Here is a 57,671-nt window from a genome sequence, read left to right as displayed (position 1 = left end):
CGCTTCTTCTACAACGGCGACCTGCTGGTCAGCAATCGCTGGCAGACCGGCATCGGCGAAGTCGGTGTCCTGCTCAACGCCTCGTACGTCCGCCGCGACTATCTCGAGTCGTATCGTGAGAACTTCGGCCCGCAGACCAGCACCGCGACCCAGTCGATCACTCCCGCGGGCCTCGGCGCGGTGCGCTACCCGACGCGCAGTCTGATCAAGCACCCCAACGGCAACTTCAAGCGCCCGGTGCTCACCGGCGAGCTGCAGTGGAAGCCGATCGATGACCTACGGCTCGATCTGCGCGTGACTCACATCCATGACAAGAACACCTACTTCGACAATGACCTCGAGCTGGTCATCCCTGCGGGAACGGCGCTGCGCGACGTGACGCTCGTGCCGGGCACCGATATCGTCAAGAGCGCGCGTTATACGCTGGCGACCCCGACCGGGCCACGTTCCTCCTACAACCTCAACGACATTCGCACGATACAGGGGGAGTTCGGCGTCCGCTACGACGCCGGACGTGCGACGCTGTCGACCAATCTGACCTACACGCGCTCCGACCAGGAGCAGATCGTTCGGGCGGTCCAGCTCGCCTTCCGCTCGCCGCAGACGATCGACGCCGTGTTCCACGGTGACTCGCGCTGGGGTAGCCTCTCCTACCAGCTGGATGGCGCGACCGATCTGGAGGACCCTGCCACCTTCAAGGCCAACCTCTACAGCGACGCGCTGGTTCGGCAGAAAAGCCGCGGACTGCAGTGGCGCGGCGACCTCGTGCTCGACACCGACGGCGGCCTGGTCAGCGCGTTGAAGAGCGGGTTCCGCTACACCGACCGCACCACCGACTATCAGTCGGGCTCGCGCTCGGTCAGCCTTTCCGCGCTGAACCTGCCGCTCTCCGCTCTGCCGGGCGGGGCGTCGGCCGAGACGATTGACCGCGGCTTCCGCGGCGACGACGTGACCGTTCCCTCGCGCTGGGTCCAATATCCGGCGGCACTGCTCGGCACAGACGCGGGCTATGCCGCGCTCAACGCCTACGTCGCGACCCTGCCGGGCCAGGCCACCGCCTTTGCCACCGAGCGTCCGGCGTTCAGCCCCACCGCCTCCTTCGCCGGCAGCGAGCGCACCTACGCGGTCTATGGTCAGGCGCAGTACGGTTTCACGCTGGCGGGGATCGCCTTCGACGGCGTGGCGGGCGCGCGCGCGGTCAACACCGTGCTGTCGATCCGCGGCACACAGCTGCGCACCACCGGCACCGGAGCCGGTCGGGTGACCACCGCGGTCCCGTTCGACCAGCGCCAGAACTACCTCGATGTCGACCCGAGCGTCAGCCTCGTGGCGCACTTCTCCCCCGCCATCCAGCTCCGCGGCGCCTGGACGAAGACCTTCAGCCGTCCGGATTTCACCCAGCTGAACCCGAGCGTCTCGGTGGTGGAGAGTGCCGGCGGCGCCAGCGCGACCGCAGTCGCCAGCGGCAACCCGGCGCTGCGACCGATCCGCTCCGAGAACCTCGACGTCTCGCTCGAGGGTTATTTCGGGCGCGCCGGCGCGGCCAGCGTGGCGCTGTTCCACCGCGATGTCGACGGCTTCATCATCAACACCATTGACCGCGTGACGCTGCCCGGCAGCACGACACCGACCAATGTCACTCGGCCGTTCAACGGCGGCGCGGGCACCATCAAAGGCTTCGAGCTCTCGGTCAGCTCGTTCCTCGACATCGCGCCCGGTCTGCTCCGCAACTTCGGCGCCTCGGCGAACTTCACGTACATCGACACCGAGCAGGTGCTGCCGCAGACCGGCGCGAATGTCGCGAGCAAGGGGCTCATTCCCGGCATCTCGAAGCGCAGCTTCAACTCGTCACTGTTCTACGACGACGGCCGCTTCCGTGCGCGCGTGGCGTATAGCGTGCGCAGCCGCTTCATCCTCTCCTACGTGCTCGCCGACCCGACCGCCAACCTCAACTGGTTCCCGATCAGCCGGCTCGACGCCTCCACGGCGTACAAGCTCACCGACGCGATCACACTGACGCTCGACGCACAGAACCTGCTCGGTCGACCGCAGCGCGCCTTCTGGGGGCCCGGCTCGCTCGCGTTCACCGGCTATACCGACCGCGTCTATTACGAGGGGCGGGTTTACTCGCTCGCGGCGCGCTTCCGGTTCTCATGAGAGGGAGAGCGATGATCTACCGTCGACATGTCGCGCTCGCCATGGCGCTCATCCTGTTGTGCGCCGACGCCCGGGGAGCGCCGAGCCCGTCGCGAGCCCGCTGGGCCGGCGCATGGGGCTATGCCCCCTCGCCGGCGACCGCGGCGACGCCGCCGACGCGTCCTGCCGGGCGCTTTCGCTATAAGCTGCGGCTCACGCGCGGCGGCAGCGCGCTCTCGCTGCGGCTCGGCAACCCGGAGCGCTCGCTGCCGCTGAGCGTCATCGCGATGACCGTCGCCGTCGAAGGCCGCGCCGCCGCACCGACGCGACTACGCTTTGGCGGCAGCCCCGCGGTTCGGCTGGGCGCCGGCACCGCGCGCGACAGCGACCAGGTTCCGCTAGCAGTGCGCGCGGGCGACACCGTGTTGGTGACGCTCAGCACCGATGCGCCGAGCACGCAGGTGAGCGGCAACGCCGGCTTCGTCGGCAGCTTCGCCGGCGCGGACGGCGTCGAAAGCGAGTCGCGCGATCGCCCCTTCGTCACGCTCGCGTCGGTGCGCGCCACGGCGCGATGCACGATCGTTGCGCTGGGCGACTCGATCACAGAGGGCGCGCGGAACCAGGACACGGTCCGGCGCGGCTGGCCCGACCGCCTGGCCGAGCGACTGGCTCACGCGCGGCGTCACAGCTGCGGTGTGGTCAACGCGGGGATCAGCGGCAACCGGTTGTTGCGCGAGGGCCGCGGGATGGCGGCGGTCGACCGCTTCGAGCGCGACGTCGCCGCCGTGCCCGGCGTGACGCATCTGATCGTGCTCGAAGGCATCAACGACATCGTGCGCGGTGGCCAGCCGGGCGAGACGCCGGTGACGTCCGCTGACCTGATCGGCGGGTACCGAAGGATCATCGCCGCGGCGCACGCGCGCGGGATCAAGGTGATCGGCGGTACGCTGACACCGGCCTGGGGCTATCGCCTGATGACTCCAGCGCTGGAAAGCGTACGCGTAGACACCAATCGGTGGATCCGCGCCAGCGGCGCCTTCGACGCGGTGATCGACTTCGAGGCGGCGATCTCGACAGGCGAGGCCGTACCCGTCCTGCGCAGCGACGCCGACTCCGGCGACAAGCTCCACCCCGGTGACGACGGCTATGCCGCGATGGCGGCGGCGATACCCCTTGGATTGTTCGACTGACGCGACCGCCGCCCGGTCACAACCGGGCGGCGGCCCCCTCGCCTCACCCTGTCGGGACGTTGCAGGGGTCCTTCGTGGTCAGCGCCTTGTACAGGACACACGAGAGCCGCAGACCAGCCTGTTGAAGTCGCGTCGCGACGATCGGGTATTTGCGTGTCGTATAGTCATAATCGAGCGTGGTACGATGCTCGATGTCGCACGACGGATTACCCTGGCCTCCACAGATCGGCAGGGTGACGTAGCCCTGATCCTGGTAGATCGAGACGCGCGCCCACTCGCGGCTCTCCACCGCCCAGTCGCGTGGGGCGCCGTCGACCCTCACCCCCGTGCCGATCTGCGCACTGACATCGTCGGCGAACAGCGCGAAATTATGCACCCAACCTTTCGCGATCGCGCGGTCATTGATGATGTTCCGGTCCCAGACCGAATGGATCTGCCAATAATGGTGCGGATTGACCTTGTCGTATTCTGCTGGGTTCAAAATCCACGCGTCCGGGATGGTAAAATCCCCAGGCTGGTTTGGGAGATACACGTAGTTGTAGCCGATCGGATCAGAACCGTGCAGCGGCTGGTGCAGGTCGCCGACGAGATGGACCACATATTTGAGCGCCGCACGCCGCTCGTCAGCCGAAAGGCTGTTCAGTCGCGCGATCTTCGCGGCGTAGAAGGTGACCGCATCGTCAGCGCAGCGCTTCGTCGAAGGATCCGTACAAGGGTGCGCAGGGACCGTCGCTGACGTCAGCGGGAGCCGCACCGAGTGATCGACATTGTCGTCTGTGTCGGCGATCCCATCCGCGTCATTGTCGCCGCGTAGCCAGTCCGCCCAGGTGGCGACGTCAGCGAGGTGCCATTTGCCCGGCTGCACCTGCGTCTGATACTGCGTGACCCACGGGTCGCTGCTGATCAGATCCTGCAGCACGAGCCAGTATTTCACGCCGAGCGTGGGGCCATAATCGGCGATCAGACGGGCGCGCAGGTCCTTCTCGGCGATCCAGGCGATCACCTCATGGCCGTAGGCATTCCATGCGAATGCGGGTTGAGGCGCGAGTGCGCCTATCAGCGGTAGCGCAGCCAGCGCCATGCGGATCGATCGGGTCCAGCTCAACGTCGTTCTCCTCAGCCGACGGACGCTTGATCCGCCGGATGGTAGAGTTCCGGCGAGCGCCGACCCGCCATCACAATGAGCAGGGCTCGCCCGTGTGGGTCGCCTCAGCCTGAGGCTGTACGTACGCGGCGGTGGACCCAGAAAGCGACATCCACAGAGTAATGCTGGCTTCCCGACTTCGGCCATCCATTCATGTCGACCTGCAAGGCGGTGATCCCGCCCAAATATACCACCGGCTAATACCGCAAGGAGGGCCTCCGAGAAGTAAAGGGTCTTTATGATCTGATCAGGACGAAAACGCGGCGGCTATGTCTCGCGGACGTAATCCACGAAGGCGCGCAGCTTGGGCGCCATGTGCCGCTGTGCCGGCAAGTAGACGTATGAAAGCGTGCGCATCTGCCGAAATCGCGGCATCGCCCGCTCTCGTCGCCTGAACGGCAGGTGCGAGTTCTCCACCCGGTTGTTGGCCCAGCGTCCCACCTCCTGCTTCTCGCGGCTGCCTAGCTCCGTCAGTGCAGCACCGTAGGAGCGCAGACCGTCGGTGGTGATCGCCTCAGGCGAGCCGTGGCGCTTGAGCGCTCTCTTCATGAAGGCGAGCGCAGCCTTCTTGTCGCGGGCCTTGGTGACGTAGCTCTCGAGCACCTCACCCTCGTGATCGACGGCGCGCCACAGGTAGACCATCTCGCCGTTCAGCTTCACGTACATCTCGTCGAGGTGCCAGCGCCAGTGGCGAAAGCCCCGCATCCGGCTCACCCGCTGGCGCCGCACCTCGCCCGCGAACAGCGGACCCAACCTGTTCCACCACAGCCTCACCGCATCGTGGCAGATGTCGATCCCGCGCTCGAACAGCAGGTCCTCCACGTTCCGCAGCGACGGAGGGAAGCGCACGTACATCAGCACCACCAGCCGGATCACCTCGGGCGACGAGTTGAAGTAGCGGAACGGACTGGTTGGCTTGCGCGGAAGGGGCATGCGCCTCCCCTACCCCGGCGAGGGCCGCAGGTGCATCAGCTTTGACAGAGCCGCCTGCGTCCAAAGCGTATCTCGCTCGTCCGGCGAGTAGATGGTGTGTCGTCCGCGTCCGTCTAACCGACCGGATCTTGACACATTTGAATCAAAGATATGGCAGAGCGAGTAGGTTCGGGTGAGGTGATGCGTTTCGTTCAGGCGAGTGGGGCAAAGCTGCTATGACCGATGCGAATAATCCCGATTACTATCGCGTGAGGGAAGCGTCATCCCGGCGTCTCGCTGATCAAGCGCTCGATCCGGCCATACGGGCGATACATCTCGAGATGGCACAGAGATACGCCGCGATCGTGACCCTCGGCGACGAGACCGCTTCGCGAACGCTGCAGCGCCCTTGATCCAGATGCGCTGTCGCCGACACCAGATAGCACGGCAGCGACGAGGAGTTTGTAGAACGAGAGTTTGCGCTAAATACCGAGCTGCACACTCGTTTTAATGTGTATGAGCGATCCGCGAAGGAGCTGTCTTGTTCAAGGAGCTCGCGCGCAGGATCGAGCTCGGCTCGCCGCAATGATGAGGGCGCGTCCCGGCTTCTGCTTACCTTTTTGGAGGAGCCCGACCTTATGACGGACGATCATCGTAGCGAAGACAAGCGGGCGAGGACCGATCGACCCGCCAAACGTGCGGACAGCACCAGCGGCAACGAGAATTACGGCAGCACGAAGGATCAGAAGATCGATCCATCGTCACCTGACACTGAGGGATCGTTATGAGCAGCGCCTTCATGAGGTTGGTCGGCCGTCTGAACGAGGCGATCGGAACGATGAAGTCGCGGGCGGGCCACCACTCGGTGCGAAGGGATGGCGAGACTCAGAGAGAGATCGGGAGGAAGCAGCAGGCGGACAGCGCCGGTACGGACGAGATCAACGATCGCTGAGCCATGCCGGCTTCGCGCGCGCTGTTGCGGCAGCGGACGTGAAGGGCATCGGCGGAGGCGAACAGGTCGATCATGCGCGTGAAGCCGCACCGACATCATGCCGCAGGGCTGAACCGCGAGCCGGATCGGTGGCGAGCGCGTTGGAAGACGCAGTCAAGGACAATGACGGGGGCTAAATCTGGATAGTTAAGGCAAACGGGCGCGCCGATGAAGGTAGTTCTCATCGAACCCCGCCACGGAAGCCAAGGCTGACGGGTTCAGGATCGAGATCGAGCCGCGCCGCATGCTGATGATGTCGCGCGTTCGCAGGTCTCTCAGCATGCGGTTGATGTGAACCGGTGTCATGCCGAGTGCGTCGGCCAGGATGATCTGAGAGAACGGCACCTCGAACGCCGACTCGGTGACGTCGCTCCAGCGCGCACGGACGAACAGCTCGCAGATGAGGTGCGCGACGCGCTCCAGGCTGGAACGCCTGCCCATGCTGACGATCCATGCCCGCAGCGTTCCCTCGTCGGCCAGTTGCGCGACATACATGGCGCGGGCGATGCCGCGGTGCTGGTCGAGCATCTCGTCCATCTCGGAGCGCGAGATGGTGGCGACGCGCGCAGCGGTGATCGTCTGGATACTGTGGTCCATCTCGGCGAGCAGGCCGATGTGGAGGTCGCAGGCGTCACCCGGCATGAGGAAGGCCATGATCTGGCGCGATCCGTTCGGCAGGATCTTGTAGCGCATCGCCCAGCCATCGAGCATGACGAAGACCGGACCGGGCCGATCGCCTTCGCGAATCAGGTCCGTTTTCGCTGCAACTTTGCGCCCTGCCGCCGTCGCCCGCGTGAGCGCGGCGACCTCATCGACTGAGAGATCGACGTAGTGGCTGAGCTTGTCGATGAAGCGGTTCTGCATGCGCGCGAGCCTACGGCCGCATCCGACAATAGATATAGCGCACCTTTGTTATACGCGATCAAGATCGCTCTGGCGGTCTCGCACCGGCGCTCCTATGATCAATCCATCGTCGACACGTAGCGCAGGCGCCGACGGCTGGGAGGACACTGCCTCTCGCCTGGCGCAATCGAAAGCGATGATCACCATGCCGGACAATTTGAGCCCGATCGCCCAGGCGGAGGATAAGACTCGATATGACGCGGCGGGAGAGGCCGCCTTGTTACTGGTCGAGAGCCTTATTCATGAGCTGATCGACCGGTCTGTCCTGTCGGTCGATGACGCCGTCAAGACGGTCAACGCTGCGGCCGAGATCCGGCTTGAGCTAGCGGATGATCGTGGTGAGAGCCGGCAGACAACCGAACAGTCTGTCTCACTATTGATGTCCATCTATCAGAGCTTGCTTACATATCCGGCCAAGGCAATCTAAGTGCGCATACTGATAGAGCAAGTTTCTATATTCCTAGTAGACCCGTCATAAGGGCGATAGAATATCGCGCGATGGCGCATACGCTCGCGAGCGATCATCTAAGTGGCGTGAGCACTCGACTGACAATGACACCGATCGAACGGCAGCGGCTTTGATCAAGCGGCACGGCGAGCGCGTGCGCCAGCCCATCGTGGATCAGATGATCGTCGCGATCCGGGCACATGACCTGGCGCTGGCAAAGCGCTGTGATGAGGTAGGCCAGGCCGTCGATCGCACGCTAGCAGCTTAGTCCCGCTTGATCCGAGCACATGTCGCGTCAGGCGAGATCCACCTGTACGAAGGCTGGCTCGTACCATCTCGCAGGTGCCGCACGAGTATATGCTATTCTCCAGCTGCTTCTAAGCTGGGCTCGCGTGGTGCGCCGCGTGCGGCAACCGTCGCGACGGTGACGCTCAACAACGGGCGGCGGCAGTCATCTTCTACGGTGACGCGCCAGTGCCCTTCCTCCGCGTAGGTAGGTCGATGTGCAAGTCGCTCGGCGAGGAGCTGGACGGCTCTCGTCCGTGCCTCCGCCAAGTCGGTGCATGTGATGCCCACGGTATCTCGGGGCCGCCCGGCGAACTGGAAGAAAAATCGGGTCATTCAAACAACCGGTTGGGGGAGTGGCGCGTGCGTGACGAAAACATAGATCAAGTATTAAGCCCAGTTTCTCTGAACCAAAAGGCCACCTTGTGCCTCCTCCTTGACAGAGCGGTTGCCATGGTCCCGCGCAAGGTTGATCTAAATTGATAACTTTGTACTATATACAAGAGCGTTTTAGTGGGCTCTTGATCTCCTTGACGAGGAGGATGAAGGCATGTGCCACGTTCTTGTGATCGAAGACGAGCCGTTCATCGCCATGCAGATCGAGAGCATACTGCGGGAAGGGGGCGCCGACACGGTCGACATCGTCGCTACCGAGCAGGATGCGATCACATCGGCCGTCACCCACCGCCCGGATTTCGTCGCCTCGGACGTACGGCTGCTCGAGGGCAGCGGTCCGGCTGCCGTGGAAGTGATCCGCCGAATGTACCCCGTTCCGGTCACTTTTATAACAGCATGGCCTGACGCATGCAGCCATTGCCGCGGCTACGCTGACATCCTGGTCAAGCCGATCAGCGCGGCCAGTCTACTCGCTTCTTTCAAGCGGGCCGCGCCTGCGTGCGCTTAGAAGGCTCGACGAAAGCTGGGGTCACGCGGGCATGAAGTCCGCCGATGCGCTCGCTGAACTCGAGCGACACCAATCCCTCATTCGCGCCGAGATCGCGCTGGCCACCGAGGTTGCCGAGCGCGAGCCGGTAAGCTGGCACGACACGCTCGCTCAGTCGCGATGGCGAATGTTCCGCCTGCTGCGTGCGTACCAGCTTTTCAAGCACAACGAGGTCTACGATCCCATGCTTCGGTCATCGCACCCTGGCCGGGCAGAGCAGGCGCGAGCATTGAAGGCTTCATGTATCGCGACGGGGGAACGGTACGAGCTCTATACGTCGCGCTGGCCGGCTGATGCCATGGCCCGCGACGTCGACGGCTATCGACATGCGTTGCGAGAGCAAGTGGCCGGCCTGCAGCAGCAGATGGTGGAAGAGAGGCGGATCGTCGCATTGCTGCTCGCGGAGGTGTCTCGTACGCGCATGAGCTGAAGTATCGCAGCACCTTGCAACCGGTCGTCTCTGGATCGTCGCGAGCCGTGCTTGAATATTATGTCGGCCCGGCCTGTCCGTCCGCCGTCGGTGCAACCCGGCAAACCATCCGAGCACCACTCCAGATCTGGATGTGCTCCGCATGATCGACACGTATCGCCTCTGCGATTGCCTGCTCGTCATCGCCTCCGTGGAATGTCAATGCGTCGACGATCTTGTTCAGGCTGTGCAGGCGATACAGTCGATACTCAGCCACAGGATTCCTCAACGCCTTCGAGCGGGAGTACCTTACCGTCTCGCAGTCGCGGGAGCCCGGGTGTAAACAGCGATGAGCGAGTATCGCGATCCCAGCTCGGCTCGGAAGATCAAATGTCGATAATCGCCGGGAAATTCGATTTCACCTCGATCAGCAACATTGGTAGAAATTTTAAGAGAAGGCGACCGACCTCGCCGGCGGAAGCTTGCTACTTACCCTTGCTTCGTCGAGGCGATCGACCTCGTGAGCGCAAACAGCTGAAGCACTAGCGTGCCGATCGCGATCCCTTGGAATGTTCCGTGGAGCGCGGCACCGGTGGCGCTCACCAGGCTCACACGAGCCTCCACCTGTTCGGCCGACGCGGTCATGCGCGCCTTTACGTCTTTGGCGGCGTCGGCTGAGCGCTGCGCAAGTGCACGAACCTCCGAGGCCACGACGGCGAAGCCCTTGCCGGCGTCACCCGCGCGGGCCGCCTCGACGCCGGCGTTCAGCGCGAGCAGGTTGGTCTGGAATGCGATGCCGTCGATGACGCTGATGAGCTCCGAGATCTCGCCCGACGTACGCTCGATGCCCTCCATGGCTACAACGGCTCGCTGCACCACCTCATCGGACTGTTGCGCCCCCGCGCGTGCCTGTGACACCAGCGTGTTGGCGCGCGCTGCCCCGTCGGCGGTCTGACGAACGGTGGAGGTGATCTCCTCCATCGCCGCTGCCGTCTCCTCGAGCGCGGCAGCCTGCTGCTCGGTACGGCGTGACAGGTCATCGGACGCCTGACGGATATCGCCAGCGCCATTGTTGATCCCAATCGCTACAGTCGTGACGGTCGCCAGCGTGCTCGCGAGTGCCTCGATGGCGGCATTGAAGTCGCGGCGCAGGCTCTCGTACTCGCTTGCGAACTCGGTCTCGAGTCGCAGCGATAGATCGCCCGCGGCGAGCCGGGTCAGCGCGGCGCCAAGACGCAGTCGCGTCTCGACAATTGCCAATTGCCCGTCGTCGGTCAGGTCGGCGGGCAGCACGTCAACGGCGACGCCATGCGCCGACGACAGCTTCGTCGCCAGCGCGTTCAGCCGCGCCTCGTCGCGGGCCACCAGTACGAGATCGTGGCCGCGCTTGGCGAAACGATCGGCATAGGTGGCGCCGATCCCGGTCGAGGCGCCGGTGATGAGAATGGTCGGCTTGGTCATCCTGTTGTTGCCGTTTGCGGCTGGAACAGCATATACGTGACAGTGGTCACGATAAACGCGTATGTGATGACCATCATAAATGTGTCAGCCCGTCGATCGGAGATTTCGCATGAGGGTCAGTCGCGAGCAGATGGCGACGAACAGGTTGCGCATCCTCACCGAGGCAAGCCGCTTGTTCAGGGAGCGAGGCTTCGATGCGGTGACCGTGTCGGAGGTGATGAAGGCCGCCGGGCAGACCCACGGCGGCTTCTACAGCCACTTCGCGTCCAAGGACGATTTGGTCGCGCGGACGGTCGCGTTCGCGCTCGCTGGCGAGGGTGAGACCATGCCTGATCTGCAAGGCTGGATCGACGTCTATCTGTCGCCGCTGCATCGTGATCACGCCGGCGAAGGATGCCCGACGGCGAGCCTGGCCGGGCTGATGCGCCAGCAGACGCCGGAAGCGCGCGCGGCGATGGCCAAGGGCTTGGACGCGCAGATCGACCGGTTCGCGCGCTCCTTGCCCGCGGGCGACCCGGCGGAACGTCGGCGCGATGCAATCGGGCGTTGGTCGGCGATGGTGGGCGCTCTCGTCATGGCGCGCGCGGTCGGCGATCCGGCGCTGGCCGACGAGCTGCTGACCAGCACGCGGGCGTGGATCGGGGCCGCAGGTGATGCTGCCGAGAGCGACATATCAGGAGAAACCACCCGATGAACGTGACGCTGGGCCGTGCCGATCTGGACGGCCACGACCAGCTTGCGGCACTTCTGGCACCGTAACGATCCGGCCTGTCGCTACCGGCGCATATCAATCTCGGTAAGAAGCAGGAGAGCGAACGATGAGCGAAATGATGCCCGAGGCAGACGGTCTGGCGCAGGTCAGGGCGCTGCTCGCCGCCGGCCGCCAACCAACGATGGGCGAGACGCTGGGCGTATTCCTCGTCGAGGTTGATCGCGGGCGCTCGGTGTTCGAGGGGCGGCCCGATGCGAGCGTCCTCAACCCGATGGGAGGCGTGCACGGCGGCTACGCCGCTGCAATGCTCGATAGCGCCTGTGGCATCGCCGCGCATTCGAGCCTGAAGGCCGGGCAAGCCTATACGACGCTGGAACTCAAGATATCCTACATCCGGGGGCTGACCAGCGAGAGCGGACTGTGTCGCGCGGAGGGACGCGTCGTCTCGGTCGGTCGGCGCGTCGCCTTCGCCGAGGCCACTCTTCACGACGAGCGCGGACGCTTGTGCGCGACGGCTACATCCACGCTGCTGGTGTTCGAGGCCCAGCCGTCACCCTGACGTATCGGCCAGCCGGTCCGCGATGAGGGCGGTGACCACGGTCTGGATGACATGTACCGTCCAGCGTTCGGCTGCCTTACGTGGTCCCGCCTCTATCTCGCCTTCGGTGATCCCGAGGGCGGGGGCAATCGCGCCGATATTGATCGCATAAAGAGCAGTGCCATAGCCGGCCGCCAGCAGCGGTGCCGGCAGAGTCGGAGCCGATTTCCGGACGGTCGGCCACGCAGCCGCGAAGGTGGCCGAGGCCGCCAGATGGTTGGCGAACTCGACAACACTTGTTCCGGCATCGCCAATCACGGCGCGACTTCCCGCTACACCGTCGATCCAGTCGACCGCGTCGCGGTCGAGCGTCTTACCGAATACGCCGGTCTTGCGGGCCACCGTCATCAGCGCGGTGGTGGCAACACCGGCAACGAGGCCGCCGATGATGGCGGCGGGGAGCGGACGCATCACTCAGCTCCTGTCCGCGAGGTGGCCGTCTCGGGCGCGAGGCGATTGATGACCGAGTAGTTGATTGCCGTCCACCATTCGGACCCCTCCCCAGTCAGGGCCGTCTCCGACGCCTCGATGGCGGCATGATCGTCATGGACAAGATAATCCTCGACATCGTTCATGCAGGCGAAGGACAGCACCGATACCGCGTCGATCTTCACGCCTTCGGGGTCCTCCTGCGTCGAGCCGATATTGTGAAGCTGCGCGTAGCGGCGGACGAGGTCGCGCGTTGCGCCCTGCGACAGCACCAGGTCCGCATGCTCGCCGAGGAGACGGTGCTGGAAATCGTCGCGCGTGATGTCGGGGTGGCGCACGTGGATCTTGACGAGACTCACGGGATCGCGGTGACGCTCGCTCGGAATCAGGATGTGCTCGCGCGCGAACTCGCGGGTCACCATGCGAAAGGCTGTCTGCTCATCCGCAATGATGCGTTCTGCGAACTTCTCCTGGTCGAGGACACGCTCGATGTCGTCCTCCTCGGCATAGGCGATGTAGGCGAAGCCGTCCCATTTGGGTCGACCGTAATCGGGCACCCGCTTTTCCGGATCGGATGGCAGCCGCCCGCTCTCATCCACCATCGCACGGTATGGCGGGCGAAAGAATGACGACGGTCCGGACGCCACGCGGTGCACCTGATCGTAGCGCAGCACCCGCGCGGAGGAACTGCCCGGCTCATCCCAGGCGAATTTGGGACCGTGGACCTTGCGCCAATATTCGTCCCAATGCTCGAAGGCGATGTTGCGATCGTCCTCGATCGCCAGCGCGCCGGGCCGCCAGTTGGGATGCCTGACCTCGTGCCCGTGCCGATCGCGAGCCGCCCCCTCGTCCTGAGGACGTTCGTTGCGCGGCGTCGCATCGACGCGGCTGACAAAGGTGGGCGTGACGATCAGCGGCCGCCCGGTAGGACGCCGGGTTTCCCCCAGCGGTGGGCGGTGCTGGTTGTCCGTACGGTCGAAGTCGGTCGGCATGGTGGCTCCGCGATCAGCTGGACGGCGCGCCGTCAGAACACGGGAGAATGCATCGCAGGTGGGTTGGTATCCCCCGAGGCCGAGCCGCCGCCTCTCGCTGATGTTCCCGACTATCCAGGCAAGCGACGCCGATCGGCGCCGGTTCCATGACAAGCAAGATATGTCAGATCGGACGAAGCCACCCTCGACCCACCGCAAGGCAATGTGTTTGTTAAAGCCCGACTTTCGGTGTATCTTCCTGCTTCATGCCAACAACGTTGCAACCCGCGTCAGCATGGTGGATCTCGCCGGTGACGCCGGCTGGCAGCTCAGATAGAAAGTAGAGGCCCGCTCCGCGAACATCATCAATGGTGAAATTGCGTCAAAGTGGCTTTTTTTCTCAGTCCACTTAAGTATTTCCTAGAGGTCTTCGATGCGGCTAGCCGCCAGTGCCCTGATTGGACCGGCCGAGATTGTGTTAATTCGTATGTTCTGTGTACCGAGGTTGTTTGCGAGGTACATGGCCGAAGCCTCGAGCGCTGCTTTGGCCACGCCCATGACGTTATAGTGGGAATGACCTTCTCGGCGCCATGAAAGGACAGCGTCAAGATCGATCCGCGTTCTGGCATGATCCCCGCGCCGCGCTTTGTGACGGCGACCAGGCTGTAGGCTGACATGTTCATCGTCGTCAGAAAATTGTCGAGACAAGTACCCATGTACTGCTGAGAATGGAATGCCTTAGACCACATCAGAGAAGCAGCTTTTCACGGCAGTGGTTAGGCACCTAATTCCGCACATGCCGCCACCGTCGGTAGCCCATAACCGCGAGGCCAATCATCACCGTATAGAGGCCTGCGGTCAGGAACAGTCCCTTGAAGGCGAACATTCCGACATACACGACGTCCACTGCGATCCAGAGCAGCCAGCTCTCGCTGTGGCGGCGGGCCGTCCAATATTGCGCGACGAGGCTGAAGCTGCTGAGCGTCGCGTCCGTCCAGGGCAGCGCCGCATCGGTATGGCGGCTGCTGAACCACCCGATTGCGAGCCCGCCAAGCAGGCCGGCGGCCAAGCCGGCCATCGCCGGCAGCCGCCGCAGCGGCATGACGACGACCGCGCCGGTGCCGTGCCGGCCGCGATGCCAGACGATCCAGCCATAGAGGATGCCGATCCCGAACACCGCCTGCAGCACCATGTCCGCATAAAGCCGCACGTCAAGGAACAGCTTGTAATACAAGGCGCACGCGAGCAGGTTGAGCGGCCAGCACAGCATGTTGCGCCGGGCAGTCAGCCAGATCGCAAGAAAGCTGGTCGCCACCGCCGCGATCTCGAGGGGCGACATCAGATAACGCGCTCGCCGCGAAGCCGCGCTAGGAAGGCCTTCCCGGCGGCGGAGCGGAACCAGTCCGCATGGCCGAGGAGATATCCCTCCCAGGCAAGCGCTGCCGCGTCGCGATCGCCGACGATCCCGGCGAAATAGGCGATCTCGGATAAGGCGAATTCGATATGCACTAGCGGCAGCAGCCGAACGATGGTGTCGATCGTGTCGCGATCCAGCGGACGGATCGTCGCATAGCCGGCGAGCAGCGAAAGCGCGGCGATGGGGTCGGCGAGGTTATCATCCCGGCGCTCCCCAAGCTCCAGCCACGCGAAAGCGGTCCGCTCGATCGCGATCGCCAGGTCGTGTACGGCGCAGGTCCGATCGGCCAGTCCGAAGTCGAACACAGTCTCGACTTTACCGTCCTCCGACCAGAGAAGATTAGAGGGGTGCCAGTCGTTGTGCGTCCACAACGGTGCTTGATCCGCCATCCGCTGCGCAAGCCCATCGCCCGACGCCGCGAAGAGCGACGACAGCTGACGCCGCCACGGCCGCCCCTGCAGAAACGCAGCCAGCGCCGGCCGCGCGGCGATATAGGCCGCGGCACGCGCCAGCGGCGCCTTGGCGGACAGGATGCTGACGCTGGCGACCAGCGGCTGCGCGACCCGCGCCGGCGCATCGAAACCGTGCGACGCGTGATGCAGTCGCGCCAGTGCGACGCCGGCCTCATGAGCATGGGCGGGAGATCGGAAGGGCGTCCATGACGGCCGGTCGCGATACGCATCGTCCCCCACCCCCCGACGATGCAGTTCATAGGTCCATTCGCCGGTCGCGACCGCGCCGGCCCCGTCAGCGGTGCGCAGCACGTCGGGGACAGGCATCCCCGCCCGCGCGAGATGCGCGATGAAACCATGCTCCTCCGCCAACCCGGCGAGCGTACGCACCCGGCGATCGTGGCGCTTGAGCAGCAGCGCGCCCGATGTCGTATCGATCAGCGTCGCCGCCGAGAAGGGACGCGGAGAATGCCAGCACAGTCGCGTGATCGGTGCGGCGGCCGGAAAGCGGCCCAGCACGCCCGCCGCCTCGTCGTCCGTGATCGCGGGCCAGGTCGGCGCCTCCATCGCGAGGCCCATGCCGTGCACGCGATGGCCGGTCCCCTGGTCTTCGGCGACGCTCACGCTCAGAAGCCACGCGACAGGGTCGCGACGACGGCCGCGCCGCCGCCGATGTAATAAGCGGGCGCATTGCCGCCGATGGCCGTGCCGCGCCGTCCGATCACGTCGCCGGCGTTGGTGCTGACCGCCTGGACGCCCGCCAGGGCATGCGGATCGGTCACGTTGACCGCGTTGACGCGCAGATCGGTCGGCTTGCCGCCGAACCAGTCCGCCATATGCACGCCGATGGTGACGTCCAGCGTCGCATAACCCTTGATGCTCTCGTCGTTCATGAACGTCGCATATTGGCGCCCGACATATTTGCCGGCCATGCTGCCGAACAGGCGGCCGTCGTCATACGTGCCGCCGCCACCAATCTGCAGCACCGGGCTCGACACCGCGCGCTTGCCGCGCGTCGGCAGATCGTCGGCGCCAACGGGCAGATCGTCGTCGATCCGCGCGCGCAGAACCTCGCCCGAGAGGTAGACGCTGATGCCCCGGGCGGGCCGGTAGTCGATCTCGGCGTCGACGCCGTAGGAGGTCTGCCCGCCGGCGTTCAGCGTCGAATTAACCTGCGCGCCGCCCGCGTCGACCACTGTCGCCAGCTGACGGTTGCGGAACTTGTAGTGGAAGCCGGTGATCGATCCCGACAGATTGGGGCCGATGTAGCGATAGCCCATTTCCTGCGACACCGAATATTCGTTCTTCAGCGCATCGGTGCCGCGGGTCGACACGACCCCACCGTCATAGCTGTCGTACAGCGTAAATTCGTTCGGAGTCCGGAAATTGGTCGTGATGTTGGCGAACAGCTGCTGACGGTCGTCCAAGGCGTAATGCACCGCTGCGCGCGGCAAAGGGATGAAGCTGTCGCGGCGCACGCGGGTCTGCGGCCCGGGCAGGTAATTGCGCCCGTTGCGCAACAAGCCGACGCCCTTGATGCCGGCATCGATCGTCAGGCGCGAACCGACAGCGATGCTGTCGGCGAGGAAGAAGGCCTTCGTCACGGTCACGGTGCGCTGGTTCTCATAGGCGAGCAGGCGGCCGTCGGCGGTGCGGATCGCCTTGCTGCGATATCCCCATCGGTCCGCCGGTCGTCCCTCGCCATCGACCGCGGTGTAGGTCTGCGTGACGCGGTCCGTGCCGTAATCGAACCACAGGCCGGCGGTGATCCGGTGGACACCCGCCCGCAGCGTCAGCTTGCTCACGCTGCCCGTGCGCCTCTGCTTCCCGGTGTAATTGCCCAGCACCGTCGCGACGCCATCGACCGCGCCGGGCACGACGATCGGTTGCGTCAGTTCCTCGCTGCCGAGGAAGTTGCCGGTGGTGGCGAGCTGGGTGCCGTAGGGCGAGTTGCCATAGCCGAACTGGAGATAAGTGGTGGTATCGAGCGTCAGCCGATCGGTCAGCGTGACATGCACCGGCGCCGAGGCGTAGAGATTGCGGAACGGCGCCCGGTAGAGCTGCCAGTAGTTGGTGTCCCCGGCGGTGAACCGCGCGTCGTAGTTGAAATCACGGCCCTGCGCCCGCCACTCGGTGAGCGTCGGGCTGGGATAGCTCGCCGAATTCGCGTCGTTGTACGACAGGGCCAGGCTGGCGCGATTGCCGTCGCCCCATTCGCGGAGCAATTTGGCATCGACATGCTGGCGCGTGTCATAGCCGGCGCCGCGCCAATTGTCGGCGCGGGTGTTGGAATAGGACACGAACGCCTTGAGCCCCGTCGTGCCGATCATCCCCGTATCGACGCGCGCGAACACGCGGCGCAACGCATAGGACCCCAGCGAGAGATCGACGAGCGCCTGCCGCGTCGTCTTGGGGTCGTCGAGCGTCAGCGACAGCAACCCGCCCGCCCCGCCCACCGTCGGCGAGTCGATGTCGATCGCCCCTTGCGCCAGCGCGATCTGCCGCACATTCCGGGGATCGGCGAACTGCGACGGATAGGCATAATAATAGCCGATGTCGTTCTGCGGCGCGCCTTCCAGCAGCACGCCGATCTGATCCTGCCCCAACCCGCGGAGCGTCAGGCTCGAACTCGTCGACAGGCCATAAGGGTCGCTGGAAGCGACGTTCGCACCGGGCAGGAGATTGACGAGCTGAAACGCGTTGAGCGTTGGGGCCTGCTTGACAATGAACTCAGAGGAGATCGCACTGACTGCCCTCGGCTCGGTCTGGTCAGGCAGCAAACCTTCGGGATCGCGGTGACCGACGACGCGGATATCGTTTGGGAGCCCAGTGGCCTGTTGCGCCGAGGCGGCAACGGACAATGCCATAAAGCCCGCAGCCAGCGCTGCGGTGCTGCACCGGATCATCATTGGAGCACGCGAACTCACAGCCGGCATCGTGTCGGGTCCACTCCACACGGAGGGACGACGGAGCCGCGACCCTCCCTACGCCGGTATCAGCCGGATCAGGTTCAGCGGGTCACGGGCTGCTGCCCACCTCTCAGCCGCGCGTCAGCGGCCCCCCGGGGATGACGACGTCTAGGCGGTTATATTGTTTGTGCAAACGGTTATCGTAGCTATTGGGAACGACCTAGAAGCGGTCGTTCCGGGCGCCTCGCCGCCCCCCAGATACGGTCGCACGTTAATCTCGGTGTTCAAGGTTCCTGGGCCTTTCGCGCAGTTGGCTGAATGGCCCGCAAGTGGGCCCGAACGGACGTGGCAGCGGGAATGCGTGGGGGTACAGCAGGCATGATCGGCAGCATTTGCGAAGGGGATGCGGCCACCGAGGCGGAGGATAGCTCCGCCGTGCTGTTCGCTTGTGAGGCACGGCCGATGGCCGCTCGGCTGTGTGGCTGCTTGCCCAGTCTGTCTGTTGTATCTGCTAGCGTTATCGCTCATATAGGGGACATCGCTGGCTACCTTTCGTAAGCGCCAGCGGCTGAGAGACCCCGCGCTCCCGCTTACGCGCGGAGTGAAATGGATGAACCTCGCAGAACTTCACCAGCGGCAACAGGTATCCGTGGGCAGAGCAGCCGCAGCCGCTTCGCCCGAAGCTCAATCGTCTCACCGGCGCTTAGCCACCGGATACGCCGATCGCATCAAGAATTTTGACGAACAAATGGAGGAGCGGTCCCCTCTTCGTCATTCTTCTGTCGTGAGCGCATCTGCCAGCGTCGATGCCATCCTCGCTGACCCGGCTTCGGAGCAAGAGCTTTGATCTGGCTCCTAGTCGTGCTGAGCATCATCTGGCTCGTCCCCACCGCCCTGATCATTATGCTCTATCTTAGCTCGTTGACGTCGACGCGAGCACGTGGGTGGCTTCTACGACACCTCGTGTCGTGACGGAGACGTTCGCCGGCAATCCTTCCCGACGCTGGACGCAAAGCGACATCACGGCCCTGCGAAGTGGCGTCTCGGTGGGACACACAGGCAGTAAGCTGGCTCAGATGCTTGGTCGTGAGATCGTCGATCTTCGGCGTATGCCGCTGAGGCTTAATCTGACGCTAAGTTCCTTCGAGGCGACTTAGAAGCCGATCCTCGCGCCTGAGATTGGCGATCGGGGAGCGAGGTTTAAAGGCATGACAGAGGTGGGTTGAGGTTTGGACCGGGTTTCCAGGCCACAATGCCGGTGACGACCTGCTCATTTTGAAGGCAGCAACGTTCTCGGCATCATCAGCGAACGACGTCCTGCCGGATCACAAAGCACGCGAAGGCAAACTGAGCGAGCTTAGCGCCAACATCAAAGAGTCAAATTCTATCTTCGGAGGACCACATGGCGAAGAGTCAGCGCAAAGGTAGCAAAGAAGCACGCAAACCTAAGAAACCGGGTCCGGAGAAGCAGAACGCGTCCGCTCCCTCGCTCAAGGGCGCTCCACCCGCTTCCACCACCAAGAAGACCTGAGACTGCGACTAGACCATTGGAGAACAACATATGTATCCCTCAGCCGCACTATGCCGGGCTCAAGAGTCTCTCCAGAGGAGGCGAGCGACGGGAGCGCCGCCCGCGAATGCTCGTCAGCTAGCCCAAATCGCCGCAAACGCGTGGGGCGCAGAAGGACAGCTGGCCGAAAAGCGAGAGCAACGGCCGGCACGGATTGATGGTGGTGCTGCCGGTAAGGAAGCCGAGAAGGGCGGCCAACGCGAGCAACTTGATCGAGCGCTTAGCGAGAACCCCGATCGCGGTCTGGCCCACGCTTGATCACGACGTTCCAGCCTCAAGGTGAGCTTTCATGGACACCTCCTCTCTGGAGGGGGCGCCTGGCCGCGTCGACCGAAACGACCGGCGCGGCTTCCAACGCCTGCGCCCGGGTAACCCACGAAGACCGAGGGCGGTCGATACGGTGACAGGGGTTCGCACCACCAAAGCCACGGTGACTTTTAGGTCGGCCTTTCGACTGACCGGGTTCGACGGACCCGAGCCCGCCGGTACGTACGACTTGGAAGTCGATGAGGAGATTATCGAGGGGAATGACCGGACGGTATACCGGCGCATCGCTACCCTCCTCATCCTACGCAGCGGCGGTACCACGCGCACAATGACCGTAAACCAGGCGGATCTCGAGGCCGCGCTCGCCAGAGATCGCGAGTGAAGGACGGGAGGCAGTGCTTTGGGATTATCGTGGACGCATTTACCAGTCATCGAAGGCCACCTGCCCGCCGTCCAACTTCGGATCTTCGTTCATCCCGGGATTTGAACCTGCTGGCCGTGCCGCGTAGCTGTTCCGTTGGCCAAATCTTGCAGGTTAACTGAACGTCCGTTCTCGACGCCGATGCGGCTTTACGGGCGTTCGTTCAGCAGCCTGCTTGTTTTCGTTGGTGTGTTGAGCAGCAATCAGGCTGCCACATGTTCATGCGCCGGCCGTCACGACGACGCTCGCCTCCATGGCGGCGAAATCGGCGGCATCGCCTAGAAAGCCGCCGACGACGGGTAGCACCGCTTCGCTGGTCACGCCGACCGCCGTGGCGACCAGCCCGGCGCTGCCAATTCGGCGCTGGGTAGGGTCGAAGGCAATCCAGCCGGCGCCCGGCAGAAAGACTTCGCACCAGGCATGGGTGGCGCCGACATCCCCCGCCACGCTCCCGGGATCAAACAGGTAGCCGGAGGCCGCCCGTGCCGCGAAGCCCAGCCGGCGCACCGCCCACAGGAACAGCGCCGCCAAGTCGCGGCACGAACCACTGCGCAGCGCGAGGGTACGCGACGGCGGCTGGGTGCCTTCCTCGTCGCGGGTGCGATACGCGATGGCGATGCCGACAGCCTCGTTGAGTGCGTTCAGCAGCATCAGCGTGTTGTCCGGAGCGGTCGCGCGAAAGCCGGCAAGCCACGCTGCCGCCGCAGCGTCGTCCTCAACCGCAGAGTCGAGCAGCCCGGCGCCGAACAGCGCGAGATCGCCGGGTGCGTAAGCAAACGGATGACGAAACGCCGCTGGGTCGAGCCGGAAGATCGGATAGGGGTCGGCGGTGTGGAACACCTCGTGCTCGGCGAGGATCGTCAACGCGAGTGCAGCGTCGGGGATCAGCGCCAGCGCGACGGTGTTGCCGGCAGCGTCCTCGCTCCAGACCAGCTCGGCGGCAGGGTCGACCGTCACGGCCGACGAGATCGTGGTGACGTCGCGGCCCGACCTCGGAGTGACCAGCAGGCGATGATCGAGGAAGCTGACCGGCCGGGCATAGCGGTAGATTGTGATGTGCCGGATGCGCAGCCTCACCGCCTGATCAAGCCGGCGGCGAGCAGGGCGTCGTTGATCGTCGCCGTCGGGTCAAAGCGCGTGGGCGACAGGGGCGCTATGGCGGGCGCCTCGACGGGCCGTGGCGGCGCAATCGCCGGAACGATGCCCCACGCGGCCGCGATGCGGTAGGTGGAGGAGATGCCGGCGTCGAGCATGTGCGGCCCGGGCGTGCCGCAGGCCTCGTCGCCGCGGGTCGCCAGAGGGGTGCCATGTCCCATGCCCGCGACCGCGTACTCCTCGATGACGCCGCGGCCGGCGGCGTCGCGCCAGATCCGGTGAACGTACCCGACGACCCGCTCCGTCGTGTCCGGTTCGCCGACCCCGTGGAGCCCGCGCCACTGGTCGACAATCATCGCGGCGTTGACAGCGTCCACCGTCGCGTCGCTGCTGCCGTGCCAGACCGACACGGCCGGCCACGGCCCGCGATGCGGCGATGCCGTCCGTACTCGGTCGACGAGGCCTGCGCGATCATGGCCGCGGCCCCGCATCCGCTCCAGCGCCTCGGGCACTCCGCGCGCGGTGCCAAACGGCAGCCCGGCAATAATCGCCCCACCGGCGAAGAGCTCGGGATGGCAGGCCAGCATCGCCGCGGTCATCGCACCGCCCGCCGACAGGCCGGTGACGAACACCCGCGCGGGGTCGAGCCGGTGGCGTTCGACCGTGGCGACGACCATCTCGCGGATCGACTCGACCTCGCCGCTACCGCGCCGCGCATCCTCTGCCGAAAACCAGTTGAAGCAGAGATTAGGGTTGTTCGCCCGCTGCTGCTCTGGGAATAACACAGCAAAGCCGAACCGATCGGCGAGTTCCGACCAGCCCGAGCCATGGTCGTAACCCGCGGCAGTCTGTGTGCACCCGTGAAGCACGACAACCAGCGGGGAGTGCGCGGGAAGGCTGCCTGGCACGTACAAGAGGGCGCGCAAGGCGCCCGGATTGCTTCCGCTACCTTCCAACGGCGCGAGATTGTTGTCCGATCCGCCCGTGCGAAGGATTGGCAGCGAACGATCCTTGAGGCGCGCGATCGTGTCGGAAATCGAGTGCATAAGATGCTCCTTGCCGGCAGTGAGGAGCAACGGACCTAAGATGCGACCGCCGCCCGCGCGATCATTGTGCGTTGCAGCATAATTGGGGCGTCCGCGGCGCTCCTGCAAGGTGACGACCGTGCGAAGGGCCTGCCCGGCCAATCAGATTCGGCGTCTGAGCGTTACGCGCCCTCTCCTCGTTCATCGAAGACCCAGAGGCGGTCACTCAGAGGCCTCTGCCCGCCTCCCTATTACGGCCGCCCGTTCATAGTGGTGAGCGAGTCATCTGTGTGCCCCACCGCAGTCGGGTTCACTTGGCTTCAGCGGCCCGCCCGGTCCCGCAAGCTCGGAGCCGCTGGCGATGGGATTAGGCCGCAGGGCAGAGGGGCGACAGCCTAGCCCCCGCCTACTCCCATTCCCGGTCGCCAGGCTTCCGAGACCCTGAGGGGCGTCGCGAGCGTCGACGCAAGCCGAACCAGCTGGGACCTTCGCTTCAGCCCTGTCTTCTCGTAGATTCGCAGCATGTGCGTCTTGATGGTGCTCGCACCGACGCCAAGTCCCGCAGCCGCCTCCGCGACAGTCTCTCCCAGAGCAAGACGTCGGAAGATGCGAGCTTCGGCGGCAGTTAGATCGTACAGGGCTGCTGCAAGTTCGATCGGCGGCACGAACGGGGTACGCACGTCCGCGACGAAGACGGCGGCGGCTGCTTCGGCATGATCGCGATCGGACCGTAGAAGCAATGGGAGCACCTGGATTGCACCGGCCGCACCATCGCGACCCCATATTGGGATGTCGACGGCGGACCGCTCACGACGCGCCTCGTTCGAGCCAACACTCGCCAGCGCCGCTTCCAGCGTCCGATTGGCGTCCGATCCAACCGCCTCAAGCCGGGATCCCCGCCGCCGGATCAGGTCGCCTGCCTCGCACAGGCGGGCTGCCGCCGAGTTGGCGTGGATCAGCTCGCACGTCTTGCTCACAAGCATGGCCGGCAGGGTGAGGAGGTCGATCACCAGCGCGAGGCTTCGACGGGCAGACTCAGCCTGATCGATAAGGCGGTTGATGGTGGCGGCGCGCTGAACGTGCGGCAGCAGCAGCGTCATTATGGCCATCTCGCGATCGCCGATCGGCGGTGCGCTCTCGTGCCGGCCGAATGCGAGAGAGCCGTAGCCGTGAGCGTCACGTGCGAGAGGCAACGCCAGCACGTCGACCAAGCCCTGGGGGCGCGCAAACGCGTGATAGTAATGGTTCGTCGTGGTCGCGGGATCGAAGGCGGGATTTACACGCGAGAGCACGTGCGGCCGATCCAGGGCGAGCGACATGATGCGCTCCTCGCCTCCCCACTGCTCGACGACGTCGGCGCCCGCCGCGTCGATCATGGGCAGATACTCGGTCGCCACGTTCGCCGTGACGTTGAGGATGACCTCAAATGACGGCAGCCGCTGCAGGTTGAGGGTCGAGACCTCGAAGTCCATCGATCGACGCATCGCGTCCATCGCCAAAGGCCAGCACGCAGGATCGAGCGCGCAGTCGTAGATCAGACCTATAAGGTGCGAAAGTTCCGATGCCGCGATCAGTTCGTCCATCGCCAGGCTCCGACGTCGACGTCCCGAGGACACTACGTCAGCTGAAGCGAAGAAGGAACGCTCATCGTCGCGGTCGTGTATCGACTCGTCGCATTCGGTCAGGTCACCTTCGATCATCTCCACCGAACGGTGGACGCGGCACCCGCGCAGGCATCGTAGGACCAAGGCAACTCAGGGAGAGACTTCGTCATGGTGGATGGTGATACTGCGGTGTTCGAGGTCCAGCTGCCAACGCAATGGAAATCTCGAATTCGACTGCGAGACGACAGGGCCGTAGCGCTCGCGGCCGCCAGGGTCGGTGCTGTGGCACATCGCGTGCTCGTCAGCGGCACCGTGACGATGCACGACTACGAGACCTTCGGTTCGGATGGGGAAGGTACCTTCGGCTTCTCCCAAGAGTCGCTGGTGTCCGCCGACGGACCTGGGACGGTGCTGCTGACGTGGCAACAAGGCTTCGGCGGAGAGGAGAGGACGGAAATCGACATAGTCGGGGTGCTCAACTCGGCCACCGGCGCCTGCCAGGCAACGATCAACGTGCGCTTCTACGAGGGAGCAAGCGAGGGAACGACGGAACTCGAGGACAGCCGATCCTTCGTCTCCATCGTTCCTGAAGGAAGGCTGGCCAACTTCGATCTGAGACTGGCGAACGACGAGGACGACTGGGCGCGGGTTCTTGGAAGCATCTCCAACTCCACGATCTGAGGCCCGCTCGCACCGGTCGAAGGTGCAATCCAGCCCTGTCGGGAGTCCGTCCATGGTCATGCTGCCCTTCAACTATCCCTTCATCGCCGACGAGATCGTACTCGGGCCCGAGCATCAGGCCTTCTACAATGACTACGTCGGCAGCGGATCGGTCTTCTTCCTGGCGAGGGTGATCCGCTACGCCGGCGGCCTTCCCGACAACAGCTTCCGCGCGCAGACGGGTCGACAAGTCCTCTTCTTCGCGGATCTGTTCGAGGGAGGTGGGCTGCTGATCGACGCCTCCGGTCCGTCACCGAAGCCGGAAACCCAGGGACTACCGGGCGACGGTGGGACTCCGGGCAGACATCACCTGACCGGCGCGTGGAGCCCGCTTCCGGGAGGTGCCGGCGGCACCGGCCAGCCGGGTCGCGAAGCGGGGCGATCGGGAACTCCTGTGACGATCATGTGCCGCGAGATCCGCAACCTGCGGGTGTCCGCGGCGGGGGGCACAGGCTCACAGGGCGGGCAGGGTGGTCGGGGCGGCAACGGAGTCGAAGGCAAGATCGTCCGGCCAGGAGGCGAGCCCGAGATCGCCGAGGGTAGCCGCGGCGGCCCCGGCGGCAGTGGGGGCCCCGGCGCTCCGGGGGGCGCCGCCGGAAAGATCGTGACGATCAGCGTCGCTGCTCCACAGGACTGCGCCATGGACGGGTCGGGGGGCCCAGGGGGCCCAGGAGGGCCGCCCGGGCCGCGGGGCAAGGACGGCAAGTACGCGCTCGACGAGCTGCCCGGGCCGAACGGCAGCGGCGGCCCCGCCGGGCCGGTCGGCACCGCCGTCGCGCCGGAGATCTACACTCTTTCCGAGGCCGACTATATCGCTGGACTGCGTCCTCACCTCGGGGCCTACGCAAATCACTGGGCTCCCTTTCGCCTTTCGATGGGCGAGTGGCACTATCGCCGCTTCCACTCCGACGACGGGTCGAGCGAAGGCGCACTGGCGGTCGTTGAGCTGGATCGTGCCCTTGAGCTTCAGTACGACAATCGACGCGCGAACCAGCTGCGCGAGCAGCTTCTTGGCCTGCCCGTCACCGATCCAGAAAGCGGGCGCGCAGTATGGACCGGCGGCGGCCTCAACGTCCTCGGTCTCCCGCGTAATCTGGACCTGCTTCCCAAGTTCCAGGACTATCAGGAGGCGTACGTCCAGTTCGCAGACCTGTCGCTCGGCCTCTTCTCGACCACCGTCGATGCGGAGCTCAGCGCCGAGCAGCAGGCGAGCCTCGTTCACGTCGCAGAGAACCAGATCGGTCAGGCACAGCAGGTCGCGAGCGAGGCGAAGCGCCAGCAGGAGATCTCCGCCAAGGAGCTGACCCAGGCTCGCGACGAGTTCGACTATCGACAGGCCGAACTTGCCCGTCTCAACGGCGAGGTGAACGCCGCGCTCGAGGAGATGGAGAAGGAGAAGATGAAGGTCGGCGGCGTGTTCACCACCGTCGCCGCGGTCGCCGGGGCGGTCATCAGCGTGATCGGCGCCATACCCAGCGGCGGAGCGAGCCTGGTGGCCATCGTGCCTTCTCTCATGGCGCTCAGCAAGTCGGTGGTCGATAGCGCGGGGCCGATCGCGCATGAGCTGTTCAAGGGCAAGCAGCCTCCGCCTACCGAAGCGGTGTCGAAGGCGGCACAGCAGTTCGGCAAGCAGGCGCAGGACCTCGTGAAGGCGGGCCACACGATCGCCGACTTCATCGACGTGGTGAACAAGATCGGTGACGGCATCACGCCCGACAACGCCAAGCACGCCGGTCTGGTCAAGGAAGCGGCGGTCGCCGCGCACGCGCTCCTGCTTTCGCAGAACGATGTCGCTATCGCCGAGCTGCGGGCGAAGTCCGCCGAGGCGACTGCGGGCGAGGCCAATCAGCTCGTCGCCAGTATCACGGACGCGAGAAACGAGATCAGCAACTCCGTCGTGAGCCTGCGCCAGCTGGCCCTCCAGAGTCTGGCGGTTGCGCTGAGCAGAATGGACGTGATCCTCGACGCAGCCTTCCGGGCGCAGCGCGCGGTCGAGATCGTGACCAGACGCGACGAGACGCGAAGCATCGCCTTCGACTCCGGCATGATCCATCCGGAGACGCAGCGACGTTACTGGGAAGGCCGAGTCGACGGAGCCACGATGCTGCGCGAGCTTCAGGATGCCTGGGGCAAGCTACTGCTGCCCGCGACGCTCAGCCAGCACTTCCTACAGGTCACCGGCGATGCGGCACGCGACCACGACGTCCTTCGGCTCTCGATCAACGATCCTGCGCTTCTCGCGGACTTCCGCGCGACGCGCACGCTCCGCTTCATGGTCGATCCGGCCCCTCGCGGGCGCCTGGAAGCCAAGGCACGCAACGTCGCAGTGGCGCTGGTCGGCGCACGGACTCGCACCGGCACGATCTCCAGCGAGATCACGCACGGTTCCCGCTACGAACAGCGGATTGGCGGCAGTGCCGACCTCGACGCCGACATGCTTCTGGAACGTACCAGCACGCGACTGACCGACGTCGAGCCGCTCGACGCCTCGCTCGTCAGCGACGCCGAATTCCTCCATACCGAGCCGGACGCGCTGGCGTTCTGGGGGCGCGGCGTCGGCGGCACATGGACCCTGGCAGTTCCGGACGATGAGGCCAGCAACCAGAAACTCGATCTCACAGATCTTGCCGAGGTACAAATCTGGATTGCGTACCAATTCCTCAGGTGAGCGGTCTCAGGGGCGGAGTGTCGCGGAGCAACTCGCGAATAGTCAGGTGGACAGAGGTGTTCGTGGCCAGGTGCAGATTAGGGACAGTGCGCTAATATGGGTACGGCTGCAGCCGAGCAGGCAGTGAGACGCGGAGCCGTTCGCCGCGGCGGAACGACGAACACCTATGACTAAGCGCGCTGATCTGGGCGTGGCGGTCGCTCGCTCGAGCAGGAATACGACTACGTGCGGTATCTGGCAAGTTACCGTCACCGCCCCACGCCGCGTAGTCACCTGGGTATTGTGGAGCGTTGCCCGCTGATACTTCACGCGGCGCTTGATTTGGTAAGGTAGCCGCTCGTCTACCATCGAGCGAAACAATGGCGAAAGCGGTTCTTTGCGACCGTATCGGGATCCAATAGCGGTCGTTCCCGATGCCCTGACCGCTCCCCAACCCCGGTCTTTCGTTCATACCCGCAATCGACGCCCTGCGTGTTTCCGCGAGGGCGTTGGGTTGGCCTTAATTGAGCGCTTAGGAGCATGCCGGTGGGTGACTGCTTGGGCGCTCGCGGACGCAAGCTCACCGCCACCCGATCTTTGCGTCAGCCCACCGCAGAAAGGACAGTTCGCCGCCAAGCAGGTCTGTGCTGGGGGCAGAGGAACGCCGGCTCTGTAGTCGCTCCTGCGATCGAGATGTATGGTGCTGCCGGGGCTCATCGGCACCGGCCTTCTTTTCCTCGTGATGCAGCGCCTTCACTTCTGGCTCATCGAGAAGACTCTGCGTCGGGGTGACAGCTAACCCGTCTCGCGGCGAGTCGCCAACGCTCCCGGTCGGACCTACCTTGAGCGTCTGACATTGGGCGAAGCGGGACGTCAGCTCTCGGTGGTGCTTCGCTGAGGTATCTGTCAGTCTCGTCGTCAACGCCTATCGGAGACTCGACATGCGCCTCGTGCCTGCGTCCACCGTCGGCCTCGTCCTGGTACTGTCGTCACCGTCTCTCGCCCAAACTCAGCCCTTGAAGGCGGCGGAAGCCGCGCTGGCCGCTCTCGACATGCAGCAGAAGGGGATGGTTGCCCGCGCCGACGTCGGCGCGCTGGACGCCTTGTCCGCGCCTGGACTGACGATCAACGCCCCCACCGGTCGCGTCCTCACCCGCGCGCAGTTCCTTGCGATGATGCGCGACGGCCGCATCGGCGCGGAGGACTTTGACCGCACGATCGAGAGCGTTACCGTCGACGGCGACCTCGGCGTTGTGATGGGGCGCGAGGTCTTCACGCCCACCCCGCAGAGCGAGCTCGGCCGCACCTACGGCGCGGTCCCGCTCGATCGCCGCTACACCAACGTGTACCGCCGGGAGGGCGGCAGATGGCGCTGGTTCGCGCGGCACGCGAACGTCGTGGCGAAGAGGGCAGCGGAAGCCCGCTAGTGGGCGTTGCGCCCACCTGCCCTCTCGCGCCGAGGACCCAGAAGCGGCCACTCCCGGCGCCCTGCCCGGCTCCCAAGTCCGGACGCCCATTCATCTCTGCAGCCGATACGCATTATGCGCCGCAAAGCCGTTGGCCTGGTCGGGTTTGGCAGGAATGTGGACACGCTGCTACTCCTTGCTTCAGACCTGTGCGGCCATCGTGCGCGCCACAGCGGCTGCGCTTATACCTTCGAGCGCAAGCCCATAGCCGGCGCCCTCATCGATCAGGCGGCGGAGCGGCTGCGTGATCGCGATGCGCGTGTAGCGGCCGGTGAGCGGCGGCAGCGCGGCGATGCCGTCGGCGATCTCGTGTGCGCGGGTGAGCAGTCGATCGGCGGGCACGATCTCGTTGACCGCACCATATTGCTGGGCGGTTTCGGCATCGAGCTGCTGGCGCGTGAGCAGGAAATAACGACCGCGAACCGAGCCGATCACATGCGGCCAGAGCAGGTGTACGCCGTCGCCTGGCACGATGCCGAACTCGAAGTGCGGCTTGTCCTGGAACACCGTCTCCGGCGTGGCGAGGATGATGTCGGTTAGCAGCGCATATTCGCTGTGGAGCAGCACCGGGCCGTTGATCGCGCTGATCATCGGCACCTCGATGTCGAGGATGTTGGAGAGCACCTTGCGGCCCTCACGCAGGATCTTGTCGTAACCCTGGGGGCTGAAGAAGTCGAAGCCTTCGGGATCGATCGTATCCATGAAGGCGTCGCCGGTGCCGGTCAGGATCACCGCGCGAGTGCCGGGATCCTCGCCGATCTGATGGAACAGCTCGACGAACTGCTCGTGCGTGTGGCCGCTGAAGACGAGCTTGCCGCCGTCGGTGTGGAGCGCGACCTCGAGCACGCCATTGTCCTTGCGGCTCAGGCGGGCGTTGGGGAAGGCGTCGCGATAGGTGTCGAACTTGGCCATGGTGCTGATCCTCGATCCTGCGGCCGCGGGAAGCGGCGGCGTCAGGATCAGCTAGGCGGGTTCGCGGCGGCGCGGACGATGGCGCGAGGCGATAAGGCTTATGCCACCGCGGAATAGACGCCGTCGAGCGCCGCCTCGACGAAGCTCGCAAAGGCACGCGCCTTGGCGCTGGCCATGCGGCCGCCCGGGAAGACCGCCCAGAGGTCGATCGGCGGCAGCGACCAGTCCGGCAGCACGCGCACGACCGCGCCGCTGGCGAGCTCGGGTCCGAACATCCAGTCCGATCCGATCGTCAGCCCCATGTCGGCGAGTACCGCCGCGCGCAGCCCCTCGGCCGCATTCACTCGCACCCGGCCGCGCACCGTGACGGACGCTTCCGTTCCCGCACGCGTGAACGACCAGGCATCGGTCAGCTGGGTGTAGATGATCGTCTCATGCGCCGCGAGGTCGGCGGGGCTTCGCGGCTGGCCGGCGCGCGCGAGATAGGAAGGCGTCGCGAACACCGAGCGGCCGCCGGTCGCCAGCTTGCGCGCGACGGCCGACGAGTCCGGCAGCGCACCCATCCGCAGCGATACGTCGATGCCCTCGGCGATCAGGTCGATCACGCGGTCGTCGAGGATGACGTCGATTTCGAGCTCGGGATGCGCATCGAGGAAGCGCGGCAGCAGCGGCAGGATATAAAGGCGCGCGAAGGTGGTCGCCGCCGAGATGCGCAGACACCCCGAGAGCCCCGCGCCGGCGCCGCGTGCGGCCAGCTCCGCTTCGTCCGCCTCGCGGATGGCGGCCTTTGCCCGCTCGTAGAAGCGCATGCCCGCTTCGGTCGGCGTGAGGCGATGCGTCGAGCGCGTCAGCAGGCTGACCTGAAGCCGGCCCTCCAGCTGCGCGATCGTCTTCGACACGGCCGGCTGGCCGACGTTGAGCTGACGCGCGGCGGCGGAGAAGGAGCCCGTATCCACCACGCGCACGAACGCCGCCATCGCCTGATATCGGTCCACCTCATTCCTCCTTGGAATGAGCGTTATCGCTTCGACGCGGCTGCTCTGTCGAGGGGCGACGGTGCATCTCCTCCTTGCCCGGCGATGCCGCCGCCCCGAGGAGAAGACCCCGTGACCCTGCAAGCCAAGCTCGATGCGTTCAAAGCCGATTTCGACGCGGGCAAGCCGCCCTACAATGTGCCGCCCTCCGTCATCGAGACGATGCGCCGCGCGACCGCCGAGCTGATCGCGAGCGGCGCCGCAGCTCGCGCGCTCAAGGCCGGCGACAAGGCGCCCGCCTTCACGCTGAACGATCCCGAAGGCCAGCCCGTCTCGTCCGCCGACCTGCTGGCGAAGGGGCCGCTGGTGATCAGCTTCTATCGCGGCGTCTGGTGCCCCTATTGCAACTTGGAGCTGCAGGCGCTCCAGGTCGAATTGCCCGCGTTCGAGCAGCTTGGCGCGAGCCTGGTCGCGCTCTCGCCGCAGACAGCGGTGAACAGCCGCAAGTCGGTGCGCCAGAACGCGCTCGGCTTCCCGATCCTGTCGGACACGCACAACAACGTCGCGGATGCCTTCGGCCTGCGCTTCGAACTGCCCGACTATCTTGTCGAACTATATAAGGGGCTGAAGAACGACCTGCCGGCATTCAACGGCGATCCGAGCTGGACGCTGCCGATGCCCGGTCGCTTCGTGATCGGCCAGGACGGGACGATCCTCTACGCCGAGGTCAACCCAGACTATACCCGCCGCCCCGAGCCCGAGGCCATGCTGCCGGCGCTCCGCCGCGCCACCAGCGTCGTCGCCTGATCCCTCATGCCCCGGCCAGCGAAGCGGCCGGGGCACCCCCAAGGAGTCTCGCGTGCCCCGCACATTCCTCATCACCGGCGCCAGCAAGGGCATCGGCCTCGCGCTTGCGCATCGCCTGATACGCAGCGGGCATGAGGTCGTTGGCCTCGCCCGTGGCGAGGCTCCGCACTTTCCGGGCACGCTGGTCCAGGTCGATCTCGCCGATGGCCGCCAGAGGGACGAGGCGCTCGACGATCTGGTCGGCCGATTTGCCTTCGACGGCGTCGTCAACAATGTCGGGCTCGTCCGGCCGCAGCGTCTCGGCGCGGTGGAGATCCCGGCGCTTGAAGAGGTCATGCAGGTCAATCTTCACTCCGCGCTCCAATCCGTGCAGGCGCTGCTCCCCGGCATGACGGCGCGCGGCTGGGGCCGCGTCGTCAACATCACCAGCCTCACCGTTCTGGGCGCGGTCGAGCGCACCGCCTATGCCGCCGCCAAAGCCGCGCTGGTCAGCTTCACCCGAAGCTGGGCACTGGAACTGGCGACGACAGGCATCACCGTCAACGCCGTCTCGCCTGGCCCGACCGAGACCGCGCTGTTCCGCGCCAACAACGCGCCCGGCAGCGACGGCGAGCGCCGCTACCTGGCGGGCGTGCCGATCGGGCGCTTCGGTCAGCCCGACGAGATCGCCGCCGCGATCGCTTTCCTCCTGTCCGAGGACGCGGGCTTCATGACCGGCCAGACCATCCACGTCGACGGCGGCGCCTCGATCGGCAAGGCCGCGTTCTGACCGCGACACTTAATGTGGAGAACAACATGACCGATCAGACTGTCCTCGTCCTTGGCGCATCACGCGGACTGGGTCTTGCGCTCGCCGAGGAATGGCTCGACCGCGGCTGGAACGTCATCGCGACCGCACGCGGCCAGTCGGACGAGCTGAACGCCCTCGCCGAACGCCAAGCCGGCAAGCTCGAGATCGAGAACCTCGACATCAACGACGCCGACGGCGCGCGGGCCTTGCGCGATCGTTTGGACGGCCGACGCCTCGACGTCCTCTTCGTCAACGCCGGCATCGCGCGCGCGATCGAGGCGACCCCTGCGACGGCAAGCGAGCGCGATTTCCTCGACATGATGCTGACCAACGCCTTCTCGCCCGTCCGCGCGGCCGAGCTTCTGCGCGACCTCGTGCCTGCTGGCGGAACAATCGCCATCATGACCTCGGAACTCGGCAGCATCGCGAATGCGAACGGCGGCTGGCAGCTCTATTCGTCAAGCAAGGCCGCGCTCAACATGCTGATGAAGGGCTATGCCGCCAAGAACGCTGGCGACAAGCACACGCTGCTGCTCGTCGCTCCGGGCTGGGTCCGCACGGACATGGGCGGCAGCGGCGCATCGCTCTCCATCGAGGAGAGCATCCCGCTGGTCGTGGACATGATCGAGGCGAACCGTGGAACGCCGGGGCTGCGCTATGTCGATCGCTTCAACAAGCGGCTACCTTGGTGACCCATAGTCGGTCACTCAGGCGCCCCTCCCCGCTTCCCAACTCCGGCCGCTCGTTCACCTCGCCGCTCGAGCCTTTCGGGCGTTGCGCGCAGCTGTCCGGCCGGGCTGATTTGGCAGGTAAGCGGAATGGCTGCTTGCAGCTCGCCTCGCAGAACAGTTGGCGACGTTGAGCAGGTGAGCCGGCCGGGCCATGGAGATTTGCGCGCGCGCGTATCTGTCTCCCTCGTTTCTTCGACACTCGCGTTGGTCAGTGCGAGGCCGATCCTCGCTGGCGGGCCCTCCGGCGACGTCGGTGCGGTCACGTCCTCGATCTCGAACCTGTCTCGTCCCAGCTCCTTGGCCCTGTACAGCGCCCGATCTGCCCTCGCGATCGCCGTATGAAGCGGCTCTCCTTGAGGCGAGGACGTGACACCCGCGCTGGAGCGCACCTGGATCCCCGCCCCCTTGGCCTCGACCTCCTGCGGAAGCCTGCCGCGGACTCCCTCGAGAACTTTCATCGCGTGGGCTGCAGACCGATGCCGGGAGACCATGACGAACTCCTCGCCTCCCCACCGTGCAACCACGTCGTCCTTGCCGGCGCTGGCGGCGAGCAGCGCGGCGAAGTGCTTGAGCACCTCGTCGCCGACGTTGTGACCGTACCTGTCGTTTATGGCCTTGAAATGGTCCACGTCGAGCAGAGCCACTGTGAAAGCGGTGCCAAAACCTTCTCTGGAAAGCAGGTTCCGCTCGCGACCGGTCAGGCATCGACGGTTCAGCAAGCCGGTGAGCGGATCTGTATCTGCGACACGCGATAGCGTTCGCCTGTGGCCGACGCCCATAACGAGCATCGTACCCAGCATGGTGAGGCCGGCTGCCGCCGACCAGGCGAGTTGCCGGTAAGGCGTTAACGCGACTTATCGCCTGTGAGCACGAGTGCCGGCGATACGGCCTTTGTAGGAGAACGCCGCGCATTGCCGCGCCCAGGTTGGCGAGCGGGGTGTTAGCGCACCATTCGCGAGGTAGTCCAGCTTCTCACGATCTTAATCTGTCGCGGTCAAGGTCGAGCGCGATATGCCTTCGCCGCTCCTAGACCACGCGCCTCAACACGAAGACTCCTATGTCGAGCGGGTCGCTAGCCTGTTCGCGACAAGAATGCCCGCGACCATCATGAGCGCGCTCTTTTTGCTGGTGGCCACGCTTGTGTCGTTGCGCTCGCGCGATGGCGCCGCGTCGCTGCTCCTTGGCCTCGGCGTGGCAGCCAGCGGCTGGCGGCTACGGCTCCTCTACCGTGGCCGAGCGCGCTGCGCCGCAGCGGCCCTGTCGAGGGCTGACGCGCGCGAGCTTGAGCGACGGTTTGGCGCGTCCTACCTCGCCTTCGCCGTGCTGTTCGGCTGCTTCGCGGCGCGCGCGCTGATGCTGCCCATCCCATCGCTTCACCTGCCAGTCGCGATCCTCGTCGTAGGCTATGCCGCAGGCGCCGTAGCCACCACGGCCTTACGGCCGCTGATCGCCGGTGGAAGCGTCCTCTTGGGTGTCCTGCCACCCGTCCTTGCCTTGGCCTTCCGGGCGGAGCCCGACCATGCGGTCGCGGCGCTATGCCTCATCGCGCTGCTGACTGGCGGGCTTCGCAGCCTCACGAAGCGCCACCTTGCACAGGAGCGGCAGTCAGCCACAAGTTCTGCCTTCGCAGCGCTCGCGCGGCGCGACCACCTGACCGGCTTGATGAACCGCTTCGCGCTCGCAGAAGCGATCGCAGGCTTTAATCGCGCCGGTCCGTCCGCGGGCAGCTATGCGCTGCACTACCTCGATCTCGACGGCTTCAAGCAGATCAACGATCAACTCGGCCATGCTGCGGGCGACGCGCTCCTCTGTGCCGTTGGAGAACGCCTGACCGCCTCTGCGCAACGCGGTGACGCTGTCGCGCGTCTCGGTGGAGACGAGTTCGTCGTCATGCAAGTCGATGCCTCATCGTCGACGGTGGTCGCCGAACGGGCCGATGACATCGTTCGTTGGCTGAGCGCTCCTTACCGGATCAACGGAAAGGTCGTCAGTGTCGGCGCCAGCATCGGTTCAAGCCGATCGTCGAGCCGCGCCTGCGAGATGAACTCCCTTCTTGAGGAGGCAGACGCGGCGCTCCGCCACAATAAGCTGTCGCGCGATCAGCGCCGATCATGGCCCTACGGTTATCAGCTTTTCGCGCGCGCTTAAGCTGTTATCTCGATCAGCTTGTTGAGGATCGGGGCTGTTGACCGACTGGGTCGACGATATTGAAAGGGCCCGTGATCCAAAGGCGTACCATGCGGATGACGTCGCTTCGATGGCGCCGCTGCGCGTGGCCGCACGCAGTTCCGAGGCGACGCATTCAGTTATTCTAGTGTCCAATGCCAAGGATCGCGCCTCCGATCAGGATACCGCTCGGACCGCGAGCCGACATCGTGAAGCCGAGCTCGCTCGCATCGTCGCCATACAAGCCGCCGGCGACCGCCCCGTACTGAATCATGTTCCCGGTGCCAGTCACCTGGATCGAGCGTGTGACCAACTTGCCGCGGACGATGTCTGCAACGAAGTCGATCGTCAGCACGGTCCCACGATGATCGACCGTTCATATCGCGACAGTTTGACCAGCCCGGTCACGTATGGCTGCGCGCCATCGAAGGAGACGTTGAGGACGCAGTCACCCACTAAGCGGCTCGACGCCTCGCCAGTCGGGTACACCGTGCCGAATAGCTCACCAACGTAACGTGCGCTTCCCTTCTGCGGGACGGAGCTCGTCAGCGTATTCGAACCGAAGACGCGTATGCCGCGGAAGTTTGGGCTGCCAACCTCCAGCAGGCGGGCGTGCTTGGGCAGCATACCGGTGGCGCTGGTGCCCGGGAGCTTTTCGACGGTTTCTTCGAGTGGCATAGTGAGCGGCTCGGAGTCACTCGGCGACGCCCACATGAACACCGGCATCTGTCGCGGTAGCGTCCCCAACTGCGTGAATCGCAGAACGGAGGATGCCTGAAAGGTCGCTGGCGACGCTGAAATGCTGATGCAACTGTGCGAGCCGAAGCCACTCGCCCTGATCGTTTCGTTTCCATCCAGGCGAAGGTCTTCGAAGCGTCTAGCTGCCGGCGCGTGCGGATCCGACACGGTGACGGGGGAGGAGCTTCCCGCGGGGATCGACATCTGAAGCACGCCCGACGCGTCGGTGTCGACACCAACCTCGACCGTGGTGAAGCTGAGCGCTTTCGGAGTCGGCGCTGGCGTCGGCGGCGGGGTTGGCGCGGGCACCGATGCCTCGGTTGGGGCGGGTGCACAAGTGGACGCCCGCCCCGACCCCGCCGCCGTGCGCTGCGGTTGCTAGACAAGCAGTTAACATTAAGCTTTGCTTGAAAACGACACGCTGTCGATGGCAATGGGTCAAGGCATCCTCCTGACAGGAGCCATGACAAGCCGCAGCCATTGCTTGGTTAACGGGAATGTCATGTCCGATTGAAGTCGGAGATGTTGCTCAAGACTACCATCGGAGGCGACACTCATAGCTGCCATCAGCGCCTTAGGAGTTGCGCCCGGCCGTCGGTCGGCAATGATCGAAGGCAGGCTTCTTGCGCTCCCGTCCAGGCGCAGACCTCGTTCGCAGACGCTAGCGACCCAAAAGCAGTCATTCCCAGCGCCCTGCCCGCAGCCCAACTTCGGCCATCCGTTCATCTCTGCGCAGCTGGCCTGGTAAATACGCGGCAGCTTTCCCAGTTCTTCATAGCTTTCGGTCGAGACTGAGGCTCATGTGTCGGTTGGACGAGGGCGTGTGGTGCCTTTCAGAAGATTGGCATGCCCGGCGAGTCTCCGCCGCGGACGACGAACGCTTTCATATCGACCGATGCTGTGTTGCGAAAACCATGCGGCAAACCGACAGGTACGCTGAGCGTGTCGCCCGCACCCATGATGATGGCGCCCTGATCCCAGCTGACCTCCAGCGTGCCCTCGTGCACGAACAGGACCTCGACCTCGGACCTGGCGTGTAGCGGTACATAGGCGCCCGTCGTCATCGTCAGCCGGCGCAGATTGAAGCCGTGTGGCCACCAGCCCGCGATCGGACCTTCCGGAAAACCGTCGCCGGTCGCCATCGGGGTGATCACACCGGCTTCCTCTATTCCCTCGCTTGCCAGCGGCGAGCGAGGATTAGCGATCATGTCCTCCGCGGCGGCCACACATTGGAGCATCTTCTCCATCGGTGGGGTTTTCAGTTCAGACGCGGCCTCGGCTCCTGTCGCCTCGGCCAGCTCCACGTCCTCCAAGGTGTACTCGCCGCGCGACGTGTCGATCAATCGCCCTCCCTTCGCCAGCTTGAGACCATGGTCCGACGCCGCCTCGAACACCGCCGGCGCCCAAGTGACCTTCCCAGGATCATCCTCGCCCAGCACCGTGAAGAGGAAGCCGACCCCCTCGTCGAGCTTCTCGAAACCTCGAAACATGTGGATCGGCACCGAAGCCACGTCGCCCGGACCGATCTCGATGGATCCGTCCTCCTTGTTGGGTCCAAACGGCAAGCGCCAGCGACCGGAGTGGACGACGAACACCTCAGCGGTGTCATGACTGTGCTGCGAGTTGACGCAGCCGAACGGCTGACGCGCGGCACCGATGTTAAAGCCGTGGCGCTCCGTGATGTGAACGTGCTGGTCGGTGCTCTCCGAGACGCCCGCGCCGATGATCGTGAAGTTCTCCTTCTCGGTCGATCCCGGCGTACGGGTGTCGATGAACGCGGTTCGGCACGGCACCAGATCGGCATAGCGCACCAGGCGAGCCTTCATGGCGTCCTCAGTCCAGTTCACATCCATCTCCGCCGCTATGGAAAACGTCTTGCATCCGAATGCACAATAGCTAGACCACTCGCGATCGGCATGCAAGACGACTCCTCCGGAGGCATGAAGGACGACGTGAAAACCATCCCGCAGCCCGCTCCGGGGCAGACATCGACGGCCCCTGTGCCGCTCGTGCTGCTGCCGGGCACGCTGTGCGACGAACGCCTCTTCGCTCCTTTGCTGTCGCGGCTGGACGAGCGCTTTACGCTGACGCCACCGATCGATGGCGACGATCCGATCGCCCTCGCCCGGCAGCTGCTCGCGCGCTTGCCGGCGCGTTTCGCCCTTCTCGGCTTTTCGCTCGGCGGCCTGGTAGCGCTCGAGCTCGCGCTGATGGCGCCTGACCAAGTCGTCGGACTGGCGTTGTTGAACAGCAACGCGCGAGCCCGGGCGGTCGACGCGCCGCCTCACCCCGGCCCCCCTTCAGCCGCCATCGCCGAGCTTGCGCCACGCGCCTTCGGCTCGGATCGCGGCGATGACGACGGTCTCCGCGTGCTGCTCGAAGACATGGCGACCACCTTCGACGCGCGAACACACGCGGCGCAGGAGAAGCTCGCCGTCAGCCGAAGCGACAAGCGCCCTGTCCTCACCGAACTGACAATGCCCGCCCTCGTGCTCGGCGGCGCGCAGGACGTACTTTGCCCGCCGGCGCTGCAGCACGAGCTCGCGGAAGGGCTGCCGGACGCGGCGCTGGTCCTGCTTGACGGCGTCGGCCACTTCGCGCCGCTAGAGAGTCCCGGCGATGTGGCGGTCCACGTCGCCACCTGGCTCGCGCGGGTCGATCACGCCGCAGCCTCTGCTAACCTGCCATCAACGACGTGTCGCACAGGAGACGAGATGACCAAGGCCGCACCGCACGATCAGTCCAGCCAACCGCCCGCGACGGATGACGGCCAGCAGAACGCCGCCGTCCTTCAGGTCGAGCGCCGCGATTTCACCGAACTGGTCCCTACCGACCGCGAGCGGGTTCAGGGCATGCGCGGCTTCGACCCGATCTACACCGACATCGTTGACTACATCGTCCGCTGCACCCACCGGATCTGGGACGAGCGCGACGTCGGGCTCATCTACACGCACTACACGCACAACTGCGTCGCCTACACTACCATGGGGACGATGTACGACCGCGAGACGCACATCCGCGACACGATCCAGCGCCTCGTCGAGTTTCCGGATCGCCGCGGCCTCGCGCAGCAGGTCATCTGGCGGGGCAACGATCGCGATGGCTTCTATACCAGCCACATGACGCACGGACAGGGGCGGCATTCGCAATACGGCATGTACGGCAAGCCGACCGGGCGCACCTTCCTGACGCGGACGGTCGCCGACTGCATGATCCTGGAGAACAAGATCTATAAGGAGTGGATCGTACGCGACAACATGGGCCCGGTGATCCAACTCGGCCTGGACCCGCACGCCTATGCGCAGGACATCGCAGTCCGAAAGTTCGAGGCGGGTGAGCCGATCATGGAGGTCGTCGAGAACCGGCGTCTCCTGGGCCAATACCCGCCCGAGACCGACGCGGACACGTCCATCGCTCACAGCGAGGGCGAGGCGCAGCTGCTACGCGACCTCCATCACATCTACAACAAGCGGATGTTCGGGCGCATCCACGAGCTCTACGCACCAAATTGCCAGTGGCACGGACCGCTTATGCGCGAGTATTACGGCGTGGCGGCGGTACTGCAGCAGACGATGCGGCTCATCGCGCTCATCCCGGACGGCTTCTACGTGCCCCAGCACATCTGCTCGGTCGAGAGTGAGGAAGGCGGCACGAAATACGCCATACGCTGGACGCTAGACGGGCATCATCTCGGCTACGGGCCGCTCGGCGCCCCGACCGGCCACCCGCTGTTCGTCATGGGCGTTAGCCATTATCACATCCGCGACGGCAAGATTATCGACGAATGGGCGGTCTACGACGAGCTGTCGATGCTGGCGCAGATCAAGCTCGCGGCCCTGCAGCGCGCTGCCGGCTGACGCGGAGCGGCGTGCGCTCCGGCGCGCGCCGCCTCACTTTTTCTCGATCGGATCGGCAGCCGATGGACGACGGCGACGACATCAGCGCCTTCCTGAGCAGCTGTGAGGCTGGACGGAACAGCGCGGGCGCAGCGGTCGCGGCGTGTCTCGCCCGGATCGCCGCGCACGACCGCGTCGGCCTGTTACTTTCCGCCATGCTCCGCGTCAGCCCGGACGCGCAGGACGTAGCACGCGATCGCGATGGCGCGCGGCGACGGGGCGAGCGGCTGGGCGCCCTTCACGGCGTGCCGATCGCGGTAAAGGACAACATCGACCTGGCTGGAATGCCGACCACCTCGGGCTGCCGCGCTCTCGCCGCCGCCCTGCCTTGGCGAACCGCTCCCGCGCTGGACGTCCTCCTCGCCGCGGGCGCTATCGTGGTCGGCAAGACGAACCTATCGGAATTTTCCTTCGAGATCCGGTCCCGCAGTTCGCTCGGTGGTGACACGCGCAACCCCTTCGCGCCGGCTGTAACGTCGGGCGGTTCCAGCGGTGGCACCGCCGTCGCGGTCGCGGCCGGCTTCGCCTTGGCCGGGCTTGGTACCGACACGGGTGGCTCGATCCGCGTACCGGCCGCCTACAACGGCCTAGTGGGACTGCGACCAACCTGGGGCGTGATCCCGACTGCCGGCGTAGCACCTCTCGCGCCTTCCACAGACACAGTCGGGACGATCACCCGCAGCGTGAACGATGCCGAGACGATATTCGGCCTGCTCGCGGCGCCGACGTCGCTACTGCCGGTCCCCTTCGCCGGCATGCGGGTCGGGATTCTTTCGCAGCTGCTCGGTTCGTCCGCTGAGATCGACGCAGGGATCGACAACGCGATCGCCGCACTGCGCGCCGCAGGGGTTGAGGTCGCCGTGGCGCCGGACCTGCCGAACGAGGTCCTGCCGCGCGGCGCCCATATCGTGGATGAGGAATTCGGCTCCGCGTTCGATGCTTACCTCGGAAGTAACTTCCGGCCGGGCACCGCTCCCGACTCAGTGGCGGCGGTGATCGCGGAGCGACGCTTTCTCCTCGAGTATGAAGAGGTCCTGCGAGCGCGTGCGGCACCGCGAAGCAATTCGGTCAGAGCCGCTATACTCGCGCTCCACGCCGAGCTAAGAGGCGCCCTGGCCCGAGTGATGGATCGCTACGGCTTCGACGCCCTCCTCTACCCGCCCTCTGCAGTCCTGCCTTCCTCGATGGACAACCCCAAGGGTGGCTGGGCTCCCGAGCTCGCCGCGTGCAGCGGCTGGCCGGCACTCGCTTTGCCGGTAGGACGGACGAGCGGAGGTATGCCGCTATCGGCAGAGCTCCTCGCCCGACCCCACGCGGAAACGACGCTGTTCGCGCTGAGCCGAGTGATCGAGGCGTCCGCCCCCCGCCCTACACCTACACTCTGAGGACCGGCCGCTCGCAGGCGACCGGCCCCGACCGGCTCGTCAGAACCTTACGCCCGCACGTACCCCGTAGGTCGCCGGCGGCCCGTAAGAGACCTGCACGCGCTGGGCACGTCCTACCACGGCGCTCAGCAGAACCGCCCGGTCTGTGACGTTGTTGCCGTAGCCCTCGACGTAGAAACGGCCGCCTGCCTCGGTCCAGCGCAGCGACACATCGAACTTGTCATACGCCTCCTGGAAATCGAGCACGGTGTTGAAGTCCGTCGTGAAATAGCTGCTCGAATGCAACCAGTTGGCGTAGGGCGCGATCGTACCCGCGCTCCCGAGATTGATGTCGTAGTATATCGCGACGGTCGTCTTCAGCTTGGGCGATTGTGGGATGCGGCGCCCCGCCAGATCAAGCGAGACCGGATCCTGCCCGTTCGACGCGCCGAAGAAGTTGTTGCCGCTGATGTAGCGGGTGTACTTACCGTTGAGATACGCCGCTGTGACGTCGATGTGCAGATCCGGCAACGGCAGCGTGCGCACCGTCACCTCCCCGCCATAGCTTCGCGCTCGACCGGCGCTGCCGAAGTACGACACCAGCGGTGTGTACACGTTGATCTGCAGATCGGTGTACTTGTTGTAATAGAGCGCCAGCTCGGTCTGGATGCGTCCGTTCAGGAACTGGTTCTTGATGCCCGCTTCGTAGGCGTTCACCTTCTGAGGCGTGTACGACGCCGGGATCGCGGCATCGCCACCGGTATCGTTGACGCCGCCCGACGCGAAGCCTGTAGAAGCGGTGGCATACACCATCGTCCTGCGATCCGGCGTGTACTGCAGACCGGCCCGCCAGGTCACGCTGTCGAAAGACGGCGAACCGGAGGTGACGCTGTATGGGGTCGTGAACTCGTATGTGTTGGGAATGCCGTCCGCGAAGTCGGCGAAGTCGAACGACTTCTTCTCGTACGAGTAACGAATGCCGCCAATGACGCGCAGCGTCTCGGGCACGATGGCATAGGTTCCCTGCGCGTAAGCGGCATAAGCGTTCGTCTTTAGTGCGGCGTCGGCGCGGAAGCCTGGGACGGTGGAGCCCGGTGCGTCGATCTTCTGCTGGTACGTCTCGAAGATGTCATCGTGCAGGTAGTAGCCGCCGACAATCCACTGGAACGGATCGGTGCTGTTGGAGACCAGCTGCACCTCCTGCGTGAACGTCTTCGCACGCGTGTTGGGCTCCTGCTGCCCCGAACCGAAGCCGATCGCCGGCGCCTGGAAGACCACGCTGCTCTGGTCGTTGTCGGCGCTGCGGTGCGCGCGGAAGAAGGTGTAGCCCGTGATGGATCTCACCGATGCACCGCCGAGATCGTAGCTGATCGTGCCCGAACCATAGTTCTCGCTGAGATGCTCGAATGGCTGATAGTCCCAGTCGTTGGTATAGGGTCCGGGCGTGACCGCCACGCCGACGTCGACGCCGTTCACGAGCACGGAGCCGTTCTTCACCGACGGGTTCACGGCATAGGGCACGCCGTTGATGGATTGGTAGCCCGTCTGCGGATTGATGAGCGTACCCGCTACCTTGTAGCCGTAGGAGCCTGCGCCCGCATCGTCACGACGCCAGAAGCCGCCGTGCAGCTCGATCTCCAACTGACTGTCCGGAGTCCATTTCAGCGAAGCGCGGCCGGCATATTCCTTGAGATCGGCCAGCTCCACGCCGGCGGTGCTGCGGACGTAGCCGTCGTGGTCCTGATAGACACCGGCCACGCGCAGGGCGAGCGTGTCGCTGAGCGGCGCGTTCACGAAACCGTCGACCCGCTGCGAGTTGTAGTTGCCGAAGTCGACGTTCAGCCCGGCCTCGACCTTGTTGGTCGGCGACGCCGTGACGACGCTCAGATTGCCGCCGAAGGTGTTCCGGCCGTAAAGCGTGCCTTGCGGCCCGCGCTGCACCTCGACCCTGGCGATGTCGAAGAGCGGGATGCTCTGCTGCTGCGTGCGGCTCTGGTAGATGCCGTCGATGTAGAAGCCGATCACAGGGTCGTTCTGTGCACTGACCAGGCTCGTGCGTACGCCGCGGATGGCCGGAAACGAATCCGATCCCTGGCTACCCCAGGTGAAGCCCGGCGCGATGAACTCCAGTCGGCCGACATTGTCGGCGTGGAGGCGCTGAAGATCCGCCCCGCTGACCGCCGTGATCGAGATAGGCACGTCCTGCAGCCGTTCGGCCCGGCGCTGCGCCGTGACGATCACGTCGCCGGGCAGGAGATCTCCGGTCTGGTCCGCCGAGGACGATGACTGTTGCGACGCGCTCGCCTCGACCGGCGTCGACGCGGGCGCCTCCTGCGCCGCCGCGGGCACCGTGCCGAGCCCGACCGCAGCAAGAGCCAGCACCGACGCATCTCGAAGCCACAGCATGCTCTTCATCGCCCTTCCCTCCCATTGGCCGACACGCGCCTCCCCAGCGCGACTCTCGGCTCGGCGGGAGAATGCATGCGGATGCATGCCCGGGCAAGTGGGAAGCGGTAGAAAGTTGCTATATATTGCTACCGACTGGCTAAGCGCTGCGGAGGATATCGTCTTCCGACCCGACGGCTCTTCTCGGGTGCACCGACGCAAGCCTGTTTACAACGGAATGCGAATGCAATCTAACGTCTCGAGAGAGGAACGGGATGGCGCACGAGAACCAGACGACACCGAGGCAGGCACGATCGCTTTCCCGCGGTCGACGCCTCGCCATCTTCGCGGCGCTGATGCTCGGCGAGTTCCTCTACGGCTGGGCCTGGAACAGCGTGGACGTGCTGCGACCGTTCCAACGCAGCGCTCTCGGCCTGACGCTCGTCCAGGCTGGCTCGACCTACTCTGCGCAGGGAGCGGGAGCGCTGATCGGCGCGATCCTCATCGGACAACTCGCCGATCGCTTTGGCCGGCGCAACGTAGCCGCCGCGATCATCATGGGCTACGGCCTCTCGCTGCTGTCCGGATTACTCGTGGCGAGCTATCCGCAATTGCTTGCCCAGCGCTTCGTGCTCGGCCTCTTCACCGGGGGCGTCTTCCCCGTAGGGGTCAGCATCTACGTCAATCTGTTCGAGGAGCATCTGCGCGGCAGGGTGGCCGGCATGCTCAACGCATGCTTCAGTTCGTCCATCGTCGCGCTCGGCTTGGCCCTGGGCGCTTTGGGCGGTCATGACTGGCATCTCCTGCTCTGGATCGGCGGCGTGCCGCCGCTGCTTCTCGCTGGCGTCATGCTGCTTCTTATTCCCGCAGGATCACCGGTCGACCGGCACGTCACGCGCGGCGAGAAGCTGCCGGTACGGGAGCTGTTTCACCCTGCGGTTCGCCGACAGACGCTGCTGCTTGCGACGATGACCGGGCTGAACTTTTTCGGCTATCAGGCATATAGCGGGTGGCTCACGACCTATCTCACCGGCGTACGCGGTCTGTCGGCCGGTGCGGCCGGGAACCTCGTCGCCTGGCAGTTCGCAGGTAACATCATCGGCGGCTTCGCCTGGGGCTGGGCGGCGGATCGCTTCGGCCGGCGCTTCAACGCCAGCGGCTTCCTTGTCGCGTCGGTCGCTATCCTCGTGTATCTTTCGATGCCGACCAGCCTGACACTGTTCCGTCTCGTCGGGCTCATCTACGGATCGATGCTGTGCTCCAGCGTGATCTGGGGTCCGTGGCTGGCCGAGCTGTATCCGCCCCACCTACGCTCCACGGCTGCCTCGATCTTTAACTGGGGACGCATCATCAGCTTCTTCGCGCCGCTCGCGACGGGCTTGCTCGCCGACCGCTACGGCCTGCCCGCCGCCATGGCGTCGGCCGCTGCGGCCTTCGCAGCGGCCGCCCTGATTTGGCTCAGCCAGCGCGAGACGCTCCGGTCGAAGGTGCAGGAGCGCTCGATGCCAGCCGCCGATCCCCTCGTCCCGGCCTCAGCATCGGTGCGGGACGCCAGCTGAAAGGTCGGCAGCGATCGGAGCGCCCGGGGGCGGTCCGGCTTCGCCCTCCGCCCCCTTCCAGCCTCAGGCCAGACTCGCAGCCTGGTGCAGTCGGTCGACCCGGACCTGCGCCGCCTTCATGTGGCCATCCAGCCCCTCGCTCGCGCTCTGGCGCGAGGCAGGCGGGCCGACCTTCAGCACCGCCTCGTCCGAAAGCCACTGGTGCGTGGCGATCTTGACGTAGCTGCCGACCCATAGTCCGCCCGTGTAGCGCCCCGCGCCCATCGTCGGCAGCGTGTGGTTGGTGCCCACCGTCTTGTCCGAATAGACGACGCTGGCGTTCTCTCCGATGAACAGCGATCCATAGTTCCGCAGCTTGGCGGCCAGCCCATGAGCGTCGGTCGTATGCACCTGGAGATGCTCCGCCGCGACATGGTCGGAGTAGGCGATCATCGCGGCCTCGTCGGCGCAGAGGACGATCTCGCCGTAGTTGGCCCAGCTCTCACCCGCGATCTTCGCGGTCGCCAACGTCACCAGCTGACGCTCCACCTCGCGCGCGGTCTCTTCTGCCACGGCGCGATCGGTGGTGATCAGGCCGACGCGCGTGCGCACGTCATGCTCCGCCTGGGCGAGCAGGTCCGTGGCGATGAGGCGGGGGTCGCCGCTCGCGTCCGCCAGCACGAAGATCTCCGAAGGTCCGGCGAGCTGGTCGATGCCCACCGGTCCGAACACCTGCCGCTTCGCCTCGTTGACGAAGGCATTGCCGGGCCCGACGATCTTGTTCACCTGGGGCACACTCGCCGTTCCGAACGCCATCGCGGCGATCGCCTGGGCCCCGCCGATCCGGAAGATGCGGTCGGCGCCCGAGAGATGGCACCCCGCGATCATCGCCTGGTGCGCGTTGGGTGGAAGGCATGCGACCACTTCGTCGCAGCCTGCCACCTTGCCCGGCACGATCGTCATGATCGGCGCTGAAAGCAGCGGGAAGCGCCCGCCTGGCACGTAGGCGCCCACCCGCTCGATCGGGATCACGCGATGTCCGAGATGCAGGCCGGGCAGCGGCTCCACTTCGAGCGGCAGCATGGTCGCAAGCTGCGCCTGGGCGAATCGCCGCACGTTCTCGATAGCAAACTCGGTATCCGCGCGCGTCTGCTGGTCCAGCGCAGACACCGCGGCGAGTCTCTCCTCGTGGGTGACCTCGAACCGGTCGAGTTCCGCACGGTCGAACTTGATCGAATATTCGCGCACCGCCTCGTCGCCGCGCGATTTCACGTCCGCGAGGACGGCCTCGACGATGCCGACCACGTCGCCCGTATCGGCGATCGAGTCGCGCGCCGGCGCCTTGACATACGTGGTGCTGTGCTCGAACCCCTGCGGCGCCGTATCGGCCATGTGCGTCGTCTCCCTGCGAGCGTCGCGACGTGCGATGCTGACGCGACGTTATTGAATTCGAATGCAGTTGTCACGGGGGCACGGTTGGCTGGACGCAGACGCGATGACGGTGAGGCGCCCGGCGATGAGGCGACTGCGCTCACGCACGCGCCGAAGCGGGCGACTTCCTACGACGTCGCCCGCCGCGCCGGCGTGTCACAATCCGCCGTATCGAGGTGTTTCTCGCCGAATGGCTCGATCTCCTCGGCGACGCGTCAGCGCATCATGAAGGCCGCCGGCGAGCTGGGCTATCGCCCCAACGCGCTGGCTCAGGGCCTGATCTCGCGACGCACGCACCTGGTCGCGGTGATCATGTCGAGCCTGACGATGCTCCACTACCCCGAGGTTCTCGCGGAGCTGTCCCATCGCCTGACGGAGCGCGACCTGCGAATGTTGCTGTTCTCGCTCGAGGCGGAGAGTGACGTGGACGGCGTGCTGGAGCAGGTGTGGCGGCACAGCGTAGACGGCGTGATCTGCGCCGCGCATCTGACAGACCCTCAGGTCGAGCAGTTCATCGCCCACCGCGTGCCGCTTGTGCTCTACAATCGCCTGAGCAGCCGCGCTCCGGCGACGTCGGTCGCGTGCGACTCGGTGGCGGGGCAGCGCGAACTGGTCGAGCGGCTCCTGGCGGCCGGTCATCGGCGCTTCGCCGTCGTCGCCGGGCCGGCAGACAGCTACGTCGGAGAGGAACGTCGCCGCGCCGCGCTGGCGCGGCTTGGTGAAGCTGGGATCACCATCGTTCCCGAACAGCGCGGCGACTTCAGCTACGCCAGCGGCGGCGACGCGATGATTGCGCTGATGGCGGAGGCGGAGCAACTCGACGCGGTCGTGTGCGTCAACGATCTCATGGCCATCGGCGCGATCGACGCCGCGCGGGACCGCTTCGGGCTGCGGATTCCGGAGGATCTCTCGGTTGTCGGTTTCGACGGCACCGATCCCGCAGGATGGAACAGCTATCGGTTGTGCTCGATCCGCCAGCCGGTCCGACGCATGACCCAGGCGGCGGTCGACATGCTGCTCGAGCGCGTCGAGGACGCCCGCATCCCGCCCGAGCGGCGCTTGTTCAGCGGTCAGTTCATGGAAGGCCGGTCGGCTCGTCTCGCCTGACGCGCGCGGGCGCATTCGGAACCGCAAAACGCCTGTATGACGGACGGCTGGGTGTCACTCAGCACGGCGCCCCGCCGATCTCGCGATGGCGTCGGCGTTGCGGAAGACGGCCCTATCTGGCTCTTGCGATCAACGTCAAACGCGAGCTCTCGCGCGTCAGGCAGACCGCCACGCGAGTGGCTTGCCTTTGTACTTCGAATGCAAAAACTCGTGGACAGGTATGTGCGGCGTCGATAGCCTCCTCGCAATAAACGAACATGAGGGGGCAGCATGTCGGTTTTTAAGCTCATTTTCGGTACCTCTGCGCTGGCGCTCGTCGCTGGTACTCAGCCCGCGTTCGCGCAGGGCGATCAGGCGAGCGCGCCTGGCGCGGTGGACACCGCCTCACAACCGCAGAGCAACGCCGCGGTCGCCGACACGTCCGCGGGAGAGCAGGGCGGCGGCATCGGCGACATCGTCGTGACGGCGCAACGTCGCGAGGAGAACCTGCAGACGGTGCCGCTGGCGATCACCGCGATCTCGGGTGACACCCTGAAGAACCGCGGCGTCGTCGACATGTCGCGGCTCAACGAGTTCGTGCCGGGCTTCAGTTTCGGCCAGACCGGTTCCGACGTCCGCCCCGCGATGCGTGGCGTCCGCACCGCCAACAACGGCGTTACCGGCGATCCGACCATCGGCTATTTCATCGACGGCATCTATCAGTCTCGTACCAGCCAAGCGTCGCTCGGCTTCGCCGACGTCGCTACGCTGGAGGTGCAGCGAGGACCGCAGGGAACGCTCTACGGTCGCAACACCTTCGGCGGCAACATAGTCGTGACCACCAACGCGCCCACGCATGAGCTTGACTACGGATCGACGCTGACGGTCGGCAACTACGACAAGGTGCGGTTCGAAGGGTACGTCAACGTACCGCTGACGGAGAACGTGGCGGTACGCCTCGTCGGCGTCACCGACTATGCCGATGGATGGGTCAAGAACAGCTACGACCCCCAGGCAGATCTCTTCGACGAAAACAAGCAATATGTCCGCGGCTCGGTGAAGTGGGACGTCGGCGATTTCAGCGCTACCTTTCGTGCCGACTACGCCAAGCAGGGCGGCAACGGCGCCTCGGCGTTCGGCTACAAGCAGATCGGATCGTACATCGATCCGGCCACGTGTCAGATCCTCTTCAACTCACCCAGCATCGTCTATCTGAACGAGCGCGCCGGCAACCGCGACGGAGTGCGGGACTGCACCACCACCGCGGCCGGCCCGCTCGGTCCGGTCGGCACCGGCGTCGATCTCGGCATTCCGATCGACAACCCGGGGGACGAATTCACCGTCTCGAACGACTACAAGCCGTTCCGGAACCTCTACCAGGCATCCACCTCGTTGACCGCGTCCTACGATTTCGGCGCCGTGTCGCTGAAGTCGATCACCGGCTACGTGAAATACCGCGGCAAGCGGACCACCGACTCCGACTTCTCGTCCTCGTCGATCGCGATCGATCTGGCGCGCACGCACACGGACACCTTCAGTCAGGAGGTGCAGCTGCTGTCGTCGAAGTCGCAGCGGTTCGAATATGTGCTCGGCGGCTACTTCCTCAACGACACGCTGGTGAACGGTTTCATCAATCAGCAGCTGCCGCGCGTGATCCGCTCCAGCGCGCTGGCGACGCCCATCACCGGATCGCAGAACAACGGCACGTACCAGTACGAGCGCGTGAAGGTATACTCGAGAGCCGCCTACGGCCAGGCCACGTTCCATGTCACCGACGCGTGGTCGGTCACCGGCGGTGTGCGCTACACGCACGAGAAGAAGGAGTATCTCAACGCCACTGCGTTCTGGTACCTGCCCGCCACGCTGCCGAACGGCGTCAATCCACTGACGCAGGTGACGATCAACGACCCGACGCCGCCGCTCAGCATCTTCCCGGCGAAACCGTCGAACTGCGGCGACGACGGCGTCACTGCGGCGACGATCCTCAACGCGACCGGTCAGCAGGTGGCGTCCACCTACTGCCCTCTAGAGTTCAGCCAAGTCACGTGGAAGGCGGGCACGGAGCTGCAGGTGACCGACAGCAACCTGCTCTACGCCAGCGCCTCGACCGGTTTCCGCTCGGGTGGCTTCAACGCCGGTCTCGCCGCCGCGCAGAGCGCGCCGACGTTCGGTCCCGAGAAGGTCACCGCGTTCGAGCTCGGCGCAAAGAACCGCTTCTTCGGCAACACGGTCCAACTCAACCTGTCGGCCTTCTACAACAAGTACCGAGATCTGCAGGAGAGTCGCCAGATCATCGTCGGGGGCACGACGCTGCAGACGACCTTCAACGCCGCGCGCGCGCGCTCCTACGGCATTGAGGCGGAGGCGATCTGGGAGCCGACGCCGGAGCTCACGATCGGAGCGAACCTGTCGCTGCTCAACGCCAAGTACTCGAAGTTCGAGAACGTCCCGCTGCCGTTCGGCGGATCGATCCTCGTCAACGATCCGACGGCGACGGCGCCGACCGTCGTCAACGGAGTGACGATCGCGGGCATCGGACAGCGTCGCGTCATCGCTCCAGGCTACGATTGCCAGCCGCTGACTGGAACCGGCGGCGCCGGGCAGCCGGCCCTGTCGTTCGTCTGCGACCTCTCCGGCAACAACATCCCGCATTCGCCGAAATACTCGGGCTCGGCCTACGCCTCCTACCGGATCGATCTGGGCGGGGACTCGGCCCTGACGCCGTTCGTCGCCGCGTCCTTTGCCGGGCACCATGACGAGCAGTCGTTCAACGACCGGCTCGCGCGGGAGGAGCCATGGTTGAAGCTGGACGCCACGCTGACCTACGAGGTCAACAAACAGCTGTCGCTGATCGCCTTCGTCGACAACATCACCAACGAGAGCATACAGACGCTCGTCTCCTACGGCGGCACGCCGCTGCAGGCGAGCTACGAACCGCCGCGCATGTACGGCCTGCGGCTCCGCTTCCAGCGCTGAGGAGTCGAGGGTGACCAGCGCGATAGGAACGGCAACGACTCTCGCTCCCGCCATGGGCGGCGTGGACGGGGGCGCCACCGTCGTGCCGATGTTTGAAGCGCCGGAACCGGCGTTTGAACACGGGCTAGCTCGCCGCCTGGCGGCGTTCGCCTTCGTGCTGGTCGCCGAGTTCTTCTACGGCTGGGCCTGGAACACGGTCGACGTGCTGCGGCCTTTCATCCGCGACAGCCTCGGCCTGTCGCTCACCCAGGCGGGATCGGCCTACTCGGCGCAGGGAGCGGGGGCACTGATCGGCGCGATCACCTTCGGTCAACTCGCCGACCGGCTCGGCCGACGCAACATGCTGGTCGCGATCATGGTCGGCTACGGCGTCATGCTGATCGCCGGCGCCGCCGTGGACAGCTACGTACAGCTGCTGGCACAGCGTTTCGTGCTCGGGCTCTTTCTCGGCGGCAGCTTTCCGGTGATCGTGGGCATCTACGTCGCCCTGTTCGCGCCGCGGGTGCGCGGTCGGCTGGCGAGTGCGGTCAATCTGACCTTCAGCAGCGCCATCGTCGTGCTCGGCCTCGCGCTCGGCCACTTAGGCGATCGCGATTGGCGCGTGCTGCTGTGGCTCGGCGGCATACCGCCCGTCGCGCTCGCCGCTTTGGCCTGGTTGATCGTGCCGGCGAGCGGAGCGAGCGCTCGGGTGTCGCGCTTCCCGATCGGCGAGCTGTTCGCGCCGAGCGTGCGGCGACGGACCCTGCTTTTGGCGACGCTGACCGGGCTCAACTTCTTCGCCTACCAGGCCTTCAGCGGTTGGCTGACGATCTACCTCAAGGAGGTGCGGCAGCTGCCCCCGGAGATCGTCGGGAACCTGGTCGCGGCGCAGTTCGCGGGCAACATGATCGGCGGCTTCGTCTGGGGCTGGGCCTGCGATCGGCTGGGACGGAGATTCGGCGCGCTCGGCTTCGCGCTGACGGCCGCGACGGTCGCGATCTATATCGGGATCCCCACGATCGTGCCACTGCTGCTGGCGGTCGGCTTCCTCTATGGGTTCGGCGTCTCGTGCAGCATCGTCTGGGGGCCATGGCTGGCGGAATTGTACCCGCCGCATCTCAAATCCACTGCCGCGTCGATCTTCAATTGGGGCCGGCTGATCAGCTTCTTCTCGCCGCTCGCCACTGGCGCGCTGGCTAGCGCGGTTGGCCTCCAGGCGACGATGCTCGCCTCGTGCGTCATCTTCGTGGTCGCGGCGCTGATCTGGCGGAGCCTGCCCGAGACGCTGGCCCGCGCGTGAGGGCCTCCGCCATCACCTGACGGCATCACGCGCCGTCCCGCCCGTCCTGCAGGCCGATCTACGGTGTCGCTTGAGGCATACGTCCCTTATGCGGCCCCGACCTGTGCCAGCGCCTTCGCACCCGCGAGCAGAAAGCCGTGGTCGGAACCTAGCAGGAAGAGGGTGGCGCCCTTCTCTCCCCACAGCGGGATGTCGGCCGCGCGCGACAGGAACATGCCGACCGGACGTCCGCACGCCCGTCCGGCGGCGCAGACGCGCTCGACCGCCGCGACAACGCGCGGATCGTCCTGGTCGGCAGTGCCATAGGCCACCGTCAGGTCGGCGCGGCCGACGAAGAGCGCGTCGATGCCGTCCACCCGCGCGATGTCGTCGATCGCGTCGACAGCTTCGGGATCCTCGATCTGCGCGATCACTACCGTCCGTCGTGCGGAGGCGGCGAGATGATCCGCCATCGGCCTCGTCGTATAGCCAGCGGCTCGGGACGAACCGGCATAGCCCCGTCCGCCGGCACCGTAGTGCGCCATGCGGACCAGGGCTCGCGCCTCGTCGGCGGAGCGGACATGCGGGGCAACCACGCCGGTGGCGCCACAGTCCAGCGCGCCGAGCACATGTTCCGGCGTGGTGCTCGCGACGCGCACCAGAACGTCCTTGCCGCTCGCGCGTGACGCCAGCACGCAGCCGTCGATCGCGGCGCGATCAAAGGGCGCATGCTCGGCGTCCAGGCACAGGCAATCGAGCGACGACAGCGCCAGCACCTCCACGACGATCGGGGACGGAGTCTTCACGAAGGTGCCGACGATGCGCTCCCCCGCGGCGAGGCGCTGTTTCAGCGTCATGCCGCGCGCTTCCACAGGCGCTCGCTGGCGCGCGCCGCGCCTTCCGCGAGCGTCGCCAGCTTGGCGTAGACAATGTCGGCATCCACGGCGCCGAAGCCGGCGAAGGTCGAGAACCCGCAGTCGGTGCCCGCGATCACGCGGTCGCGCCCGACCAGCCCGGCGAACTGATCGATGCGCTGCGCGACCACCTCGGGATGCTCGACGAAGTTGGTGGTCGAGTCGATCACCCCGGGGATCAGCACGCGATCGTCGGGGACCAGGGCGGCCAAGTCCCTGAAGGCCTGCCAATCATGCTGATGGCGCGGGTTCGCGGTCTCGAAGAGCAGGCCCTGCGGCTTTGCCTTCATCAGCACCGGGAGAATCGTGCGCATCTCTACGTCGCGCGTGTGCGGCCCTTCGTAATTGCCCCAGCAGACATGCATGCGCGCCATTTCCGCCGGCACGTTGCGAAGGGCATGGTTGAGCACCTCGACATGCCGTTCGATCAGGGTGAGGTAGTCCGCTTCGCTGCGGTCCTTGTACATCATGTGGCGGCCGAGCCCGAGATCCGGGCTGTCGAGCTGCAGCGTCAGACCGGCGGCGACGATCGCCTCATACTCCGGGCGCATGGCCTCTGCGAGTGCCTCGAGATAGGCGTCCGACGAGGCATAGAATTCGTTGGGCTGGAACAGCGCGATCACGCCCGGCGACGCGGCGTTCATGAAGGCGCCGTCGGGGCGGTGCGTCGCCACGGCCCGGCTGAGGTTCGCGACGTCGGCGTGGAGCGGGCCCAGCGTGCGCGGCGCCACGGCGCCGACGCAGCAGGGCCGGCGGTAGGTCGGTGTGCCGCCGCCCGCCGCCTGGCGCTGCAGGAAGGCGGGGAAATCCTCCAGATCCGCCGGCGGTGTACGCGGCGAGTCGCCGTCGAAGCCGGTGATCCGGTCCTTGATATACGTGGCGTAGCTGATCTTCGACATCTCGCCATCGGAGACGAGGTCGATGCCGCTCTCGACCTGTCGGGCGACGCAGGCGTCCACCGCCGCGCCGAGTACGTCGTCGAGGACGGCGGCGTCGACCGGCTCTCCGCGCTCCTGCGCGAAGATCAGGTCGGTCACGACGCGGCTCCGCGGCAGCGAGCCGACATGGGTGGTTAGTATGCGGTCGACCATGGTGATCCTTTCAGACGTCAGTCCGCGGTCCAGCCGCCGTCGACGACGAGGCTCGTGCCCGTCACCATCGTGGCGGCAGGAGAAGCAAGGTAGACGATGGCGCCCATCAGGTCCTCCACCTTCCCGAGCCGTCCGAGCTTGATGCGCTTGAGAACGTCGTCGCGGAACGCGGCGTCGTCGAGGAAGGGACGGGTCATCGGCGTCTCGATGAAGGTCGGCGCGATCGTGTTCGATCGGATACGGTGCGGCGCCAGGTCGAGCGCCATCGCCTTCGACATGCCCTCCAGAGCCCACTTCGACGCGCAGTAGAGCGTCCGCCGGAGCCCGCCGACATGCCCCATCTGCGATCCCATATGGATGATCGAGCCGCCATGAGCCGCGCCGATCATACCGTCGGCCACGGACTGGGCCACGAAGAAGGCGGCCTTGAGGTTGAGGTCGAGCACGGCGTCGTAATCGTCCTCAGAGACCGCCACGAACGGCTTCGGCCTGTTGGTGCCGGCGTTGTTGACGAGAATCTCGAACGACCCCTGCGCCGCGATGGTGGCGCGCGTCGTGGCCGTGTCGAGCACGTCCAGTACCAGCGCGCGGGCCAAGCCCCCCGCGGCGGTGATCGCCCCGGCTGCTGCCTCGATCTCCGAAACGGTGCGCGCCGCCAGGGTGACGTGAGCGCCCGCCTCGGCCAGCGCGGCGGCCGCGGCCAGCCCGATGCCGCGCCCTGCCCCGGTCACCAGCGCACGCAAGCCGTCCAGCCGGAAGCCTGGCGAACGTGGCAGATCGATCATTCGGCGGCGACCAGCGGCTCCGCTGCGCCGGCATAGGGCACGTTGCGCCCCCCGTACCGACGCACGCGAACGTTGGCCTGTTCGCCGTGCCCGGCGAAGCCCTCCAGCGCACAGAGCCTGCTGCAATACTCGCCGATCTGCGCGGAAGCGGCGTCGCTGGTCACGCGCTGATAGGTGCAGGTCTTGAGGAACTTGCCCACCCAGAGACCGCCCGTATAGCGTGCCGCCTTCCGCGTCGGCAGCGTGTGGTTGGTGCCGATCACCTTGTCGCCAAATGCCACGTTCGTCCGTGGCCCCAGGAACAGGGCACCGTAGTTGGTCATGTTCGCGAGAAAATAGTCGGGGTCGCGAGTCATCACCTGAACGTGCTCTGAGGCGATGTCGTCGGCGATGCGCACCATCTCCGCCTCGTCCTCGGCCACAATTACCTCGCCGTAGCTCTCCCACGCCCGCCGGGCGTAATCGGCAGTCGGCAGGATCTCGAGCAGGCGCTCGATCTCCGCCAACGTCTCGCGCGCCAGCTTCTCGGACGTGGTGAGCAGGATAGCCGGGCTGTCTGGGCCGTGCTCCGCCTGCCCCAGCAGATCGGTGGCGCACAGTTCGGCGTCCGCGCCCTGCTCATCCGCGATCACCAGCGTCTCGGTCGGACCCGCGAACAGGTCGATGCCGACACGGCCGAACAGCTGTCGCTTAGCCTCGGCGACGAAGGCGTTTCCAGGGCCGACGAGGATGTCGACCGGGGCAATCGACGGCGTGCCGATGCCCATCGCCGCGACCGCTTGAATGCCGCCCAGGCAGTAGATCTCATCGGCACCGGCCATCGCCTGCGCGGCGACGATCGCGGGCGCGGGCCTGCCCTGAAATGGCGGCGCACACGTGACGACCCGCGGTACGCCCGCGACCTTCGCCGTGATGACGCTCATGTGCGCCGAGGCGAGCAGCGGGTACTTGCCGCCGGGCACGTAGCAGCCCGCGGCGTTGACCGGCACGTTGCGGTGACCGAGCACGACGCCGGGCAGCGTCTCCACCTCCACATCGGACAGCGACTCGCGCTGGATCCGGGCAAAGTTGCGAACTTGCGCCTGCGCGAACTCGATATCCTTGATGTCCTGTGCGGACATCTGATCGATGCAATCCTGGATCTCGCGGTCGGAGAGCCGGTAGTCGTCGCGGTCCCACTTGTCGAAGCGGATCGACAACTCGCGGACGGCCACGTCGCCGCGCTCGGCGATGTCAGCCAGTATCGCTTCGACCGTATCCCGTATCTGCCGATCGTTGCTGGCGGTCGCCTCCGCATTGCGCCCTCGCTTAAGCCACTCCGCCATCCCACCCGCTCCTGTGCATTCGAATGCATCTTCGTAATCTGCTTTGGTGGTGGTTACAAGCGAGATGCCTGCCAAAGGAACGCGACCCAGGCGGCGCTTGGTGACTGCTCCATAGCTGATCTATGGGTGTGCCCTGCGGCGAGTGTCGACTGCGCGAGTGCCAAATTCGTCAGAGGGAGGTGAGCACCGGTCACCCGACACGTTGGTTGGCGAAGGTTCGATCCGGTAACGCCGGCTCCTTATAAGCGCTTGACCCAATAACGGCCGCTCCAAGTGCCATGCGCTCGTTCCGACCTCAGACATGTGTTCATCTTAAGCCCGGCCCCTCGCCGGTTGACCGCTGCAGGCCTCGCTTCCCCAGCTGGCACTTCGTTCCGGAATCCATCGAAGCTCGCTGACCGTAGCTTCCGCCCAGGCGGATTCGGTGGCCGTCTAAAGCGCCTAGGCGGTGGCAGCTCCTTAACATATGTTGCTCTACGTTGCTGACACCTCTTGAGAGTGTCGCAAACGTGAAGAACCTGAAGATCAGCTCGAAGCTGCTTGTTGCCTTCGGCATCCTACTCGGCTCCCTCCTGCTCATGGCAGCCGCGTCGATCACCAGCCAGCGCACCTTGAACGGCGCTGCCGAGCTGCTCGGGCACGACCGACGGGACAAGTTGGTCGCCGTTGCCGCACTCGACACGGCGACGTCGGACTACCGGAATGCGGAGGCGAACAGCATCTTGTCAGAGGCGCCCGCCGACATCGCTGCTGCCGAGACTGACGCGGCAGCGCAGGCGGCCGAGGTCGGCAAGAACGCGAGCTTCTTGAACGAGGCGCTCAAGAACCCTGCCGCACGATCCATGTTCGAGCGCTTCGAGGCAGACTGGCACACTTACCTGGCGCAGTCGAAGACCACACTGACGCTGTCGCATGACAATCAAAACGACGCGGCACTCGCCAGCTTCCGGCGCAGCAAGGCAAAATACGATCAGGCCAGCGATGATGCCGGCAAGCTGAAGGCGATCCAGGTCAGCCTGATGGACGGCGACATGGCCGCGGCTAACGCGACCTACACGACCTCGCGCGATGTCTCGATCGCGATCGCCGTCGCGGTGCTCGCGCTCACCGTTTTCATGCTGCTCTCGCTGATCCGCGGCATCGCCACGCCGCTGACGGCGATGACCGCGACGATGCGGCGGCTCGGCGCGGGCGACCTCGACGCCGAGGTCGCGGTCGATCCCCGGCGCGACGAGGTGGGCGAGCTCGCCGGCTCGATGGTGGCGTTCCGCGACCAGCTCGTCGCCGCCGAGCGCGCCAAGCAGGAGCAGACCCGCCTGATCGTCGACAGCGTCGGCAGCGGGCTCGACTCGCTCGCGCGCGGCGACCTGACCGCGCGG

General features: G+C 65.6%; 47 protein-coding genes, 2 pseudogenes and 1 riboswitch (1 of these 50 running past the window's edge). Of the genes and pseudogenes, 22 read left to right on the top strand and 27 right to left on the bottom strand.

Translation table 11 applies throughout. The features are described 5' to 3' along the window. Positions 1-2,157, top strand: partial view of a TonB-dependent receptor gene (locus K7957_RS15710; protein ID WP_223013081.1) — the 3' portion only. 807 nt of this gene lie to the left of the window's left edge; the window shows 2,157 of its 2,964 coding nt (coding positions 808-2,964); the start codon falls outside the window, past its left edge; it ends in the stop codon at positions 2,155-2,157. Between the two features lie 11 nt (positions 2,158-2,168). Then, positions 2,169-3,326, top strand: coding sequence for an SGNH/GDSL hydrolase family protein (locus K7957_RS15705; protein ID WP_223013079.1), 1,158 nt, complete (start codon positions 2,169-2,171; stop codon positions 3,324-3,326). A gap of 43 nt (positions 3,327-3,369) precedes the next feature. Here K7957_RS15705 and K7957_RS15700 read toward each other — a convergent pair whose 3' ends face one another. From K7957_RS15700 to K7957_RS15685, 4 genes are all read right to left on the bottom strand, one after another. Then, on the bottom strand, positions 3,370-4,431 hold the full coding sequence (locus K7957_RS15700) for a S1/P1 nuclease (protein WP_223013077.1): 1,062 nt from the start codon (positions 4,429-4,431) through the stop codon (positions 3,370-3,372). A 306-nt stretch (positions 4,432-4,737) separates the two neighbouring features. After that, positions 4,738-5,403 carry an IS6 family transposase gene (locus K7957_RS15695; protein ID WP_246617171.1) on the bottom strand — a complete coding sequence of 222 codons (666 nt, stop codon included), beginning with the start codon at positions 5,401-5,403 and terminating at the stop codon, positions 4,738-4,740. A gap of 864 nt (positions 5,404-6,267) precedes the next feature. Then, positions 6,268-6,408, bottom strand: a complete 141-nt coding sequence (locus K7957_RS15690; protein ID WP_223013075.1) for a hypothetical protein — start codon at positions 6,406-6,408, stop codon at positions 6,268-6,270. Positions 6,409-6,520: 112 nt separating this feature from the next. Further along, positions 6,521-7,237: a Crp/Fnr family transcriptional regulator gene (locus tag K7957_RS15685; RefSeq protein WP_246617170.1), complete on the bottom strand. Its 717-nt coding sequence runs from the start codon at positions 7,235-7,237 to the stop codon at positions 6,521-6,523. A 94-nt stretch (positions 7,238-7,331) separates the two neighbouring features. On the opposite strand from K7957_RS15685, the gene K7957_RS15680 reads away from it, so the two are divergent. Further along, a complete protein-coding gene (locus tag K7957_RS15680; RefSeq protein WP_223013073.1) occupies positions 7,332-7,703 on the top strand; it encodes a hypothetical protein in 372 nt (123 codons plus the stop codon). A gap of 381 nt (positions 7,704-8,084) precedes the next feature. Here the strand turns inward: K7957_RS15680 and K7957_RS20810 are convergent, their stop codons facing one another. Then, entirely contained in the window at positions 8,085-8,345 is a 261-nt protein-coding gene (locus tag K7957_RS20810) for a DUF6894 family protein (protein ID WP_425517211.1), read from the bottom strand. 214 nt (positions 8,346-8,559) lie between these two features. Between K7957_RS20810 and K7957_RS15675 the strand changes: the two genes are divergently transcribed. Together K7957_RS15675 and K7957_RS15670 are read left to right on the top strand one after the other, a co-directional pair. Next, positions 8,560-8,913, top strand: coding sequence for a response regulator (locus K7957_RS15675; protein ID WP_223013071.1), 354 nt, complete (start codon positions 8,560-8,562; stop codon positions 8,911-8,913). 31 nt (positions 8,914-8,944) lie between these two features. Continuing rightward, entirely contained in the window at positions 8,945-9,382 is a 438-nt protein-coding gene (locus K7957_RS15670) for a hypothetical protein (RefSeq protein ID WP_223013069.1), read from the top strand. Positions 9,383-9,940: 558 nt separating this feature from the next. Here K7957_RS15670 and K7957_RS15665 read toward each other — a convergent pair. Beyond that, positions 9,941-10,822: pseudogene (locus tag K7957_RS15665) on the bottom strand (SDR family NAD(P)-dependent oxidoreductase); the annotation flags it as partial. Positions 10,823-10,931: 109 nt separating this feature from the next. On the opposite strand from K7957_RS15665, the gene K7957_RS15660 reads away from it, so the two are divergent. Further along, on the top strand, positions 10,932-11,516 hold the full coding sequence (locus K7957_RS15660) for a TetR/AcrR family transcriptional regulator (protein ID WP_223013067.1): 585 nt from the start codon (positions 10,932-10,934) through the stop codon (positions 11,514-11,516). Positions 11,517-11,640: 124 nt separating this feature from the next. Next, positions 11,641-12,093 carry a PaaI family thioesterase gene (locus K7957_RS15655; protein WP_223013064.1) on the top strand — a complete coding sequence of 151 codons (453 nt, stop codon included), beginning with the start codon at positions 11,641-11,643 and terminating at the stop codon, positions 12,091-12,093. Here K7957_RS15655 and K7957_RS15650 read toward each other — a convergent pair. From K7957_RS15650 to K7957_RS15625, 6 genes and pseudogenes are all read right to left on the bottom strand, one after another. Then, positions 12,085-12,543, bottom strand: coding sequence for a hypothetical protein (locus K7957_RS15650; protein WP_223013062.1), 459 nt, complete (start codon positions 12,541-12,543; stop codon positions 12,085-12,087). The two genes, K7957_RS15655 and K7957_RS15650, sit on opposite strands and share 9 nt — an antisense overlap. Further along, positions 12,543-13,553: a hypothetical protein gene (locus K7957_RS15645; RefSeq protein ID WP_223013060.1), complete on the bottom strand. Its 1,011-nt coding sequence runs from the start codon at positions 13,551-13,553 to the stop codon at positions 12,543-12,545. The genes K7957_RS15650 and K7957_RS15645 overlap by 1 nt, the downstream gene beginning before the upstream one ends. 211 nt (positions 13,554-13,764) lie before the next feature. Further along, positions 13,765-14,254 (bottom strand): annotated as a pseudogene (locus K7957_RS15640) (SDR family oxidoreductase); the annotation flags it as partial. A 62-nt stretch (positions 14,255-14,316) separates the two neighbouring features. Then, entirely contained in the window at positions 14,317-14,871 is a 555-nt protein-coding gene (pnuC, locus tag K7957_RS15635) for a nicotinamide riboside transporter PnuC (RefSeq protein ID WP_223013058.1), read from the bottom strand. Further along, entirely contained in the window at positions 14,871-15,980 is a 1,110-nt protein-coding gene (locus K7957_RS15630; RefSeq protein ID WP_223013380.1) for a phosphotransferase enzyme family protein, read from the bottom strand. The genes pnuC and K7957_RS15630 overlap by 1 nt, the downstream gene beginning before the upstream one ends. A 47-nt stretch (positions 15,981-16,027) precedes the next feature. Further along, on the bottom strand, positions 16,028-18,268 hold the full coding sequence (locus tag K7957_RS15625) for a TonB-dependent receptor (RefSeq protein ID WP_246617169.1): 2,241 nt from the start codon (positions 18,266-18,268) through the stop codon (positions 16,028-16,030). Positions 18,269-18,365: 97 nt separating this feature from the next. Further along, positions 18,366-18,475: riboswitch (TPP riboswitch) on the bottom strand. A gap of 1,694 nt (positions 18,476-20,169) precedes the next feature. Between K7957_RS15625 and K7957_RS15620 the strand changes: the two genes are divergently transcribed. Then, a complete protein-coding gene (locus K7957_RS15620) occupies positions 20,170-20,529 on the top strand; it encodes a hypothetical protein (RefSeq protein WP_223013054.1) in 360 nt (119 codons plus the stop codon). 258 nt (positions 20,530-20,787) lie between these two features. Here K7957_RS15620 and K7957_RS15615 read toward each other — a convergent pair whose 3' ends face one another. The 3 genes from K7957_RS15615 to K7957_RS15605 all read right to left on the bottom strand — a co-directional run bounded on the left by K7957_RS15615 (position 20,788) and on the right by K7957_RS15605 (position 24,271). Next, positions 20,788-21,645 (bottom strand): transglutaminase family protein, encoded by an 858-nt coding sequence (locus K7957_RS15615; protein ID WP_223013052.1) that lies wholly within the window; start codon positions 21,643-21,645, stop codon positions 20,788-20,790. Further along, positions 21,642-22,709, bottom strand: coding sequence for an extracellular catalytic domain type 1 short-chain-length polyhydroxyalkanoate depolymerase (locus K7957_RS15610; protein WP_223013050.1), 1,068 nt, complete (start codon positions 22,707-22,709; stop codon positions 21,642-21,644). The genes K7957_RS15615 and K7957_RS15610 overlap by 4 nt, the downstream gene beginning before the upstream one ends. 374 nt (positions 22,710-23,083) lie before the next feature. Then, positions 23,084-24,271: a helix-turn-helix transcriptional regulator gene (locus K7957_RS15605; RefSeq protein WP_223013048.1), complete on the bottom strand. Its 1,188-nt coding sequence runs from the start codon at positions 24,269-24,271 to the stop codon at positions 23,084-23,086. A 189-nt stretch (positions 24,272-24,460) separates the two neighbouring features. Here K7957_RS15605 and K7957_RS15600 point away from each other — a divergent pair, with 189 nt between their 5' ends. The 3 genes from K7957_RS15600 to K7957_RS15590 all read left to right on the top strand — a co-directional run bounded on the left by K7957_RS15600 (position 24,461) and on the right by K7957_RS15590 (position 29,086). Beyond that, positions 24,461-24,973, top strand: a complete 513-nt coding sequence (locus K7957_RS15600; protein WP_223013046.1) for a hypothetical protein — start codon at positions 24,461-24,463, stop codon at positions 24,971-24,973. A 52-nt stretch (positions 24,974-25,025) separates the two neighbouring features. Further along, the gene (locus K7957_RS15595) at positions 25,026-27,680 is read left to right on the top strand and encodes a hypothetical protein (protein ID WP_223013044.1); all 2,655 of its coding nucleotides are present in this window, start codon (positions 25,026-25,028) and stop codon (positions 27,678-27,680) included. Between the two features lie 920 nt (positions 27,681-28,600). Then, on the top strand, positions 28,601-29,086 hold the full coding sequence (locus K7957_RS15590; RefSeq protein ID WP_223013042.1) for a nuclear transport factor 2 family protein: 486 nt from the start codon (positions 28,601-28,603) through the stop codon (positions 29,084-29,086). A 180-nt stretch (positions 29,087-29,266) separates the two neighbouring features. Here K7957_RS15590 and K7957_RS15585 read toward each other — a convergent pair whose 3' ends face one another. Beyond that, positions 29,267-30,037 carry an enoyl-CoA hydratase/isomerase family protein gene (locus K7957_RS15585; protein ID WP_223013040.1) on the bottom strand — a complete coding sequence of 257 codons (771 nt, stop codon included), beginning with the start codon at positions 30,035-30,037 and terminating at the stop codon, positions 29,267-29,269. Positions 30,038-30,135: 98 nt separating this feature from the next. After that, positions 30,136-31,032, bottom strand: coding sequence for a LysR family transcriptional regulator (locus tag K7957_RS15580; RefSeq protein ID WP_343228432.1), 897 nt, complete (start codon positions 31,030-31,032; stop codon positions 30,136-30,138). A 111-nt stretch (positions 31,033-31,143) separates the two neighbouring features. Here K7957_RS15580 and K7957_RS15575 point away from each other — a divergent pair, with 111 nt between their 5' ends. The 3 genes from K7957_RS15575 to K7957_RS15565 are packed head-to-tail and all read left to right on the top strand — an operon-like array spanning position 31,144 to position 33,300. Next, the gene (locus K7957_RS15575; protein ID WP_343228431.1) at positions 31,144-31,818 is read left to right on the top strand and encodes a peroxiredoxin-like family protein; all 675 of its coding nucleotides are present in this window, start codon (positions 31,144-31,146) and stop codon (positions 31,816-31,818) included. A gap of 52 nt (positions 31,819-31,870) precedes the next feature. Then, positions 31,871-32,587, top strand: coding sequence for an SDR family oxidoreductase (locus K7957_RS15570; RefSeq protein ID WP_223013036.1), 717 nt, complete (start codon positions 31,871-31,873; stop codon positions 32,585-32,587). Between the two features lie 26 nt (positions 32,588-32,613). Next, positions 32,614-33,300, top strand: coding sequence for an SDR family NAD(P)-dependent oxidoreductase (locus K7957_RS15565; protein ID WP_223013034.1), 687 nt, complete (start codon positions 32,614-32,616; stop codon positions 33,298-33,300). 11 nt (positions 33,301-33,311) lie between these two features. Here K7957_RS15565 and K7957_RS15560 read toward each other — a convergent pair whose 3' ends face one another. Beyond that, positions 33,312-34,139 carry a GGDEF domain-containing protein gene (locus tag K7957_RS15560; RefSeq protein WP_223013031.1) on the bottom strand — a complete coding sequence of 276 codons (828 nt, stop codon included), beginning with the start codon at positions 34,137-34,139 and terminating at the stop codon, positions 33,312-33,314. Between the two features lie 292 nt (positions 34,140-34,431). On the opposite strand from K7957_RS15560, the gene K7957_RS15555 reads away from it, so the two are divergent. Beyond that, on the top strand, positions 34,432-35,487 hold the full coding sequence (locus K7957_RS15555) for a GGDEF domain-containing protein (RefSeq protein WP_223013029.1): 1,056 nt from the start codon (positions 34,432-34,434) through the stop codon (positions 35,485-35,487). A 163-nt stretch (positions 35,488-35,650) separates the two neighbouring features. Here K7957_RS15555 and K7957_RS15550 read toward each other — a convergent pair whose 3' ends face one another. The 3 genes from K7957_RS15550 to K7957_RS15540 form a co-directional block, all read right to left on the bottom strand. Beyond that, positions 35,651-35,860, bottom strand: coding sequence for a hypothetical protein (locus tag K7957_RS15550; RefSeq protein WP_223013027.1), 210 nt, complete (start codon positions 35,858-35,860; stop codon positions 35,651-35,653). Further along, positions 35,854-36,552, bottom strand: coding sequence for a hypothetical protein (locus K7957_RS15545; RefSeq protein ID WP_223013024.1), 699 nt, complete (start codon positions 36,550-36,552; stop codon positions 35,854-35,856). Before K7957_RS15545 ends, K7957_RS15550 begins: the two co-directional genes overlap by 7 nt. Before the next feature lie 524 nt (positions 36,553-37,076). After that, a complete protein-coding gene (locus tag K7957_RS15540) occupies positions 37,077-38,096 on the bottom strand; it encodes a cupin domain-containing protein (RefSeq protein ID WP_223013022.1) in 1,020 nt (339 codons plus the stop codon). Positions 38,097-38,183: 87 nt separating this feature from the next. Between K7957_RS15540 and K7957_RS15535 the strand changes: the two genes are divergently transcribed. Both K7957_RS15535 and K7957_RS15530 read left to right on the top strand, forming a co-directional pair. Continuing rightward, positions 38,184-40,100, top strand: a complete 1,917-nt coding sequence (locus tag K7957_RS15535; RefSeq protein ID WP_223013020.1) for an alpha/beta fold hydrolase — start codon at positions 38,184-38,186, stop codon at positions 40,098-40,100. Positions 40,101-40,162: 62 nt separating this feature from the next. Next, a complete protein-coding gene (locus K7957_RS15530) occupies positions 40,163-41,524 on the top strand; it encodes an amidase (protein WP_223013018.1) in 1,362 nt (453 codons plus the stop codon). Between the two features lie 39 nt (positions 41,525-41,563). Here K7957_RS15530 and K7957_RS15525 read toward each other — a convergent pair whose 3' ends face one another. Then, on the bottom strand, positions 41,564-43,918 hold the full coding sequence (locus K7957_RS15525) for a TonB-dependent receptor (protein WP_223013016.1): 2,355 nt from the start codon (positions 43,916-43,918) through the stop codon (positions 41,564-41,566). Positions 43,919-44,163: 245 nt separating this feature from the next. Here K7957_RS15525 and K7957_RS15520 point away from each other — a divergent pair, with 245 nt between their 5' ends. Further along, positions 44,164-45,447 (top strand): MFS transporter, encoded by a 1,284-nt coding sequence (locus tag K7957_RS15520; RefSeq protein WP_223013014.1) that lies wholly within the window; start codon positions 44,164-44,166, stop codon positions 45,445-45,447. 63 nt (positions 45,448-45,510) lie between these two features. On the opposite strand, the gene hisD (K7957_RS15515) is transcribed toward K7957_RS15520, so the two are convergent. Further along, a complete protein-coding gene (gene hisD, locus K7957_RS15515; protein ID WP_223013012.1) occupies positions 45,511-46,818 on the bottom strand; it encodes a histidinol dehydrogenase in 1,308 nt (435 codons plus the stop codon). A gap of 84 nt (positions 46,819-46,902) precedes the next feature. Here hisD (K7957_RS15515) and K7957_RS15510 point away from each other — a divergent pair, with 84 nt between their 5' ends. The 3 genes from K7957_RS15510 (at position 46,903) to K7957_RS15500 (ending at position 52,198) form a co-directional block, all read left to right on the top strand. After that, positions 46,903-47,964 carry a LacI family DNA-binding transcriptional regulator gene (locus tag K7957_RS15510; RefSeq protein ID WP_223013011.1) on the top strand — a complete coding sequence of 354 codons (1,062 nt, stop codon included), beginning with the start codon at positions 46,903-46,905 and terminating at the stop codon, positions 47,962-47,964. A 270-nt stretch (positions 47,965-48,234) separates the two neighbouring features. Beyond that, complete coding sequence (locus tag K7957_RS15505) at positions 48,235-50,919, top strand: TonB-dependent receptor (RefSeq protein ID WP_223013008.1); 2,685 nt, start codon at positions 48,235-48,237, stop codon at positions 50,917-50,919. A gap of 10 nt (positions 50,920-50,929) precedes the next feature. Then, on the top strand, positions 50,930-52,198 hold the full coding sequence (locus tag K7957_RS15500; protein WP_223013006.1) for an MFS transporter: 1,269 nt from the start codon (positions 50,930-50,932) through the stop codon (positions 52,196-52,198). An 86-nt stretch (positions 52,199-52,284) separates the two neighbouring features. On the opposite strand, the gene K7957_RS15495 is transcribed toward K7957_RS15500, so the two are convergent. Genes K7957_RS15495 through hisD (K7957_RS15480) form a run of 4 tightly spaced genes read right to left on the bottom strand, consistent with a single transcriptional unit; the run spans position 52,285 to position 56,292 of the window. After that, positions 52,285-53,034 (bottom strand): HpcH/HpaI aldolase family protein, encoded by a 750-nt coding sequence (locus K7957_RS15495; RefSeq protein WP_223012981.1) that lies wholly within the window; start codon positions 53,032-53,034, stop codon positions 52,285-52,287. Next, positions 53,031-54,182 (bottom strand): cobalamin-independent methionine synthase II family protein, encoded by a 1,152-nt coding sequence (locus K7957_RS15490; protein ID WP_223012979.1) that lies wholly within the window; start codon positions 54,180-54,182, stop codon positions 53,031-53,033. The genes K7957_RS15495 and K7957_RS15490 overlap by 4 nt, the downstream gene beginning before the upstream one ends. Before the next feature lie 17 nt (positions 54,183-54,199). Next, entirely contained in the window at positions 54,200-54,967 is a 768-nt protein-coding gene (locus tag K7957_RS15485) for an SDR family NAD(P)-dependent oxidoreductase (protein ID WP_246617168.1), read from the bottom strand. After that, positions 54,964-56,292 (bottom strand): histidinol dehydrogenase, encoded by a 1,329-nt coding sequence (gene hisD, locus K7957_RS15480; RefSeq protein WP_223012977.1) that lies wholly within the window; start codon positions 56,290-56,292, stop codon positions 54,964-54,966. The genes K7957_RS15485 and hisD (K7957_RS15480) overlap by 4 nt, the downstream gene beginning before the upstream one ends. 509 nt (positions 56,293-56,801) lie before the next feature. Between hisD (K7957_RS15480) and K7957_RS15475 the strand changes: the two genes are divergently transcribed. Continuing rightward, on the top strand, positions 56,802-57,671 hold an 870-nt coding region (locus tag K7957_RS15475; protein ID WP_223012975.1), incomplete at its 3' end, for an MCP four helix bundle domain-containing protein.

The sequence above is a fragment of the Sphingomonas yunnanensis genome (genome assembly GCF_019898765.1).
In the GTDB taxonomy this organism is placed as follows: Bacteria; Pseudomonadota; Alphaproteobacteria; order Sphingomonadales; family Sphingomonadaceae; genus Sphingomonas; species Sphingomonas yunnanensis.
The sequence above is the reverse complement of the archived record's forward strand: the minus strand, read 5'-3'. Positions and strand labels throughout refer to the sequence as shown.

Coding starts and splice junctions, on each gene's coding strand:
- K7957_RS15705 (WP_223013079.1), top strand. CDS start 2,169: ATGATCTACCGTCGACATGTCGCGCTCGCCATGGCGCTCATCCTGTTG.
- K7957_RS15680 (WP_223013073.1), top strand. CDS start 7,332: ATGATCAATCCATCGTCGACACGTAGCGCAGGCGCCGACGGCTGGGAG.
- K7957_RS20810 (WP_425517211.1), bottom strand. CDS start 8,345: ATGACCCGATTTTTCTTCCAGTTCGCCGGGCGGCCCCGAGATACCGTG.
- K7957_RS15655 (WP_223013064.1), top strand. CDS start 11,641: ATGAGCGAAATGATGCCCGAGGCAGACGGTCTGGCGCAGGTCAGGGCG.
- K7957_RS15565 (WP_223013034.1), top strand. CDS start 32,614: ATGACCGATCAGACTGTCCTCGTCCTTGGCGCATCACGCGGACTGGGT.
- K7957_RS15650 (WP_223013062.1), bottom strand. CDS start 12,543: ATGCGTCCGCTCCCCGCCGCCATCATCGGCGGCCTCGTTGCCGGTGTT.
- K7957_RS15625 (WP_246617169.1), bottom strand. CDS start 18,268: ATGGCATTGTCCGTTGCCGCCTCGGCGCAACAGGCCACTGGGCTCCCA.
- K7957_RS15525 (WP_223013016.1), bottom strand. CDS start 43,918: ATGAAGAGCATGCTGTGGCTTCGAGATGCGTCGGTGCTGGCTCTTGCT.
- K7957_RS15645 (WP_223013060.1), bottom strand. CDS start 13,553: ATGCCGACCGACTTCGACCGTACGGACAACCAGCACCGCCCACCGCTG.
- K7957_RS15610 (WP_223013050.1), bottom strand. CDS start 22,709: ATGCACTCGATTTCCGACACGATCGCGCGCCTCAAGGATCGTTCGCTG.
- K7957_RS15675 (WP_223013071.1), top strand. CDS start 8,560: ATGTGCCACGTTCTTGTGATCGAAGACGAGCCGTTCATCGCCATGCAG.
- K7957_RS15530 (WP_223013018.1), top strand. CDS start 40,163: ATGGACGACGGCGACGACATCAGCGCCTTCCTGAGCAGCTGTGAGGCT.
- K7957_RS15630 (WP_223013380.1), bottom strand. CDS start 15,980: ATGGGCCTCGCGATGGAGGCGCCGACCTGGCCCGCGATCACGGACGAC.
- K7957_RS15670 (WP_223013069.1), top strand. CDS start 8,945: ATGAAGTCCGCCGATGCGCTCGCTGAACTCGAGCGACACCAATCCCTC.
- K7957_RS15585 (WP_223013040.1), bottom strand. CDS start 30,037: ATGGCCAAGTTCGACACCTATCGCGACGCCTTCCCCAACGCCCGCCTG.
- K7957_RS15600 (WP_223013046.1), top strand. CDS start 24,461: ATGGTGGATGGTGATACTGCGGTGTTCGAGGTCCAGCTGCCAACGCAA.
- K7957_RS15560 (WP_223013031.1), bottom strand. CDS start 34,139: ATGCTGGGTACGATGCTCGTTATGGGCGTCGGCCACAGGCGAACGCTA.
- hisD (WP_223013012.1), bottom strand. CDS start 46,818: ATGGCCGATACGGCGCCGCAGGGGTTCGAGCACAGCACCACGTATGTC.
- K7957_RS15590 (WP_223013042.1), top strand. CDS start 28,601: ATGCGCCTCGTGCCTGCGTCCACCGTCGGCCTCGTCCTGGTACTGTCG.
- K7957_RS15490 (WP_223012979.1), bottom strand. CDS start 54,182: ATGGTCGACCGCATACTAACCACCCATGTCGGCTCGCTGCCGCGGAGC.
- K7957_RS15595 (WP_223013044.1), top strand. CDS start 25,026: ATGGTCATGCTGCCCTTCAACTATCCCTTCATCGCCGACGAGATCGTA.
- hisD (WP_223012977.1), bottom strand. CDS start 56,292: ATGGCGGAGTGGCTTAAGCGAGGGCGCAATGCGGAGGCGACCGCCAGC.
- K7957_RS15685 (WP_246617170.1), bottom strand. CDS start 7,237: ATGCAGAACCGCTTCATCGACAAGCTCAGCCACTACGTCGATCTCTCA.
- pnuC (WP_223013058.1), bottom strand. CDS start 14,871: ATGTCGCCCCTCGAGATCGCGGCGGTGGCGACCAGCTTTCTTGCGATC.
- K7957_RS15690 (WP_223013075.1), bottom strand. CDS start 6,408: ATGATCGACCTGTTCGCCTCCGCCGATGCCCTTCACGTCCGCTGCCGC.
- K7957_RS15620 (WP_223013054.1), top strand. CDS start 20,170: ATGGACACCTCCTCTCTGGAGGGGGCGCCTGGCCGCGTCGACCGAAAC.
- K7957_RS15535 (WP_223013020.1), top strand. CDS start 38,184: ATGAAGGACGACGTGAAAACCATCCCGCAGCCCGCTCCGGGGCAGACA.
- K7957_RS15695 (WP_246617171.1), bottom strand. CDS start 5,403: ATGCCCCTTCCGCGCAAGCCAACCAGTCCGTTCCGCTACTTCAACTCG.
- K7957_RS15540 (WP_223013022.1), bottom strand. CDS start 38,096: ATGGATGTGAACTGGACTGAGGACGCCATGAAGGCTCGCCTGGTGCGC.
- K7957_RS15505 (WP_223013008.1), top strand. CDS start 48,235: ATGTCGGTTTTTAAGCTCATTTTCGGTACCTCTGCGCTGGCGCTCGTC.
- K7957_RS15485 (WP_246617168.1), bottom strand. CDS start 54,967: ATGATCGATCTGCCACGTTCGCCAGGCTTCCGGCTGGACGGCTTGCGT.
- K7957_RS15660 (WP_223013067.1), top strand. CDS start 10,932: ATGAGGGTCAGTCGCGAGCAGATGGCGACGAACAGGTTGCGCATCCTC.
- K7957_RS15495 (WP_223012981.1), bottom strand. CDS start 53,034: ATGACGCTGAAACAGCGCCTCGCCGCGGGGGAGCGCATCGTCGGCACC.
- K7957_RS15520 (WP_223013014.1), top strand. CDS start 44,164: ATGGCGCACGAGAACCAGACGACACCGAGGCAGGCACGATCGCTTTCC.
- K7957_RS15605 (WP_223013048.1), bottom strand. CDS start 24,271: ATGGACGAACTGATCGCGGCATCGGAACTTTCGCACCTTATAGGTCTG.
- K7957_RS15555 (WP_223013029.1), top strand. CDS start 34,432: ATGCCCGCGACCATCATGAGCGCGCTCTTTTTGCTGGTGGCCACGCTT.